This is a genomic window from Methylomonas rosea (genome assembly GCF_024505055.1).
Classification (GTDB): Bacteria; Pseudomonadota; Gammaproteobacteria; order Methylococcales; family Methylomonadaceae; genus Methylomonas; species Methylomonas rosea.
Genome location: NZ_JANIBL010000016.1, coordinates 1 through 57,671, shown reverse-complemented (window position 1 = coordinate 57,671; position 57,671 = coordinate 1). Strand labels below are relative to the sequence as shown.

The 57,671-nt window shown below is 53.5% G+C and carries 46 protein-coding genes (1 of these 46 running past the window's edge); 31 read left to right on the top strand and 15 right to left on the bottom strand.

Annotated elements, in window-relative coordinates; genetic code table 11:
- Positions 1-217 carry the beginning of a DUF4912 domain-containing protein gene (locus NP589_RS07170; RefSeq protein WP_256606359.1) on the bottom strand. The gene continues 470 nt to the left of window position 1, outside the view, so the window shows 217 of its 687 coding nt (coding positions 1-217); it begins with the start codon at positions 215-217; the stop codon falls past the left edge of the window.
- Between the two features lie 184 nt (positions 218-401).
- Here NP589_RS07170 and glgX point away from each other — a divergent pair, with 184 nt between their 5' ends.
- Positions 402-2,600: a glycogen debranching protein GlgX gene (gene glgX / locus NP589_RS07165; protein WP_256606358.1), complete on the top strand. Its 2,199-nt coding sequence runs from the start codon at positions 402-404 to the stop codon at positions 2,598-2,600.
- Positions 2,601-2,749: 149 nt separating this feature from the next.
- On the opposite strand, the gene NP589_RS07160 is transcribed toward glgX, so the two are convergent.
- Genes NP589_RS07160 through NP589_RS07150 form a run of 3 tightly spaced genes read right to left on the bottom strand, consistent with a single transcriptional unit; the run spans position 2,750 to position 5,699 of the window.
- Positions 2,750-3,262: a hypothetical protein gene (locus tag NP589_RS07160; protein ID WP_256606357.1), complete on the bottom strand. Its 513-nt coding sequence runs from the start codon at positions 3,260-3,262 to the stop codon at positions 2,750-2,752.
- Complete coding sequence (locus NP589_RS07155) at positions 3,259-3,894, bottom strand: hypothetical protein (protein ID WP_256606356.1); 636 nt, start codon at positions 3,892-3,894, stop codon at positions 3,259-3,261. Before NP589_RS07155 ends, NP589_RS07160 begins: the two co-directional genes overlap by 4 nt.
- Positions 3,891-5,699, bottom strand: coding sequence for a VWA domain-containing protein (locus NP589_RS07150; protein WP_256606355.1), 1,809 nt, complete (start codon positions 5,697-5,699; stop codon positions 3,891-3,893). The genes NP589_RS07155 and NP589_RS07150 overlap by 4 nt, the downstream gene beginning before the upstream one ends.
- A 136-nt stretch (positions 5,700-5,835) precedes the next feature.
- Here NP589_RS07150 and NP589_RS07145 point away from each other — a divergent pair, with 136 nt between their 5' ends.
- From NP589_RS07145 to NP589_RS07135, 3 genes are all read left to right on the top strand, one after another.
- Complete coding sequence (locus NP589_RS07145) at positions 5,836-7,008, top strand: phosphoglycerate kinase (RefSeq protein WP_256606354.1); 1,173 nt, start codon at positions 5,836-5,838, stop codon at positions 7,006-7,008.
- A gap of 214 nt (positions 7,009-7,222) precedes the next feature.
- Entirely contained in the window at positions 7,223-7,852 is a 630-nt protein-coding gene (locus NP589_RS07140; protein WP_256606353.1) for an ApaLI family restriction endonuclease, read from the top strand.
- A complete protein-coding gene (locus tag NP589_RS07135) occupies positions 7,849-9,105 on the top strand; it encodes a DNA-methyltransferase (RefSeq protein WP_256606352.1) in 1,257 nt (418 codons plus the stop codon). The genes NP589_RS07140 and NP589_RS07135 overlap by 4 nt, the downstream gene beginning before the upstream one ends.
- 114 nt (positions 9,106-9,219) lie before the next feature.
- On the opposite strand, the gene NP589_RS07130 is transcribed toward NP589_RS07135, so the two are convergent.
- The 3 genes from NP589_RS07130 to NP589_RS07120 all read right to left on the bottom strand — a co-directional run bounded on the left by NP589_RS07130 (position 9,220) and on the right by NP589_RS07120 (position 14,204).
- Positions 9,220-12,327, bottom strand: coding sequence for an efflux RND transporter permease subunit (locus NP589_RS07130; RefSeq protein WP_256606351.1), 3,108 nt, complete (start codon positions 12,325-12,327; stop codon positions 9,220-9,222).
- The gene (locus tag NP589_RS07125; RefSeq protein ID WP_256606350.1) at positions 12,324-13,433 is read right to left on the bottom strand and encodes an efflux RND transporter periplasmic adaptor subunit; all 1,110 of its coding nucleotides are present in this window, start codon (positions 13,431-13,433) and stop codon (positions 12,324-12,326) included. Before NP589_RS07125 ends, NP589_RS07130 begins: the two co-directional genes overlap by 4 nt.
- Before the next feature lie 105 nt (positions 13,434-13,538).
- Positions 13,539-14,204 (bottom strand): CerR family C-terminal domain-containing protein, encoded by a 666-nt coding sequence (locus NP589_RS07120; RefSeq protein WP_256606349.1) that lies wholly within the window; start codon positions 14,202-14,204, stop codon positions 13,539-13,541.
- A gap of 261 nt (positions 14,205-14,465) precedes the next feature.
- Between NP589_RS07120 and NP589_RS07115 the strand changes: the two genes are divergently transcribed.
- Together NP589_RS07115 and NP589_RS07110 are read left to right on the top strand one after the other, a co-directional pair.
- Complete coding sequence (locus NP589_RS07115) at positions 14,466-20,198, top strand: response regulator (RefSeq protein ID WP_256606348.1); 5,733 nt, start codon at positions 14,466-14,468, stop codon at positions 20,196-20,198.
- Positions 20,199-20,220: 22 nt separating this feature from the next.
- Positions 20,221-21,249, top strand: coding sequence for a response regulator (locus tag NP589_RS07110; protein WP_256606347.1), 1,029 nt, complete (start codon positions 20,221-20,223; stop codon positions 21,247-21,249).
- Positions 21,250-21,414: 165 nt separating this feature from the next.
- On the opposite strand, the gene NP589_RS07105 is transcribed toward NP589_RS07110, so the two are convergent.
- Together NP589_RS07105 and NP589_RS07100 are read right to left on the bottom strand one after the other, a co-directional pair.
- Complete coding sequence (locus NP589_RS07105) at positions 21,415-23,577, bottom strand: hemerythrin domain-containing protein (protein ID WP_256606346.1); 2,163 nt, start codon at positions 23,575-23,577, stop codon at positions 21,415-21,417.
- Between the two features lie 83 nt (positions 23,578-23,660).
- On the bottom strand, positions 23,661-24,686 hold the full coding sequence (locus NP589_RS07100; RefSeq protein WP_256606345.1) for a GlxA family transcriptional regulator: 1,026 nt from the start codon (positions 24,684-24,686) through the stop codon (positions 23,661-23,663).
- Positions 24,687-24,994: 308 nt separating this feature from the next.
- Between NP589_RS07100 and NP589_RS07095 the strand changes: the two genes are divergently transcribed.
- The 6 genes from NP589_RS07095 to NP589_RS07070 all read left to right on the top strand — a co-directional run bounded on the left by NP589_RS07095 (position 24,995) and on the right by NP589_RS07070 (position 32,713).
- Positions 24,995-25,510, top strand: a complete 516-nt coding sequence (locus NP589_RS07095) for an RNA polymerase sigma factor (protein ID WP_256606344.1) — start codon at positions 24,995-24,997, stop codon at positions 25,508-25,510.
- Between the two features lie 12 nt (positions 25,511-25,522).
- Positions 25,523-26,476 carry a FecR family protein gene (locus NP589_RS07090; protein WP_256606343.1) on the top strand — a complete coding sequence of 318 codons (954 nt, stop codon included), beginning with the start codon at positions 25,523-25,525 and terminating at the stop codon, positions 26,474-26,476.
- A gap of 127 nt (positions 26,477-26,603) precedes the next feature.
- Positions 26,604-28,949, top strand: coding sequence for a TonB-dependent receptor (locus tag NP589_RS07085; protein WP_256606342.1), 2,346 nt, complete (start codon positions 26,604-26,606; stop codon positions 28,947-28,949).
- Between the two features lie 13 nt (positions 28,950-28,962).
- A complete protein-coding gene (locus tag NP589_RS07080; RefSeq protein WP_256606341.1) occupies positions 28,963-30,162 on the top strand; it encodes a PepSY-associated TM helix domain-containing protein in 1,200 nt (399 codons plus the stop codon).
- A gap of 271 nt (positions 30,163-30,433) precedes the next feature.
- Positions 30,434-31,336: a cation diffusion facilitator family transporter gene (locus tag NP589_RS07075; RefSeq protein ID WP_256606340.1), complete on the top strand. Its 903-nt coding sequence runs from the start codon at positions 30,434-30,436 to the stop codon at positions 31,334-31,336.
- 48 nt (positions 31,337-31,384) lie between these two features.
- Positions 31,385-32,713: a D-alanyl-D-alanine carboxypeptidase family protein gene (locus NP589_RS07070; protein WP_256606339.1), complete on the top strand. Its 1,329-nt coding sequence runs from the start codon at positions 31,385-31,387 to the stop codon at positions 32,711-32,713.
- Between the two features lie 8 nt (positions 32,714-32,721).
- On the opposite strand, the gene NP589_RS07065 is transcribed toward NP589_RS07070, so the two are convergent.
- Positions 32,722-32,928 (bottom strand): SlyX family protein, encoded by a 207-nt coding sequence (locus NP589_RS07065; protein ID WP_256606338.1) that lies wholly within the window; start codon positions 32,926-32,928, stop codon positions 32,722-32,724.
- Between the two features lie 128 nt (positions 32,929-33,056).
- On the opposite strand from NP589_RS07065, the gene NP589_RS07060 reads away from it, so the two are divergent.
- The 4 genes from NP589_RS07060 to NP589_RS07045 are packed head-to-tail and all read left to right on the top strand — an operon-like array spanning position 33,057 to position 35,758.
- Positions 33,057-33,359 (top strand): DUF6763 family protein, encoded by a 303-nt coding sequence (locus tag NP589_RS07060; RefSeq protein WP_036274362.1) that lies wholly within the window; start codon positions 33,057-33,059, stop codon positions 33,357-33,359.
- An 8-nt stretch (positions 33,360-33,367) separates the two neighbouring features.
- The gene (locus tag NP589_RS07055) at positions 33,368-34,216 is read left to right on the top strand and encodes an ATPase (RefSeq protein ID WP_256606337.1); all 849 of its coding nucleotides are present in this window, start codon (positions 33,368-33,370) and stop codon (positions 34,214-34,216) included.
- 13 nt (positions 34,217-34,229) lie between these two features.
- On the top strand, positions 34,230-35,294 hold the full coding sequence (gene metA, locus NP589_RS07050) for a homoserine O-succinyltransferase MetA (protein ID WP_256606336.1): 1,065 nt from the start codon (positions 34,230-34,232) through the stop codon (positions 35,292-35,294).
- A complete protein-coding gene (locus tag NP589_RS07045; RefSeq protein WP_256606335.1) occupies positions 35,294-35,758 on the top strand; it encodes a nucleoside deaminase in 465 nt (154 codons plus the stop codon). The genes metA and NP589_RS07045 overlap by 1 nt, the downstream gene beginning before the upstream one ends.
- Here NP589_RS07045 and NP589_RS07040 read toward each other — a convergent pair.
- Positions 35,752-36,303, bottom strand: coding sequence for a hypothetical protein (locus NP589_RS07040; protein WP_256606334.1), 552 nt, complete (start codon positions 36,301-36,303; stop codon positions 35,752-35,754). The genes NP589_RS07045 and NP589_RS07040 overlap by 7 nt on opposite strands.
- 101 nt (positions 36,304-36,404) lie before the next feature.
- Between NP589_RS07040 and hslV the strand changes: the two genes are divergently transcribed.
- The 10 genes from hslV to NP589_RS06990 all read left to right on the top strand — a co-directional run bounded on the left by hslV (position 36,405) and on the right by NP589_RS06990 (position 46,680).
- Complete coding sequence (gene hslV / locus NP589_RS07035) at positions 36,405-36,965, top strand: ATP-dependent protease subunit HslV (RefSeq protein ID WP_020483114.1); 561 nt, start codon at positions 36,405-36,407, stop codon at positions 36,963-36,965.
- A gap of 4 nt (positions 36,966-36,969) precedes the next feature.
- Complete coding sequence (gene hslU, locus NP589_RS07030; protein WP_256606333.1) at positions 36,970-38,289, top strand: ATP-dependent protease ATPase subunit HslU; 1,320 nt, start codon at positions 36,970-36,972, stop codon at positions 38,287-38,289.
- 1 nt (position 38,290) lies between these two features.
- Positions 38,291-38,680, top strand: a complete 390-nt coding sequence (locus NP589_RS07025; protein WP_064038001.1) for a gamma-butyrobetaine hydroxylase family protein — start codon at positions 38,291-38,293, stop codon at positions 38,678-38,680.
- Positions 38,681-38,688: 8 nt separating this feature from the next.
- The gene (ubiE, locus tag NP589_RS07020) at positions 38,689-39,438 is read left to right on the top strand and encodes a bifunctional demethylmenaquinone methyltransferase/2-methoxy-6-polyprenyl-1,4-benzoquinol methylase UbiE (RefSeq protein ID WP_020483117.1); all 750 of its coding nucleotides are present in this window, start codon (positions 38,689-38,691) and stop codon (positions 39,436-39,438) included.
- Between the two features lie 36 nt (positions 39,439-39,474).
- On the top strand, positions 39,475-40,068 hold the full coding sequence (locus tag NP589_RS07015; protein ID WP_256606332.1) for a Uma2 family endonuclease: 594 nt from the start codon (positions 39,475-39,477) through the stop codon (positions 40,066-40,068).
- A complete protein-coding gene (locus tag NP589_RS07010; RefSeq protein WP_256606331.1) occupies positions 40,068-40,703 on the top strand; it encodes a ubiquinone biosynthesis accessory factor UbiJ in 636 nt (211 codons plus the stop codon). The genes NP589_RS07015 and NP589_RS07010 overlap by 1 nt, the downstream gene beginning before the upstream one ends.
- A 14-nt stretch (positions 40,704-40,717) precedes the next feature.
- The gene (gene ubiB / locus NP589_RS07005) at positions 40,718-42,286 is read left to right on the top strand and encodes a ubiquinone biosynthesis regulatory protein kinase UbiB (protein WP_371929651.1); all 1,569 of its coding nucleotides are present in this window, start codon (positions 40,718-40,720) and stop codon (positions 42,284-42,286) included.
- 168 nt (positions 42,287-42,454) lie between these two features.
- The gene (locus NP589_RS07000; protein WP_256606330.1) at positions 42,455-43,126 is read left to right on the top strand and encodes a homing endonuclease associated repeat-containing protein; all 672 of its coding nucleotides are present in this window, start codon (positions 42,455-42,457) and stop codon (positions 43,124-43,126) included.
- 1,138 nt (positions 43,127-44,264) lie between these two features.
- Positions 44,265-45,860, top strand: a complete 1,596-nt coding sequence (locus NP589_RS06995; RefSeq protein ID WP_256606329.1) for an ExeA family protein — start codon at positions 44,265-44,267, stop codon at positions 45,858-45,860.
- Between the two features lie 10 nt (positions 45,861-45,870).
- Positions 45,871-46,680 (top strand): general secretion pathway protein GspB, encoded by an 810-nt coding sequence (locus NP589_RS06990; RefSeq protein ID WP_256606328.1) that lies wholly within the window; start codon positions 45,871-45,873, stop codon positions 46,678-46,680.
- Positions 46,681-46,754: 74 nt separating this feature from the next.
- Here the strand turns inward: NP589_RS06990 and NP589_RS06985 are convergent, their stop codons facing one another.
- Together NP589_RS06985 and NP589_RS06980 are read right to left on the bottom strand one after the other, a co-directional pair.
- A complete protein-coding gene (locus NP589_RS06985; protein ID WP_256606327.1) occupies positions 46,755-48,242 on the bottom strand; it encodes a DcaP family trimeric outer membrane transporter in 1,488 nt (495 codons plus the stop codon).
- Positions 48,242-48,721 (bottom strand): hypothetical protein, encoded by a 480-nt coding sequence (locus NP589_RS06980; protein ID WP_256606326.1) that lies wholly within the window; start codon positions 48,719-48,721, stop codon positions 48,242-48,244. The genes NP589_RS06985 and NP589_RS06980 overlap by 1 nt, the downstream gene beginning before the upstream one ends.
- 167 nt (positions 48,722-48,888) lie before the next feature.
- On the opposite strand from NP589_RS06980, the gene glnE reads away from it, so the two are divergent.
- The 3 genes from glnE to NP589_RS06965 all read left to right on the top strand — a co-directional run bounded on the left by glnE (position 48,889) and on the right by NP589_RS06965 (position 54,245).
- The gene (gene glnE / locus NP589_RS06975) at positions 48,889-51,762 is read left to right on the top strand and encodes a bifunctional [glutamate--ammonia ligase]-adenylyl-L-tyrosine phosphorylase/[glutamate--ammonia-ligase] adenylyltransferase (protein WP_256606325.1); all 2,874 of its coding nucleotides are present in this window, start codon (positions 48,889-48,891) and stop codon (positions 51,760-51,762) included.
- A gap of 99 nt (positions 51,763-51,861) precedes the next feature.
- Positions 51,862-52,494 (top strand): ribonuclease T2 family protein, encoded by a 633-nt coding sequence (locus NP589_RS06970; protein ID WP_256606324.1) that lies wholly within the window; start codon positions 51,862-51,864, stop codon positions 52,492-52,494.
- A 101-nt stretch (positions 52,495-52,595) separates the two neighbouring features.
- A complete protein-coding gene (locus NP589_RS06965) occupies positions 52,596-54,245 on the top strand; it encodes a phospholipase D-like domain-containing protein (RefSeq protein ID WP_256606323.1) in 1,650 nt (549 codons plus the stop codon).
- 184 nt (positions 54,246-54,429) lie between these two features.
- Here the strand turns inward: NP589_RS06965 and NP589_RS06960 are convergent, their stop codons facing one another.
- Both NP589_RS06960 and NP589_RS06955 read right to left on the bottom strand, forming a co-directional pair.
- Complete coding sequence (locus NP589_RS06960) at positions 54,430-55,491, bottom strand: DUF3466 family protein (protein ID WP_256606322.1); 1,062 nt, start codon at positions 55,489-55,491, stop codon at positions 54,430-54,432.
- A 147-nt stretch (positions 55,492-55,638) separates the two neighbouring features.
- Positions 55,639-55,770, bottom strand: coding sequence for a hypothetical protein (locus tag NP589_RS06955; RefSeq protein ID WP_256606321.1), 132 nt, complete (start codon positions 55,768-55,770; stop codon positions 55,639-55,641).
- A gap of 1 nt (position 55,771) precedes the next feature.
- On the opposite strand from NP589_RS06955, the gene NP589_RS06950 reads away from it, so the two are divergent.
- Together NP589_RS06950 and NP589_RS06945 are read left to right on the top strand one after the other, a co-directional pair.
- On the top strand, positions 55,772-56,926 hold the full coding sequence (locus NP589_RS06950; RefSeq protein ID WP_256606320.1) for an efflux RND transporter periplasmic adaptor subunit: 1,155 nt from the start codon (positions 55,772-55,774) through the stop codon (positions 56,924-56,926).
- Positions 56,923-57,671: ABC transporter ATP-binding protein (locus NP589_RS06945; RefSeq protein ID WP_256606319.1), on the top strand; the 749-nt coding region annotated here is incomplete at its 3' end. The genes NP589_RS06950 and NP589_RS06945, both read left to right, overlap by 4 nt.

Sequence of the window (57,671 nt, the reverse complement as noted above, 5' to 3'; positions counted from 1 at the left end):
TGGCTGCGACGATTTCCGGCCGCGGGGCAAACTCCCGATTGATCTGCTGACTGATGCTTAACAGCTCTTGCGGCGAAAAACCGGTACTCGTCAAGCGCGCCGCGCCAGCTCTGAACCGGCGCGGGGCAAAGCCCCGGCTAATCTCCAGGCTAATAGCCCGCATTTCCTCCGCAGAGAGCGGCATGCGGGCTTGAGACTGTGAGGAGGAAAAGGCCATCGGCAATGTTAACGGGTCTGGTGACTAGGTTTTATCCTGTGGGTAGCGGACATTCCGCGACGTATCGCCGCAGCGACCGGGCTTTATAGACTCTAACCGTTGTCGATTATTTACGCAAGGCGTAGGCCCGCAGCCCTTATATGCAGTAAAATCAGCGCTAATTCACAGTTTCTCGGTAAAGGGCATGCACAAACCATACAGTTTAAAGTCAGGGAGTCCCTATCCTCACGGCGCCAAGGTTAGCGAGGGCGGCGTCAATTTCTCCATCTCCAGCCGCCATGCCACGGATGTGGAACTGCTGTTATTTTCCGAGTCTGACAGCGTAAACCCCTTACAAGTCATACCCTTACAAAAAGATAAAAACCATACATTTTTCTCCTGGCATGTGTTTGTCGAAGAACTGCCGGTCGGCACCTGGTACGCCTGGCGCATCGACGGCCCGGAAAATACCCGCGAGTCGGGCTTGCGTTTTGATCGTGAAAAATTATTGCTGGACCCTTGGGCACGCGCTATCAGCGACAAACTTTGGGACCGCGCCGCCGCCTGCAAGCCCGGCGATAATAGCCAGCATGCCATGCGTGCGGTGGTGGTTGACGACCGTTATGACTGGGAAGGCGACACGCCACTGGCCATTCGTAGTGAAAAATCCATTATTTACGAACTGCATGTCGGCGGCTTTACCCGCCACTCCTCTGCCAAGGTTAAACACCCCGGCACTTTTATCGGCCTGATCGAAAAAATCCCTTATCTGAAAAAGCTGGGCATCACCCATGTCGAACTGTTGCCCGTCATGGCGTTTGACGAACAAGACGTGCCACCGCATACCTCCGATCTGGGTCTGAAAAACTACTGGGGCTACAGCACGCACAGCTTCTTTAGCCCGCATCCCGGTTATTGCGTCACACCGGAGCAAGGTACGCATATCTGCGAGTTCCGCGATCTGGTCAAAGCGTTGCACAAGGCCGGCATCGGCGTAATCATGGACGTGGTGTTCAATCACACCTCGGAAGCGGGCGCCGATGGGCCAGTCATAAATTTCAAAGGCATTACCGGCAACAGCTTTTATTTGACCGATAAGCACGATAAACGCATATTTCACGACTATACCGGCTGCGGCAACACCGTCAACGCCAATCACCCGCTGGTGACCAATTTCATCATCAGCTGCCTGGAATACTGGGTGCGGGAAATGCATGTCGATGGCTTTAGATTCGACCTGGCCAGTGCGTTGGCGCGCAGCGAAGACGGCAGCGTGTTGCAAGATCCGCCGCTGGTTTGGGGCATTGAATTGTCCGAACAACTGGCGAGAACCAAGCTGATTGCGGAAGCATGGGACGCGGCGGGCCTTTATCAAGTCGGCAACTTTCCCGGCTATCGCTGGGGAGAATGGAACGGCCGTTACCGCGACGTGATTCGCCGCTTCCTGCGCGGCGACACCGGCATCATCAGTGAAGTAGCCACACGCATCTGCGGCAGTAGCGATCTCTATCAACATCAGCATCGCTTGCCGATCAGCGGCATTAACTTTGTCACCTGCCACGACGGTTTTACCTTAAAAGATCTGTTCAGCTACAACGAGAAACACAACACCGCGAACGGCGAAAACAATCGGGATGGTTGCAGCAATAATCTCAGCAGCAACTGCGGCGCGGAAGGCCCTACACCCAACCCGGCCATATGCAGACTGCGGCGGCAACAGGTGAAAAACGCCTTTGCGGTTTTGCTGCTTAGTCATGGCGTACCGATGCTGTTGGCCGGCGACGAATTTCTGCACACCCAGCAAGGCAATAACAACTGCTACTGCCAAGACAACGAATTAAGCTGGCTAAACTGGGATAAAGCCAAGGAAAATGCCGACGTGCTGCATTTTGTGCAGCAGATGATCCGCTTGCGTAAACGCCATCCGGCCCTGATGCGCAGGAACTTCCTCACCGGCCGAAAAATGGAAGGCAAGGACATGGCCGACATCAGCTGGCATGGCCTGGAGGTGGATCAACCGCCGCGTTGGGACGATCCGAACACCCGGATTCTGGCGTTTACGCTGGCGGCATTAGGTAAAGATGAAGCAGACCTGCATGCAATACTGAACATGTCCGACAGCAAACACAGCATGCAGTTACCGGCGGTTGAAGGCAAAAGCTGGTGCCTGGCCGTGGATACCGCGCAAACGTCGCCCAAAGATATTGTCGAGCCTGCGGAGCAAAAAGCGCTGAGCAAACCCTGGTATATCGTCGAGCCGCATTCGATTGTGGTATTTGAAAGCACCACTCAAGCCGGTATCGAGGATGGGGATAGCGTAACAAAACGATCCGCGAATTTTTTCAGCAAATTGACCGGCATCAAGTTACTCGACCAGCCTGCGACGGAAATACCGACAAGTTAATGGGATAGCCTGGTGTCAGGGAACGCTATCGCCCCCCCCTGACCTACCGGACTTATCGTGTTATCACTGGCATGGATTACCGAAATTCAATGTCGTAGGTCACGTTGACGCCTTAGTGGCTACGTGAAAAACCGAGCCGCCAAACCCTCTCAATCGAACACGTCGCCCCAATCCGGTGGCGGCGGCGCCTCTTCGGCTGGAGTTGAGTCAGCGTCCGCCGGTTTTGGCTGCTCTGAGCCGGTGTCGGCAAATTGTGCTTCGGTCTCGGCAGCCAGCTCGTCGGCAACCGGTTTTTCTGCGACTTTTGGTATGCCGTCCAGATAACTATCCAGCAAACGGCACAGATTTTCGTAAAATCCGCCTACCGTCTGCTGCTGCATTTGCTGCTCTATAAACCCATACAAAAACTGCTTTTCCGCCGCGATCAGATTTTCGCTGACAGCCTGCGCGGTTTGTTCGTCCACATGATGCTTACCCACCAAGGCCAAGGTCAAGCGATCGCCGCGCCGTTCCTGCCGGTCCTTGATGTCTTCCAGCAACTCTTCGATGCCAGCCAGCCGCCGACGTTTATTGCGGCGATTAACGACCAGCAACACAATCAGCCCCGTCAACAAAACCAGCGATAACTCTCCCAAGCCGATAAGCAACAGCGCTTGATTCATTTACCCAACTCCGTAATGCTCTCGCGCACACCGCGTTCGGCATCGTGGAAAATTTGCAGCATTTTCTTACTGCTGTTTTCCAGTTCCAAGGCTGTCTGATTGCCGCTGAACACTCGGGTATATTCGGCGGACATTTCATCGATGGTTTTCATCGCATTATCCAGTTGCCGCACCAATTGTTGGTTGATGCGCTCCATGCCGGCCAGTTGATTCGCTTGCGGCGAATCTTGCACCGCAGCGACCGGCGCTACCGCTCCCCGATTCGCCAACAAATTCTGGTACGGCTCCGTTAGCCGACCAATACGCTGCTCGATCTCACTCAACAACACCAACTCGCGTTTTAGAAACAAGCGAATCACCCCCTCAAACACAGCGCGCTCGGAGGCGTTGACTTCTTGCAACAATGGCTCGATCTCCGCTGTAGCCAACCCACAGTTCTCCTCCAGAAATTGCTCGAGCCAGCGGCTTTTGACGATGGCTTGCTCTTCTAGCTCGGTAATGAAATGATCAATTTCGGCCATCTCCTTTCCACGCTTGTTTCTCGATATAAAAAACAGCACGATGCCCAACAGCGTCAAAAACCCCAACGCCTCCGCTGCTAATATCACTACCACGGAATCGAATGGATTCATGACAATCTCTCCAGTAACTGCTGATGTTTTTCTGCTTGGCTTTTTTTCAGGTAACGGTAGGTAAAAAATCCACCGACGCCCAGGACCAGATTGATTGCCAGCAGAATGCCGCCAACCAATAACCAATTGGTTTTCGGGGCATCCGGCGGCGGATGTTGCTCCTGGTCAGACTGCTCATGGTGCTCGGCTCCGGCTTCGTGATTGGCTTCTTCATGATCGGCTGATTCGTGATGCGCATCAGTCGCCGCCACCGGTGCGGCGACCTCGGCTTTCTCGGCAGGGGCGAACCAACTGTCGTCGATACTGAGCGGCGTGACTGCCGGTGTCAGCGGCTTACCTTCGTGGTCTTTCGCCATCACGTTGAAATTGACATGCGTGGTCGTCTCCGGCGGTAATCCCACCAGATCCAGCAGCCAGACACCGTCTTTGCTTGCCAGTGCGCGGGTTTCCGGCTCGTGCCCGGCTTGGTTAATCACCGCATTGATCACCAGCCCGGCAGGATCGATCAGCTTGGTATCCGGCAGCAGCTTCAAGCTAATCTGGCGCTGAGCGGCATCTACATGCTTCTCGACGGTAATGGGCGTGGCAACCACTTCTATCTCATGAATAATTTCCCGCTTGAAGGTCTTGCCGTCGGCGACGATTTTCAGCAGATGTTTACCCAAACTCAAATGCTCGACCTGATGCTGATAAAAACCGGGCTCGGCAACCAAGGCGTGCATTTTTGCGGGCGCTTGCTGATCTTGAATCACTTCTAGGGTCAGCATGCCCAGAAAATCGGCCCGGGCTATCAGTTTGTCCTTATCGGTGAAATGCGCTTTGATAGGCAAGGTTTCGCTCTCACCCAGAAAATTAGGTATCTCGCTCAGTTGCAGTTTCAGGTCAGTGACGATCATGACTTGGTTATCGGGATCAACTTCCGCCACCAGCCGCCATTCGCCGATCAAAGGTTGCTTGACTGTGATCAAGTCGTAAGCTTGGCTTTCCAGCCAGGACACATTGGCAACCATGCTTTGTTTACTCATGCTTTTGCCGTCCGGCGCAACCAATTGCGTGGGCGCGGCATGCGGCTTTTTGAATACCAACACCGAAAACTCATGGATGCCGCTATCGACCTTGAATTTATTGTCGGTCAGCGGCAAGGTCTCTTTCGGCGCTGCTTTTTGGGCCATCTTCAAAAACACCCTCTGTAACTGTTCGGCAGATTGCGCGGTTTCTGCCCAACCGCCGGTCTCGAACGCCAATTTCTCCAGTAACTCTTTATCGGCCTGCTCTGATAAGGCAATGGTTTGCACATTGATATTTTGCTGCTGAAGTTTGGGTATCCACTCGCTGAGAATACGTTCGCGGGAATCCGCACTCTGCATGATGTCCTTGGAAATATCCACAAAACCATCGGTTAACAAAATCAGATGTTTCTTGCCGCTACCGGAAAATCCTTGGCTAAGCACGGTCTGAATCGCGTCCTCGATATGAGTGTACAAACCGCGAGAATGAATATTGGCCGTGGCTTTGCTGGCTTGCTGTTTCCATGCCGAATTGACAGTATCGGCAGCGGACAGCGGCGTGGTTTTTTCGGCGAACAGCCAGAATGCCGCCTTGGCACCGTCCGGCAACAAATTGACTAGTAAGCGGCTGGCTTCTATACGCAGATTATCCGGGTCGTTTTGTTTCATGCTGCCGGATACGTCTATCAACACCTGAATTTCATCGGCGCCGGCAGCGGCAGGCGCGGGCTGGCAGTGCGCGGAATCGACACTTAACAGCAACGCACAGAAAACCGTATAAATAAACGACTTGAACATAAGTCCGCCGACAAAAGTTTAGGCAATGGATAGCAAATATAGCCCAAGCATCTGACTGTTCTGATATTTTTTAAATCAGGCTGCGGCCGGCATTACACTTTATAATGTTTTCACTATTTCAACCAAAGGAGAACTTATGTCTATCAAACGAATGGTCGACCTGGATTTGGCCGGCAAGCGCGTGTTAATCCGCCAAGATTTGAATGTGCCGGTCAAAGACGGCAAAGTCACCAGCGACTTACGCATCCAGGCCAGCGTCCCGACCGTGGAAGCCGCATTGGCCGGCGGCGCGGCAGTAATTTTGATGTCGCACTTGGGCCGCCCTACCGAAGGCGAATACGATGAAGCTTCCAGCTTGAAACCCGTCGCCGAGCGTTTTTCACAATTGCTGGGCCAACCCGTACGCTTGGTGAAAGACTGGCTGGACGGCGTGGAAGTGAAACGCGGCGAAGTGGTACTGTGCGAGAACGTACGTTTTAACAAAGGCGAAAAGAAAAACAACGCCGAACTGGGCCAAAAAATGGCTGCACTGTGCGATATTTTCGTCATGGACGCCTTTGGCACCGCCCACCGCGCCGAAGCATCGACCCATGCCGTAGCGGAACACGCCGCCATCGCTTGCGCCGGCCCGCTGTTGGCCGCTGAATTGGATGCGTTGGGCAAAGCCCTGGAAACCCCTGCCCGCCCTTTGGTGGCCATCGTCGGTGGTTCCAAAGTCTCTACCAAACTGACCGTGCTGGAATCTTTGTCGTCTAAAGTCGATCAATTGATCGTCGGCGGCGGAATCGCCAACACCTTTATTGCCGCAGCCGGATACTCGGTCGGTAAATCCTTGTATGAGGCGGATTTAATCCCGGAAGCCAAACGGCTGATCGCTTCGGCAAAAGAGCGCGGCACGGATATTCCGGTCCCGGTCGATGTGGTCTGCGCGAAAGAGTTTTCCGAAAGCGCCGCTGCCACCGTGAAAAACGTGGCCGATGTGGAAGCTGACGACTTGATCCTGGATATTGGACCGGAAACCTCTAAGCAATACGCGGAAATCCTGAAAACTGCCGGCACCATCGTCTGGAACGGCCCGGTCGGCGTATTCGAAATCGACCAGTTCGGCGAAGGCACCAAATCGCTTTCCCTGGCGATTGCCGAAAGCCCTGCGTTCTCGATCGCCGGCGGCGGCGACACATTGGCCGCGATAGACAAATACGGCATCGCCGACAAAGTGTCTTACACCTCAACCGGCGGCGGCGCATTCCTGGAGTTCCTGGAAGGCAAGGAATTACCGGCGGTAGCGATTCTGCAAACCCGCGGTTAACGCGTTGCAGGGCTAATCCAGCTCCTAAAACGTCATAAGTTATAGTGGTGTACCAGTCGATCCGCATGGAGAATTGTTGATCGACTGGCCTAGCCTTTACAGCAACTAATTAATCCCAGTTTCTTTGGACAAGCAAAGAAAAGTTACTCAACCGCCGGTGCAAGAACCAGCGTTAAAATATCCGCCGCGATAGCGACACAATAAAAACAGCATCATGCCAACCAAACAAAAAATCAAACAACTCGCCGATCAATATGCAGACCGCTTGAAGAAAGCTATTGATAGCAGAGTTGATGAAATGCTGGTAGATGATGTTTCGCATTATTTGATATATCAAGTGCTTGGCATTCAGAAAACAGAAGGCCATTTAATAGACATTTATCAAAATAAAGGCCGATTCCTATACAAATACGCCGGCTCGTTTCTGGAAGAAGCCAGCAAACTCTGCTTTAAGGATGAGTTTCCTGATTCCGGCTCATTACGAATTCCAAATACGCGAGGGCAACGCCCCAAAACATTCGAGATCGACTGCCTCATAGGCAATGACGCAGTGGAAATCAAATGGAAAGATGCAACAACCGACGGTGACCACATCACTAAGGAGCACACTCGCATTCAGGTGATTGCTGATGCCGGTTACACACCGATTCGCGTAATGTTTTACTACCCCAACCGGAAACAAGCTATCCGTATTCAGGAAACCTTAGCCACGCTTTATGAAGGCATCGGCGGCCATTATTATTACGGCGATTCTGCCTGGGGTTTTGTTAACACCAGAACCGGAATCGACCTTAAAGCGGTGCTTGAAGAAATCGCCGCCGAACGCAGTGGGGATGCAGCATGACCGAGATCAGGAGCGAAGTCAGACTGGGCGACTGTCTTGAACAGATGAAGAACATCGCCAGCGAATCTGTCGACCTGATTTATCTTGACCCGCCGTTTTTTACCAATCGCCATCACACCGCTATCAACCGCGAACGAACGCAAATATTCAGTTTTAGCGATGCGTGGAACGGACTAACCGAGTATGCAGAGTTTATGGAACTGCGGCTCAGACAAATCCACCGCATCCTGAAAAATACCGGCTCTGTGTTCGTACATTGCGACAAAAGCGCCAATTTCTTGCTGCGGGTATTACTGGACAAGGTTTTCGGTAGTGAGCAATTCAGGTCGGAAATCATTTGGACTTACCGGCGTTGGTCGAATTCGGCCAAGGGCTTGATGCCTGCCCATCAAACCATTTTCTTCTATTCCAAAACCACTCAGTTCAAGTTCAATCGCATCTATTGCCCGTATTCTGAAACCACCAATATCGATCAAATTCTGCAACTTCGTGCCAGAGATCAACATGGGGTTTCTACCTATGCTACAGATCAAAATGGCGAAGTGATATACAGTGGCAATAAAAAAGGCGTACCGCTCAGCGATGTCTGGGAGATTCCTTTCCTCAATCCCAAAGCCAAGGAACGCACCGGTTACCCAACACAAAAACCTGTATTGCTATTGGAACGAGTGATCGAGATTGCCAGCACCCCCGGCGATCTGGTGCTGGACCCGTTTTGCGGTAGCGGCACAACCTTGGTGGCAGCAAAATTGCTTGGACGGAGTTCAATCGGTATAGACTGCGCGCCTGAAGCCGTAGAGTTAACTCAGTGCAGACTGACTGAGCCCGACAAAACCGAATCTAACTTGTTGAAAAAAGGTCGAGCGGCTTATATCAACGCCAATAATGATTTGTTATCGATGCTTAACGGTCTGGATTTTATACCCGTTCAGCGCAATGCCGGTATCGATGCCTTTATCAACACTACCGTTGACACCCCCCCTATTCCTGTCCGTATTCAACGCCAAAAAGAGTCTATAGCTGATGCGGCAAATAAATTGGCGAACGCGGCAAAATCCAAAAATGCCATATTGGCAATTCTGGTCCGCACTCATCTGGACAACAACACACTGTTTGATGATGAAATTCCACCATTAATTAAATTAGTAGAGGCAACTGCCCTTCAAATTAATCAAACTTTAACTATCCAAATTACGGACATAGTTTCTAAGCGTGTACCCGACAACATGGCAATCAAGCGGACGCTCGCGTAAGGCATAACGCGCCAATCCGTAACTTGATCGGTGCAGAGTAAGGTGATGTCGCCCGTCACATCTCCCAAACCACAGGACAAGGGTGTCCTGAATTCTATTCAGACTAGGTTTTCATCAACTTTGGGAACTGACAGAGACCACTTTGGGCAGGGTATAGCGTTTCCAAAATGCCATACTCAGATTTTTGAAATCGTCCAGATAAGTATAAGCCACCGGGATTACCAACAGACTCAGCAAGGTGGACGTCACCAAACCGCCGATCACTGCAACCGCCATTGGGCTGCGGAAGGATGAATCCGCGTTACCCATGCCTATCGCAATCGGCAACATGCCGGCACCCATCGCGATAGTGGTCATCACGATAGGCCGAGCCCGCTTGTGGCAGGCATCCAGCAGCGCATCCATGCGGCTCATGCCGTGCTCGCGGCGGGCGACGATGGCGTATTCCACCAACAGGATGGAGTTTTTGGTGGCTATGCCCATTAGCATCACCAAGCCAATCAAGGACGGCATTGAAAAGGCCTTGCCGGTCAATAGCAAGGCCACGAAGCCGCCGCCGAAGGACAGCGGCAATGCCGCCAAAATGGTGATAGGTTGCAGGAAGTCTTTAAACAGCAAGACCAGCACTATAAAGATGCACAGTACGCCAGTCAGCATCGCCAAACCAAAACTGGCAAATAGCTCTTGCATCATTTCCGCGTCACCGATGTTGATGCGTTTCACGCCGGCAGGCAGGTTTTTAATGCTTTCAAGGTTTTCCACCGCCGTGGCAACGTCGCCGAGCGGCTGGCCGGACAATTCGATTTCGAAATTGACATTGCGCGAGCGGTCGTATCGATCAATAACCGCCGGTCCGCTTGACAGTTCTAGTTTAGCCACCTGGCCGACCATCACCGCGCCGATGCCGGCTTTTGCGGACGGCACAGCCAAGCGTTCCAACACGCTCAAATCGTGCCGGCCCTCATCGGCCAATTTCACCACCATCGGCACTTGCCGTTGCGCCAGATTGAGTTTGGACAAAGACCAGTCGTAATCGCCCAAGGTAGCGATGCGCAGGGTTTCCGCGAGCGCGGTGGTGGTCACGCCCAAATCGGCGGCGCGGGCAAAGTCCGGCCTTACCGCGATTTCCGGCCGCACCAGCGCGGCACTGGAGGCAATGCTGCCCAGGCCGGGAATAGTTCGCAAATCGCGTTCCAGGCTGCGGGCGGCCGTGCTCAAGGCTTGCGGATCGTCGCCACTCAACACCAGCACATATTTTTCGCCGGAAGCGCCCAAACCGACTTTGGTGCGCACGCCGGGCAGTTTTTGTAGCGCCTGGCGGATACTTTGCTCGATGACCTGTTTACGCACGGGTCTGTCCTGGCGGTTGGCCAAGGTAATCGTCAAGGTGGCTTTGCGCACCTCGCCGCTGCCTTGATTGCCGGCCATGGGATCGCTACCTGCCGAGCCGCTGCCGATAGTGGTGTAAATCGTTTTCACGTAATCGATACCGGCGACCAGCTGCCTGGCAGCTTCGGCGGAAGCACGCGTTTGCGCCAGACTGGAGCCGGGCGGCAGTTCGACGAAGACCTGAGTCTGCGGGTTGTCGTCGGCTGGGATAAAGCCCGTGGGCAACAGCGGAATTAAAAACAGCGAGCCGATAAAAAATGCCGCCGCGCCGCAGATGGTGGTCAGCCGATGATACAGACACCAGCCTGCGAATTTCATATAGGTGCGCATCACCACACCCTCTTTTGCTGACACATGCTCCCTATCTTTCAACATATACGCCGCCATCATCGGCGTCAGCATCCGGGCGACCACCAGCGAGGCCAATATCGCCAGTGCCGCCGTCCAGCCGAATTGCTTGAAAAACCGCCCGGCAACGCCACTCATAAAAGCGGTCGGCAGAAATACCGCGACCAATGCGAAGGTAGTGGCCACCACCGCCAAACCGATTTCGTCGGCGGCCTCCATCGCGGCTTGATACGGGGTTTTGCCCATCCGCAAGTGGCGAACAATGTTTTCCACTTCAACGATGGCGTCGTCCACCAGAATGCCAATTACCAAGGATAAGGCTAACAAGGTGATCACATTCAGCGAGAAACCCAAATAATCCATACCCAGAAAGGCCGGAATCACCGACAGCGGCAGCGCTACGGCAGAAATAAAAGTGGCCCGCCAATCGCGCAAGAACAACCAGACCACCAAAACCGCCAGCAAGGCGCCTTCGTAAAGCATGGTCATGGAGCCTTGGAATTCTTCTTCGACCGGCGTGACAAAATTAAAGGCTTCGGTGAATTCAATATCCGGGTTGGCGACGCGTAATTCGGCCAAGGCTTTTTGTACGCCGGCACCGACTTCCACTTCGCTGGCACCCCGGCTGCGAGTCACTTCAAAGCCCACCACCGGCTTGCCGTTCAGCAGAGCCAGCGCGCGCGGTTCGGCGACCGAGTCGTCCACCTTGGCGACTTGATCGAGCCGAATGTGGCGACCGTCGGCCAGGGACAGTTGCAAGGGCCGTATTTCATCGATCGAGGCCACGTTCGCCAGGGTGCGCACCGGTTGCTCGCCGCTACCCAAATCGATCCGGCCGCCGGCACTCTCGCGCTGCATTTGCCGCAATTGCCGGGAAATGTCGGCCGCGGTCGCGCCCAGGGCCTGGAGTTTGACCGGGTCAAGCGCAATCGTCACTTCGCGGCTGACACCGCCCACCCGATTGACCGCGCCCACACCGCGCACGGCTAACAGCCGTTTGGCTACCGTATCTTCGACAAACCACGACAGCGCTTCCTCATCACGCTGGGCCGAGCTGACGGTTAAGGCCAGAATCGGCGAGCCGGCCAAATCCAGCTTGGTGACAATCGGGTCGCGCAGATCGCCCGGTAAATCGGCGCGAACTTTGGAAACGGCGGAACGCACATCGTCCAGGGCTTCCTGCACCGGCTTTTCCAGGCGAAACTCAGCGGTGATAGTAGCGCTGCCATCTTGGACTTTGGAGGTGATGTGTTTCAGCCCCTGCAAGGTGGCGATGGCATTTTCGATCTTCCGCGCCACCTCGGTTTCCAATTGCGACGGCGAAGCACCGGGCAGCGAAGTCGAGACGGTGATGGTGGGCAGATCCAGGTCGGGGAAGTTCTGGATTTTCATCGATTTGAAACTAAGCAAACCGGCAAAACTGAGCAGCACAAATAACATCATTGCCGGAATGGGGTTACGGATACACCAAGCGGAGACATTCATTGTGTCAACACCCGCACGCTGTCGCCGTCAGCCAGAAAGGACGCTCCGCTAGCCACCAGTCGATCTTCGGCGGCCACTCCCGATAAAATTTCCAGCTTGTCACCGTTTCTGCGACCCAATTGCACTTTGACTTGCTTGACGCGGGCTCGGTCTTCGATTTGTTCTGTTAGCAGAAATACATAACTAAAGCCATCCCGCAAAGACAAGGCCTCTTGCGGCACGGTCAGGCCGGTGGAGTTGCCCAAATCAAATTCGCCACGGGCAAACATGCCTGCGCGTAAGCCGCTCTGCACGGCATTGGGTAGATCAACGTAAACTAGGCCATTGCGATTCTGCACATCCAGGGTTGGCGCCAGGAAACGTACGCGACCTTCAATGCTACCGACATTCGGCACTTCCACCCTCACCTTGATGCCAGGTTTGAGTTGAGTCATTTCGGCGGCGGTCAACTCGCCGCGCCATTCCAGCCGGTTTTGCCGGATCAAACGAAACAATTCCTGCCCTTTTGCCGCGACCGCGCCCAAGGTGGCGCTACGCGAGGAAATCACCCCGTCGTCGCTGGCTAACACCTTGGTATATTTCAGCCGCAACAATTGCGCATCCAACTGCGCCTTGGCCAGCTGCACTTTGGCGTTGGCGGTTTTTTCGCTGGTTAGATATTGTCCGACTTGTTGAGCGCTCAAGGCTTTGCTGGCAAGCCGAGCGGCGCGTTCGGCGTTGATTCGCGCATCAGCCTGATTGGCCTCTGCTTCCGCCAAAACCGCGCGGCTTTGCGCGACATCGGCCAGCACGCTCTCGTCCGAAAATGTCGCCAATACCTGACCTTTCTTGACCGCTTCGCCGACTTGCACATTGACCGCACTCAGACGCAGATCGCCGACTTCGGCGCCGATCACCGCTTCCTGCCAGGGTGCGATTGAACCGTTAGCGGTCAGACTGACAGGAATATCACGCATTTCCGGGCCAATCACCGAAACACTGAGTGCAGGATTGGCTGCGGGCGGCGTTGTTGACGGGGCTGGTTCGTTGGCCCGGCCAATGGCTATCCCAATACCAATTATCGATAACAGGACGAGTAATAATGTAGCTATCTTGCCTTTACTCATGACTTTCCTCCGGTGAAAGTGGCGTTTTGATGCAAAAATAATTGGAGAATGCCTGTCAGTAAACCGTCCAGCGCCGTAGGACTTAAAACGAAAAGTTTCAGCGGGTTATTTTTCATCAGCTCCCCCTGCACGACGCGCGGCCTCGCCTTCGACCATGACAACCGCATAACCGGCTAGACGCTCCGCCAGCACATCAATCGCTTTGGGCTCGGTTAAAATTTGCGGAGAAATAACTGAGACGACTTCTTGCCCCACATAAAAATACACAGCCATCCCTATCATCGCGAAAGCCAACCTATGCAAATCGGCATCAATATCAGGCAGGCGTAAATGCGCTTTCAACAGCGAAACCAGTGCTTCATGTTGCGGTTTGATTTCCGTGTCGATTTCTTGTTGCCAAGCGCCGGTCGGCTCGATCATTTCCCGAAAATGCAGCTTCATCACTAATCCCAGCTCCGCGCCCCTTTTAAAAGGCTCCAGAAATTCGCTGAAAAACCTGCCCAGCACATCGCGCAAGGGTAAGTCCGCGTATTCCGCCACATTGGAGCCGCACGGCAGATCGCCCATCGGTTCGGTGAACGCGGCACGGTACAGCCCGGCCTTATCGCCGAAGTAATAGCGGATAGCGGAAATATTCGCACCCGCTGCATCGCAGATTTCCCGCGTGGAAGCGGCCTTGTAGCCTTTTTCAGCAAATAGCCGCAACGCGGACATCACCAGTCGGCTGCGTGCGTCGTGAACGTCTGTATTTAAGTTTTCGGTTGTGACCATGCTGCCTCGGAGAAGTGCTTGCCAGAAATAAAATCAATCGATTGATTTGCAAAATATCAATCAATCGATTGATTGTCAATTTTCAGCAAGGTGTGAACGACGAGTTTGGCCGATGCGCTTAGGTCTTAGCCTAGCCTATTTCCATCGGAAACGGCTACATGCCAGGTTGAGCTATTTGGCGTCTGCAGTGAGTCGCCGTGCAGTTTTGCCAAGCATCGAAATAGGGCTACACTGAATTGTAAATTTTTTAGAAAACAGGCAATGGACAATTCTAATTCAAGCAATTGGCTGCAAAGCGCCGGCGAAATGGGAAAGCTGGTTGCAGCCAAGGATTGGGCGCAGACGCCACTCGGCCCCATAGAATCCTGGTCGCAAAGTTTACGCACGACAGTGAGCCTTTGCCTTTCCTCCAACTTTCCGATCGCTATTGCCTGGGGTGCCGAGCGCACGCAAATCTATAACGACGGCTACTGGCCGATCTGCGGAGCCAAGCATCCGCATGCGATGGGTCAGGATTTCAAGGAATGCTGGCTCTCCGCCTGGCCGGTAATCGGTCCAGCCTTCGAGAGCGCTGCCACGGGCCAGACCGCTTTTCTGACCAATCAACGCTTGTTTATCGACCGAAACGGTTATCTGGAAGAAACCTTTTTCACCTTCTCGTTCAGCCCGATTCACGATGAAACAGGGGCCGTGGGCGGCTTATTCCATCCCGTGGTAGAACTGACTCAACAATCGTTGATCGAACGCAGACTGGAGGTATTGCGGGAATTGGCCTATCAAACGCAGAGCGTACGGAGTGTCGCGGATACTTTGCAGCAATTGCTGCAAACGCTGGCAAGTCATAATCTGGATGTGCCGTTCGCGCTGTGTTATCGGCTGGATGATAAATCGGGTGACGCCGAGTTAATCGGCAACGTCGGCTTCGATCAAGACACTACACAGACACAGGCGCTTTCAAACATCAGGTCTCCGGCAAGCTGGCCGCTGGCGGAAGCCTTGCGGACCGGACAGAATCTTGAAGTTGACGGCTTAACGAATCGTTTCGGCTCCTTGATATGCGCTCCTTATCCCGAACCACCCAACTCCGCCGTGGTTTTGCCCATGCCAGCCATCGGTCCGGATTGCCAACGGTATTTATTGGTGGCCGGGGTGAGCGCGCGGCGCGCACTGGATGAACCTTACAGAAATTTCTACGCCATGCTCGGTTCGGCGGTATCCAGTCTGCTGGTTAAAGCGCAAGCCGACGAAGACGAACGCCGGCGCATCGAAGCACTTGCAGAGCTAGACCGGGCAAAAATCGCCTTCTTCAGTAACGTCAGCCACGAATTCCGCACACCCATCACTTTAATGCTGGGGCCGCTGGAAGACCTGCTGGCCGACTATGCCAATGCAAATATCAGCCTGCCGATCTCTGCCTACGATCAGCTAAAACTGGTACATCGCAATGGCTTTCGCTTACTCAAGCTGGTAAATACCCTGCTGGATTTTGCCAGCATCGAAGCCAACCGCATGGAAGCGGTCTACGAAGCCACGGAACTCGGCAAGTTCACAGCGGATCTGGCGAGTTTATTTCGTTCGGCTATCGAAAAGGCCGGCCTTAGGCTAATCGTTTCCACCCCAGAACTGCCGGAACCCGTTTATGTAGACCGGCGGATGTGGGAAAAGATCGTCATCAATCTGCTCAGCAACGCCTTGAAGTTTACCTTTACCGGTGAGATAGAGGTGTCGGTGCGCGCTTGCGAAAGTCATGTGGAACTAGCGGTGCGCGACACCGGAGTGGGGATTGCCGAGGATCAACAGGCGCGCATTTTTGAGCGGTTTCATAGAATCCAAAACTCGCGATCCCGTACCCACGAGGGCACCGGTATCGGCCTGGCATTGGTGCAGGAACTGACCAGGATGCAGGGCGGGGACGTCAGTGTACAAAGTCAATCGGGCGTCGGCAGTATCTTCACCGTGACAGTGCCGAGGGGAACCAGGCATTTGCAGGCTGAGAACATTCGAGAACCCCAACCATCCGGCTCGGGAGAAGTTCGACTGTTTATTAACGAAGTAGAGAGCTGGCTACCGGGTGCCGACAGTGAACCAACGATTCCCGGCGGATTGACCGAGCAAGACCCAGCGTCCGTTGGCAGCAATCCCTTGGCGCGTATCGTGTTGGCGGACGACAATCTCGACATGCTGCAGTACGTCAGCAGGGTATTGCAAAAACAGGGCTATCAGGTATCTACTTTTCGGGATGGCGAAGCCGCATTGGCCGCCATCCAGCAACAGTGCCCGGATATGCTCCTGACCGACATCATGATGCCGCGCCTGGACGGATTAGGCTTGGTAGCGGCGCTTCGCAAATCTCCAAAAACCAGTTCACTGCCTATCATTCTGCTGTCTGCGCGTGCCGGTGAAGAGGCGCGCGCGGACGGACTTAAATCGGGAGCCGACGAATACTTGGTCAAGCCCTTCAGTGCTCGCGAGCTACTGACCAGCGTGCAGTCGCGCCTGGAAATAGCCCGCCTGCGACAAGCGGCAGAGGCTCACACCTTACTCCAGGAAGTAGAACGGGAGTTTCACGCGTTTGCGGAGTCCATGCCGCAGATGGTGTGGGCTACCCGTCCTGACGGCTGGACCATCTATTTCAATCAGAAATGGGTGGCATATACGGGACTGTCGCTTGAGGAAAGTTACGGGCACGGCTGGGTTATCCCTTTTCATCCGGACGATCAACCGCGCGCATGGGCAGCATGGCAACGCGCGACACAGCAACTTGATAACTATTCCCTGGAATGCCGACTGCGACGCGCTGATGGTGTCTATCGCTGGTGGCTGATTCGCGGGGTACCGCTGTTGAATGAACACGGCGAAATCTATAAGTGGATAGGCACTTGCACAGATATTCACGATTTAAAAGAAAATGAGGAAAACTTAAGGGTTTCCGAAGCACGTTGGCAATTTGCCTTGGTTGGCAGCGATCAAGGTGTTTGGGACTGGGATATTCAAAACGACAGCGTATTTTTCTCCAAGCGCTGGAAAACCATGCTGGGCTACGCTGACGAGGAGATTTCCAATCGATTTGAAGAATGGTCGTCGCGACTGGACCCGGATGATCTTAAAGCGGCCATGACCGCGGTAGATCAGCATTTTCGCGGCGAAAGCGCTTACTACCAACAAGAATATCGCATGCGCAATCGACATAACGACATGCTTTGGATACAAGCCCGGGGGATGGTCGTCAGTCGCGATGCCGACGGGCGTCCTTTAAGGATGATCGGCACTCATCTGGATGTAACCGCTCAGCATAAGATGCTGGCTGATACCAAGCTTTGGGCGAATGCCTTTAAATATTGCGCGCATGGGATAGTCATCAGCAATCCCGCCACCAATCAGATTATTTTCGGCAATCCTGCCTTTGCCAGACTTGAAGGCTATGACAGCCCCGATGAGGTTGCGGGTCTGCCGGTGTTGGCCTTATACACTCCCGACAAACATGAACAGATCAAAAAATACGTCAATCTAGCGGATAAAGAAGGGCAAGTTAGCTTTGAATCACGCCATCATACAAAAAGCGGCGTTGATTTGGATGTGCAGGTTGATATCGTCAGCGTCAAGGAAGCCAATTCGCTGCTATACCGCGTTGCCACTGTTCAGGATATTAGTCTGCGCAAGCAAAACGAAGTAGAACTTATCCGTTATCGCGATCAACTGGAAGAACTGGTTGAGAATCGCACCCAGGAACTATTCGCCGCACGTCAGGAAGCCGAGCGTTTATCGCAGGTAAAAGGTACGTTTATAGCCAACATGAGCCATGAAATCCGTACCCCGATGAACGCGGTCCTGGGCTTTTGTTATTTGCTGGAAAAGCGCGCTCTGGACGAGGAGTCGCATCAATTGGTCCGAAAAATACACAATGCCGGAGAGACTCTGCTCGGGATAATCAACGACATTCTGGACTTTTCCAAGATTGAGGCGGGACATTTGGACATTGAACAGGCACCGTTCGATTTGCTGGACATGCTGGACAGTGTTGCCGATCTGACGGCACCGCTGCTTAAAGGCAAACATCTGGAATTGATCATCAACCCGCCGCAACCGCAGTTTACAACATTAATCGGCGATGCCACCCGTTTGCGGCAAGTGCTGCTTAATCTGCTCAGTAACGCTATCAAATTTACCCAGCACGGTGAAGTTGAGCTGCGTATCAGCGTGGAAGCGCAGCAGGAACAACACGTCCGGCTCCGCTTCAGTGTCCGCGATACGGGCATTGGTATTTCCGAAAGCGCGCAAAATGAAATTTTTAGCGCCTTTACCCAGGCCGATACGTCTATCACGCGCCGCTTTGGCGGTACGGGTTTAGGTTTGCCTATCAGCCGTCAATTGGTGGGCCTGATGGGTGGGACACTGAGAATCAAAAGCCAAGTGGGATTTGGCAGTGAATTTTGGTTCACGCTACCGCTGGCGCGTCATTTTCAAACCAATAATGTTTCGTTACCGGCTTTGCAAGATTTACATGTCCTGGTGAGTGACGATAGCGACCCGGCGCGCGACGCGCTGGTTAATATTGCAAACTGCCTGGGCTGGACAGTTGAGAGTACGGATTCCGGCTGCGCGGCTTTATTACGACTCGAGGCGTGTTGGGACGCACATCGTCGTTATGATGTGGTGTTGCTTGACTGGAAAATGCCTGGTTTGGATGGTTTCGCGACGGCCAGGGCAATCCGGCAAACTTTGCAGGCAAGAGGCTGCCAGACGCAGGACATGCCCGTTGTGATATTGGTTACCGCGTATTCCCGCGATGAATTGTTTTCCGATCCCGGCATGGCGTTTATCGATACCGTGCTGAACAAGCCGGTCACCGCCTCGGCGCTATATAACGCTGTGTCCATGCAGTTGTCTCAGCGCATCCAACCTAGCAACTTAAAACCCGTTCAGTCCGAATTGCCTTATCTCAAGCGTATACCGGGGGTCAGAGTACTGGTGGTGGATGACAGCGAGATCAATCGCGAAGTAGCTAAGGATATACTCGAGGCCGACGGTGCCGTCGTATTTTTAGCGACTGATGGTCAAGAGGCTTTGGACTGGTTGGCAGCAAAGGATCATGTTGTCGATATGATCTTGATGGATGTGCAAATGCCGCGCCTGGATGGTTACGCGGCAACCCGATTGATCAGACAGAACACCGATTGGCAGCGATTGCCCATCATCGCGCTGACCGCCGGCGCATTTAACGAGTTGGCGGATGCCGCGCGCGAAGCCGGCATGGATGATTATGTGTCAAAGCCGTTTAACGTGGATCATTTGTTGAATGTGATTAGCCGCTTTACCCAACGGGATACCCACGAAACAGACACTTCGGCTGCGACGCCCTCGGTATCCCAGGCAACAGAACCAGCAGACTCGAACGATAGCCCCTTGGCCTTGCCTGGCATCGATTTAGCTTATATTTTGAATCAGTGGCAAGACAAAAAGGTTTACCAAAAGTATTTCGGTAAATTTGTGGAAACCTATGCGACCGTAGGCGACACTATTTTCGAATACATCGACAAGGGCTATTGGGTTGCCGCTGCGGAGCTGGCTCATAAGCTGATTGGCGTATCCGCTAGTCTTGGCTTAACGCAATTGGCGCTGAAAGCACGCGAGGTGAACGATTTGTTAACGCATGCGGACGCATCGGCTGCTATCGCTAGCCAGGAACTGCAAGCTGCCGTAATCGAGGCATGCAACTCGATTACAATTCTGAACCTTGTCGATGATGAATTTAGCGAAGCGGTGCCGAACCATAAGGTGGTCAATGATCCAGCGGAAATGCACAGGATACTGGGCAAGTTACTTGAAACGCTAGAGTTGCACGACCTTGAACTTGCGGAAAGGCTGGTGCGGGAGTTGGCACTGATCCTGACTTCACCGGAGCTTGAACAGATTCGCGCGCATCTGGATAATTTCGATTTCAATGCGGCGATTACTTTGACAAAAGCGCTGCTGGCCCAGGTTTACGCCAGCTGATTTAATTTTAGGAATAAGCTTCATGCCCCATGGACCCATTCTTATCGTTGATGACGAACCCAGCAACCTCGCCATCTTACGGCAGATTCTACAAAAGGATTACTCATTACGCTTTGCAGTGAACGGCCCGGAAGCGCTGGAATTGGTCAATAAAGTTCGCCCCAGTTTGATTCTTCTTGATATTCAGATGCCGGGTATGGATGGCTATCAAGTCTGTAGAGCGCTGAAAGCCGACCCGAAGCTTGAATCAATACCGGTTATTTTTGTGACCTCTTTGGCGGAGAGCGGCAAAGAGAAAGAAGGCTTTGCTATCGGCTGTGTCGACTATCTCACCAAGCCGGTATCGGCGGACATCGTGCTTGCCAGGGTAAAAACGCATTTATCCCTGATCCGCGCCACCAAACTGGAAGACAGTTACCACAAAGCCATCTATATGCTCGGAAAAGCCGGGCATTACAACGATACCGACACCGGTTTGCATATTTGGCGCATGGCCGCTTATTCGCGAAAACTTGCCGAAGCATTGGCTTGGGATGCCGAACAATGCGAACTGCTTGAGTATGCCGCCGCCATGCACGATACCGGCAAAATCGGCATACCCGACTCTATCTTGCGCAAACCCGGCAAACTCGATGCCGACGAATGGGACATCATGAAAACGCATACGCAAATTGGTTATGAAATTCTGTCGACCAGTCAATCCCCGCTATTTGACCTAGCCGCTGAAATTGCGTTACACCATCACGAAAAATGGGACGGCAGTGGCTATCCCTTTGGTTTGAGTGGGTTGTCCATACCCGAATCGGCGCGTATCGTCGCTATCGCGGATGTGTTCGATGCGCTATCGATGACCCGCCCTTATAAAAACGCCTGGGCATTGGACGACATCTTGAATTTCCTCAAGCAAGGCGCTGGCCAGCATTTCGACCCCAAGTTTATCGATTGCTTCATGACCATACTGCCGGAGATCATGAAAACCAAAGCAAACTGGGAAATGCGCGAACGTGAGGCTAAGTTTGAAGCGTTACAAATAAGCAAACCGCCGGCTTAGGTAAACTCCCAATGCCGTTAAGTTAAGAACTCTTGCCAAGCCAAATCGCCGGCTGAGCGGAGCGAAGTCAATCATCCCACATCGACTCCGCTCAGCAAACGGCTTAACTTAATAGCATTGGCTAAATTCCGGCCGGGCAGTTTTCCCGCAACGCTTCCACGCATGTCATACGCAAAACTTAAACATTTCCTGCCAATGCTGATTAAAAGCCAGATCGGATTTTAAAATGTGCTGGGTCCATTTATCGATAAAGCCCATCACTTCCTCGGTACTCCAGTCGTCTTGTTGAATTTTTTTATCCATTTCCAACAATTTTTCCAGCATCAGATTGTGTTCTTTGACATGGCTTTTATAGTGATGAAACCCAACCTGATTCATGAAAGCTTCTTCTTCCCCAAAATGGACTTTAACGTGCTGATACAAATCAAATAGCGCGTCATTCATCTCATGTTTATTCACGGCAGCTAACAATCTTTCCGCCAACACAAAGAAATCCTTATGTTGATCGTCGATTTTTTTGTCGCCCAAGGCATAGTTTTCTTGCCAAGCAAAATGCAACAAACTGCCGGATTGCGGTGCTTTTAACGATTCCACCACCCTATGCTTGGCGATATTATCAGGGGTTTTTGTTTGACATTTTTTGAACACAAAACTTTGCCGTGCCTGGTGATAAAGATCGTTTCCGTAAAAATTGGCGTACATCTGGGTTAACTCGAATTTCCTATAAACCGCCAAGGGTTTGGCGGCCTCGTCGGCGCAACGCCTTTCGGCTTTTTCATCCAACAGCACTTTCAATGCGCAGTAGTCGGCCAGATAGGATTTGACCGTCTGTTTCACTTGCGCGGCAAAAATCGTGTGTTGCCGATCCAACACCTTATCAACCAAGCCCATTCGCCAAGCTTTCTTAGCACTAATCGGCAATCGTTCTTCGGTCAGTTGCGTCGCCATGCTCAGCCCTACTCGTTTAGGTAATAAATACGTCCAATATTCGGAGCCATAGAGTTCGCCCATGTTTTTGTAATGCGGATTGAAAATCACCCCATCCCTCGCCAAGACCTTATCCGGCGCAATCGCCAATATCGCCCCGCCTGCTCCGGCGCCGCCGGATAATGCGGCTATGGTTAATTTATCCAAGGTCATGATAATTTGGTAAATCAGGTCGTCGATGGCGTTGATGTTTTGCCAGGATTCGTCTGCCGGATTGGCGGCTGCTTCGATATGATTAAGGTGTATGCCGTTGGACCAGCAGTCTTCGCCGCCCATCAACACAATGACTTTCACATCCAGCGTGGCGACGTGTCTATACACAGACAATAGCAATCGGCATTGCGCCGTACTCATCCCACCATTATGAAAGGCAAAATGGATATAAGCCGCTTCACCGTCGAGTTGATACCACACCTCCTGGCAAGGCAACTGCCGCCCCGGTTTGCTGTAATCGATGTCGATAAACTTCAAGGCTTTGCCGAATAAACCATTCAAGCCGTTCGCCGGTTTGGGCAGCAAATCTTGCAGCGCCAGCGCCGCCGGCAGTTTGATGCCGTTTCCGCCGGGCAATTTGGCCTTCAGGTGACCGATCCACAGCGCGCCATCGCATGTCGCCCGGCATATGGCTTGATTGGCAATGGCAATGATCTCGCCGGGTTTGCCGCGTAAATGGTCTTCGCGGTGGGCGTTGAACAGATAAAAGGGCTGACCATAAATCTGGTCCAACACCCCAGGCATGCCGTCCGCCGCGCGTATCCGTCTCAAAATCTGCTCGGTGCTGTGTTTTTTCCAATCAATCACTCGATCCGCCTGTTTCATCTGCGGCCGCAATTGCCCTTTGACATCCGGACGAGCGTAATCCAACGGTTCCGGCTTGAAATCGGCCGCCTCCAAATAACTCAACGCCTCCCACAAGCATTCGACCGCTGCAATGGTCACTTCCCGGTTGAATAGACTGCTTTTGGTCGCGGCGCGTAGCGGAAAGGTTTTACAAGCCCAAATCGCCCCGGCATCCATCTCGTCGTCGGCTTGCAGCAAGGTCACTCCCCACTCCTTGAGCCCCGCCTGAATCGCCCAATCCAGTGACGAAGGGCCGCGATCACCCTTGATACCGGGATGGACGATCAAACATTTATAGTGTTGGTAAATTGCCTTGGGTATGCGCCGAGTTAAAAACGGGCATAGGATCAAATCAGGCTTAAATAGCGCGACCCCCTCTAACAACTTGGCTTCATCACTCAGATGCAACTCCACGGACACCGTATAACCGGCATCCTCCAGTTCGGTGAAATAACGCTGGGTTAGCCCAGAGAATGCGGTTGAAATCAGTAAAATACGCATAGTTAAACCCTCATTTAATTTATTTTCGGCAAGTCTCGGGCGACTGCCCTTGGCGGCAGCATCAGAAATCGCAGTGTTAAAAGCTAATCGGCTATCGCTTTGCTGAAGCGCTGTCGGTAGTTCTGCGGATTGACGCCAAGCTGACGAATAAACGCCCGCCGCATCCGCTCGGGATCTTTGAATCCGGCTTTGCCGGCTATCGTTTCCACGGCTATCTCGGTAGTTTCCAGCCAATGCCGGGCTTGATCGATACGCGCCATTTCCACGAACTTGGCCGGGGTCATGCCGGTTTCTGCTAAAAATAGCCGGGCGAAATTGCGTGGACTCATCGCCATGCGCTCGGCCAACATGTCGACGTGCAAATCCTCGCTGGTATGCGCCATGATCCAGGTTTGCAGATCGCGCAGATCGGGGCGATGAACGGCCTCGCAGGTTAAGTAGTTACTGAATTGCGATTGCCCGCCAGGACGCTTCAAAAACACCACCAAAAATCGCGCGACATAGAGCGCTAACTCCTGTCCCCAATCGTCCTCCAGCATCGCCAAGGCCAAATCGATTCCCGACGTAATGCCGCCCGACGTGAAAATGTGGCCGTCCCTGACGAAAATATGGTCGGGCTCCAGTTTTACACGCGGATAGTTCCTGGCAAATTGCTGGCAATAATGCCAATGGGTGGTAGCCTTGCAGCCGTCCAGCAAGCCGGATTCAGCTAGCAAAAAGGCACCCGTACATACCGAAGCCAGCCGATTGACTTTGGGCGCCATCGCCTTGATCCAATCCAGCAGTTTGACGTTAGATAGCTCGCCAGAGATATTGCCGCCGGCAATCAACAAGGTATCGAACTGACTATTCGGAGCGCCATAGGCCTCATCGGCAATGATTTGCAGGCCGGACATGGTCGTTACTGCTCCAGGGGTATCCGCTAATACCTTGACCGTATAAATACTTTGCTCACTAAGCCCTAACATTTGTAATGTACAGTTGGCAAAGCTGAATACTTCAAATGGCCCGGAAATATCCAAACTCTGGGCATTCGGAAACGCCACAATGCCGATTTTCCGGTTTTTAAAGATAAAACTATCGGGCTTGGAAAAACTGAAATTATTCATGTCGATACCTCGGTAACGGCCAGCGTGAGCAGCATGACGCAGAATTTGCTTACGCTCAATGACAAATTTCCCTCGATTTCTGCCAAAGAAAGGCTCCGACTGTAGTTTTTTTGATCCGACAAACCGCGTCATATGCCGCATACGAATGCGGTATATGACATAGTTTTTCATGTAATCCTGGCCCTACGTAGCTCCCTCAAAAACCTTACTCCCTAAGCATTATGCGGACTGGACAACTGTCTGCCTTTATTGGCATGCAGCTTGCGGCAAATTCCCACTTCCGTTCACAAAAATCCGGAGCTTGCCGCTTGTCCGTCATCGCCATACAGCACGATCAGATAGCCGAATTATTTCTGAATCATAAAGAAGCCATCGTCGATTTTCTGATGCAAAAGGTAAAGTGCCCGGATGCCGCTCAAGATTTAAGCCAGGAGACTTATTTACGTCTGTTGGGCAAGGACAGTCTGGCGCACACCGACAATCTGACCGGCTATCTATTCCGTACCGCCGAACGACTGTCGATAGATTTTATTCGTCACCATCAGCGTAGCGGCGCAAAGACTCAAGGTTTAGACGACGAGCTGACTTGCCCGCTGATGCAACCCGAGGACTTCGCCATTCTTAGCCAGCAATGCGAGCACCTGTTACTGGCTATCGCCAACCTACCGCGACAATGCCGGCATATCTTGCTGCTGCGCAAGATCGACGAATTAACATATACGCAAATCGCCGAACAACTGAGCATCTCCGAGAAAACCGTGCAACGCCAATTGGTCAAGGCCATGCTGCACTGCCATCAAATGCTAATCGATCCGCAGTACTAAATAGGCAAATTGATGAAGGTGTCTAAGCTTTCGCAAGACCAGGCTCTTAAACAAGCAGCGACATGGTTTGTGGAGTTGCAGTCCGAATACTGCAATGACCAGCGGCGGCAAGCATTCTCGCAATGGCTTCTGCAAAATCCCGCGCATCAGCAGGCTTACGACGACATCGCAAGCCTTTGGGGAAACCTGGACAAACTAAAAAGCCGCGAGGTAACGGGCTTGAATGTCGCACGCTCAACACGGCCCCGCCTCTGGCGAAACGGCAAAATCTTAACCGGCAGCCTGCTGCTTGCCACGGTACTGACCGGCGCATGGCAGGATTTCAAAGCGCCCAGCACGGCTTATCAAACAGGCATTGGCGAACGGCAAACCGTGCAGCTGGCCGACGGTTCTAAACTGCAATTGAATACAGATACACAACTGCGCGTGCGCCTGTCCTGGTGGCGCCGCGAGATCGAATTGCAGCAAGGCGAGGCCATGTTCAACGTCGCCCATCAGGCGTGGCGCCCGTTTACTGTCAATACGGGAAATTTGAAAATCCAAGACATCGGCACCGTGTTTAATGTGCGGCATGATAATCACGGCACCGCCGTATCAGTGCTGGAAGGCGAAGTTGCCCTGCATGCCGGCCGCAGCTGGTTTGGCGAAAACTTACCGGCCGGCTTCAGCCGTAAGATAGACCCAAACGGCCACTGGCAAAAATCCGAAAAAACCAATCCTGAACAAGTGGCCGCCTGGCTTAACGGCCACCTGTTGTTCGATCATACCCCGTTGACCGACGTCGTCGCGGAATTGGAGCGTTATCACGCCGTGCGTTTTGCGTTTGCCGATCCTGCTTTGGCCAAACAAACCCTTAGCGGCAGTTTCAATACTGCCGATCTGAAGCCGTTTCTGCAAGCCTTGGAAAAAGTCCTGCCTATCCGCGTGCAACGCCAAAAGCAGACCATCGTGCTGTACAGCCGTTAACAAACAGGTGTTCGCTGTTGGGTTCAAAAAAATATTCCACAAAAATGTCCAGTTTGACCAGTCTGCTTCGTTAATGGGGTATGGCGAGTCAAAAAATATTGCCACCCACGACTAACAGGAGATGATCATGGATTGCAAACTTAACCCCACACCTGCGAAAAAGCCGCGCCGACAGTTACCGCTGCTGGCCTTGGCGCTGGCTGCGTCGATGGACGCAAGCGCGGCTAACAGCGCCGGCGCGAGCATAGACCTGCCCGCGCAGCCGCTGGCAGCCACTTTGGAGAACTTGGCAAAGTCCACCAACACCAAACTGATCTATGCCGACTCTGTGGTGCAAGGGCTGCAAGCCCAGCCGCTGAAGGGCAATTACACCGTACAAGAGGCTTTGGAAAAAGTGTTAAGTCAGAACGGCTTACAGTACGAGCAAGTTGGCGAAGGCGTAATCGCGGTTAAAAAAGCCCCAGCGCCAAAAGCACCAGCCATAAAGGACGATTCGGTTTTCGAGCTGGGTGCGGTCACCGTTAGCGATCAAGCAGAGAGTGTAAAATTAACCAGCAAGGACATCGCCACTTCGGTGGACATCATGTACGCCGATAAGATCGCCGACCAAAACGTGTTGACGGCCTACGACTTGTTCCACCGCATGCCCGGTGTCCAGGTTACGCAATTCGGCCAAGGCATCACCACCGGTAAAATGTCGTTTCGCGGCTTCAACGGCGAAGGCCGGGTCAACGCGGTCAAATTGCTGATCGACGGCGTTCCCAGCAACACCAATAGCGGCGACACCTATTTCATCGACTCGCTGTTTCCGCTGGACATCGAGTCCATCGAAGTGGTGCGCGGCACCAACGACGCCCGCTACGGCCTGCACTCCTTCGCCGGTAACATCAGCATGAACACCACCACCGGCGGCAACTACGCCAAGGGCCGGCTCAGTTACGGCAGTTTCAATACTCACGACATCCAGTCCGGACTGGGCTACGAAAAGGACGGTTTCTCGCAAAACTATCAAATTTCTTACCGCGCCAGCGACGGCTACCGCGATCACAGCGATACCGACAAAAACAGCTTTTCCGGCAAGTGGTTTTACACCCCGGATGACCAAAAATACAAAATAGGTCTGATCGCCCGCTGGAGCGAAGCCGGCGCTCAAGAACCCGGCTATATGACTTACCAGGAACAGTTACTCAATCAAACCCAAACCTTCGCCCGAAATGCCACCGACGGCGGCAAACGTACGGTTGGTCAAGTCAGCACCCATTTGGATGTCAACCTCAGCAAAACCTTATTCTGGTCGTCCAAGGTTTACGGTAACTTATTCGACGACCAACGTTACGTGACCTATGGTCCAGGCGCAGCGCAGCAAGAACGCGACCGCGACGAAATCCAGTACGGCGCGATGACCTCGCTAACCTACCATCCGGTTGTCAGTTGGCTGGACGACTTTTCGCTGGAAACCGGCTTCGATTTCCAGCAGCAGGAGAACAAATACCTGCGTTATTTGACCGATAGCCGGGTTCGCCGTAGCAGCGGTTTGCGTAATGACGAGAAATGGGATTTCCTGAACTACGGCGGCTACATTCAGGCCGTGATCAAACCCTTCAAATGGTTGAAGCTAACGCCGGGTTACCGTGCCGACATCATCGATGGCAGCTTTTTTAACTACCGCGCGGGCTCGACCTTCGGCGCTTATCCTCTGAACGACTATGGCACGATTTCGCAGCCGAAAATCGGCGCGGTGATTACACCGATCGAAGGCTACAGCCTGTACGGCAACTGGGGCCGCACCTTCCAAGTCGGCTTGGGGCAGGCGACCTTCGTGTTCCGTAACCAATCAAACGTTGGCCCTTCGCTGAACGACGGCTGGGAGGTTGGGGTCAAGCTGAAACCGGCGGACTGGGTCGAGGGTCGGGTTGCCTATTGGGCACAGGACGCCAGCAACGAAATCAGCCGCAATCTGGCCAGCGTCGATTCGACGATGATCGGTGCCACCAAGCGCCAAGGTGTGGACATTGAAGTCAAGGTCTATCCGAACGACAAAGTCGGGGTTTGGGCTGCGTACTCGTTGCAAGAAGCTAAGGTCACCAATCCGCCCGCAGTCGCGGCTGGCACGATGGAATACGTCGCCGGCAATCAAGTGGTCAATACCCCGAATTATTTGTTTTCGGCAGGTATCGACTACCAAATATTGCCGCAACTGCGTTCGTCTCTCTGGACCAGCGGCCAGGGCAACTACTTTGTCGACCAAGCCAATCAACGAGGCCAATACGGTGAATACGCCCTGCTTAACCTTGATTTGGGCTATCAGGTGACCAAGCAAGTGGAATTGCAACTGCAAGCCAAAAACCTGACCGACGCACGCCGGGAATACGTTTGGTACGACGAAACCTTCGGCGCCACCGCCCAACCGTTCTTCTCACCAGGTGACGGTATTGCGTTCTACGGCGCGGTCAACGTCAAGTTCGACTATTAAGTGAACGTAAAACATGAAAGCAACGGTCAGCAAGAAGCAAGCTAGACGCCAATTGTGGCTGACCGTGCATTTGTATTTAGGGCTGTCGCTGGGCTTGATTATTGCGCTGGTCGGCCTAACCGGCAGCCTGCTTGTGTTTTATATCGATCTGGACGAGTGGCTTAATCCGCAACTCGTCGTTGCCGAGCCCGCTGGCCGTCGGCAAAGTTACGAAGAACTCTTCCAGGCCCTGCGCCACGCCGAACCGACTCGGCAACGCGGCTGGCGCCTGGAAATTCCCGACGATCCGCGGCGCGCGGTCACCGCCCGCTACTATAAGCCGCAAGAAACCGCGCATCACGGCTTTGCCCCGCTGATGCTGTCGGTCGATCCTTATACCGGCAAAGTACTCGCCAATCGCTTCTGGGGCGAGTTTGCGATGACCTGGCTTTATGACTTGCATTACAAGCTGTTGCTGGACGAAACCGGCAAGATATTGATGGCTATCCTGGGCGGCTTGTTACTGATTTCCTTGATCAGCGGCGTCTATCTGTGGTGGCCGCCGTTACACAAATTAAAAGGTGCCCTGAGCTTAAAACGCCATGCCAGCCGCGAGCGCTTAAATTACGACTTACACAAACTAGCCGGCATCTACAGTTTGATCGTGATGCTGGTGCTGGCGATCACCGGAATTGCGTTAGAAATTCCACAATACGTTAATCCGGTACTTGGCTATTTCTCGCCTTTGCAGGCATCGCCCTCGCCAAAATCGACCATAACCCAAAACAGCCCAGCCCGCGTCAGCCTGGATCAAGCCGTCGCTGTCGGCCAAGCCCACTTCCCGCAAGCGCGCCTGTGCTGGATAGAAACGCCACACGACGCCAATGGCAGCTATCGCATCAATCTGCGCCAAGCAGGCGAACCCAGCCAGCGCTTTCCGAAAACCAATGTCTGGGTAGATCAATATTCCGGCCAGGTGTTGGCGATCAGCAATCCCGCCGAACTTGGCGGCGCCGATACCGTCATCAACTGGCTGCATCCGCTGCATACCGGGGAAGCGTTCGGCTTGACCGGCCAATTGTTGGTCCTATTTTCCGGCTTGCTCTGCCCGATGCTGTTCATCACCGGCGTAATACGCTGGCTGCAAAAACGGCGCGGCCGGCAAATACGTCATCGGCAACACCATCACTCGGCAAAAAATCCGCCGCTATCGCCCAATCTACTGAATCGCTAAACTCAAAACCAAGCTTTATTGCTTGCAGTCTATCTGTGGACGGCTAAGTATTTGCGGCAAATCCACCCAGCTAAACTAAAATTTGCGTAATTTTTCAGCGTAATCATGTAAAGCCAACTTCATTCGGTCTGAACACTGGGTTTAGACAGACACGCCGAATGCATTCGCCCTACAAACACTGAAAACCAAGGGGACTGATTAGTTATTTGCATAGCTACACGGTCCGTTTACGATCTCTGCCTTGTTCTTAATTTTATTTGGCCCAAAACTCATGTCTCACAGTAATTCCACCTCAGCCATTATTTATGCGTTCGCCGCTAATCTGGGCATCGCCCTGACCAAAACCGGCGCGGCAGTCTGGACCGGCTCCGGCTCACTGCTGGCGGAAGCCATTCATTCCTTTGCCGATTGCGGCAATCAGGTGTTGCTGTTTATTGGGATGAAACGCTCGGCGCGGGCGGCAACGCAGCGCCATCCGATGGGGTATGGCCGGGAAGCCTATATCTGGTCGATGATGGTGGCGATTACGCTATTCTCGGTGGGCGGATTGTTCTCAATACACGAGGGTTGGTTGCGTTATCACGAGCCGCATACCGTGGAAAACGCCGGTATGGCTTTGGCGATCTTGGCTATCGCCGTAGTTATGGAAGGTTTTTCGTTGCGCGCGGCCATGGGAGCGATGGAGAACGAGCGTGGCGAACGCGGCATTTGGCAATGGTTTAAAGAAACTCAATCCAGCGAATTGATGGTGGTGATCGGCGAGGACCTGGCCGCGCTGATTGGTCTGGTGATAGCCGCGGCGATGCTGGGTTTGACTATGCTTACCGGCAATTCAGTCTACGACGCGGTTGGCTCGATGTTGATCGGCGCATTGTTGGTGGTAGTAGCGCTGTTAATCGGCCGAGAAGTGCATTCTTTACTGCTCGGCGAAGCCGATGGCGCGATTCGCGATGCCGTTCAAGGCTATCTGGAAAAACAAGGCTGCATCAACCGTGTGCTGAATATTTGGGCTGTTAGCCACGGCAGCCAGGTGATGCTGGCGATTAAAGCCGAATTGCCGGCGGATTTAAGCGTGGGGGAAGCTGTTGAATTAATTAACGGAATGGAAAAACAGATCAAAATCGACCATCCCCGCATCAATTGGGTCTTTTTCGAAATCGATAATTCTGATTAAATAATACAGTCAAATGTTTAGGCCACATATCTGGAGCAAAGTAATAACTTGAGCACCCTACCGAAAACCCGTTTAGCGCTACTTTCTCTGGCTTGCCTACTGTTGCAAAGCGCTCCTGCGGCCGCCAGATATGCGGCCATTGTGATCGACGCCGACACCGGCCGCGTGGTTCACGAAACCGAATCGACCCAACGCTGGTACCCCGCGTCCTTGACCAAGGTCATGACTATCTATTTAACGCTTTCGGCATTGGAAAACGGTCGCCTGAAACTGACCGATACCGTATTCGCGTCAAAACATGCAGCATCGCAACCGCCGTCCAAACTGGGTTTGCGCACCGGCCAAAGTTTGACGGTGGAGCAAGCGATCATGGCGGTGACTACCCGTTCCGCCAACGACGCGGCGGTGGTGCTGGCAGAAAGACTAGGTGGTTCGGAAAGCAATTTTGCCACCATGATGACCCAGCAAGCACGTAATCTGGGCATGTACAACAGCTCGTTCGAGAACGCCAGCGGCTTGCCTAACGACGGCCAAATCAGTAGCGCCCGCGATCTGGCCTTACTATCCGCAGCATTGATTCGCGACTTCCCGCAACATTATCATTATTTTTCGGCGACGGAATTTAACTACAAAGGCCGGGTAATGCCCAATACCAACCGCATCCTGAAAAGCTATCCGGATGCCGACGGTCTGAAAACCGGTTTTACCTGCGGCTCAGGCTACAACCTGATCGCCTCGGCCAAACGCAACGGCCATCGTTTGATCGGCGTGTTATTGGGTGCCCATAGTAGCGGCGAACGTTTCGAGCAAATGGGCAATCTGCTGGATATGGGCTTTGCCAATAGCGAAAAAGGCCTATTAGGTGAGCATATCTCGCAACTTAAGGATTACAGCGCCCTGCCGCCGCCGTTTCAATTGTCGTCCAACCGTTGTGCCGGCAGTGCGGAACAAATGGGCGCCGACTCCGGCAGCAGCCGCTATGAGCCGATTCACATCAACGCACCGTACAACAGCCGCCGCGAAAAACTCACACAATTGGCGCAAGCCAAACCGCAAAGCCGCACCAGTGTTTGGACGGTAAGCATGGGCAGTTATCCCAGAAAAATCGACGCCGATGTCAATCTACAGCGCGCGCGTAACGCTCTTGGCCCGTTAGCTAAAACCGGGCGAGCCGGCATCGTCAAAACCAAATCAAAAGGCAGCACTGCCTGGCGCGCCCAATGGACCGGTTTACAGCAAGACGACAGCCAGGATTTTTGTCGGCGGTTGCGCGCCAAACGCATGGATTGCAGCGCCTCGCCGCAACCCAGAACCAGCTTGGCGACAGCTTCCAACCCAACGAAACAGATACGCCGCGTCAGCCATCGTAAGTCGTAATTTCTCAGTTAGTAATGGGGCGGACGCTCGTCGACCGCCCCGACCTGACGATCATCCAGCGCCAGACTCTTGATCTTGTCGTGCAGTAACTTACAGGTTTCTTCCAGCTTACCGATTTGCTTTTGCTGATCCGCCACCACCTGATTCAATGCCTGAATCAAATCCTCCTGATACGCTTGTTTGATCTCCAATTCGATGAATCTGTCTTCGCTCATGGCCTCGCCCGAAAATCTGTAAATTTGCCATTCTAATCGAAAATCTCGACAGTTTTGCCCCATGTACTCGCACAGCTTCTATAAACTCGCTATCATTGATAAGTCATCAACTTAGCGAGGATGCAACCATGACAACTATTGCAGATCCGGTCATAGGCCGTTGGTATAAAGACCTGGAAAGTAATCTCACCTTCAAGGTGGTAGCGATTGAAGGTAACGACGAATCGGTGGAAGTGCAGTTCGCCAACGGCGATTTAGGCGAGTACGACAACGAATCCTGGTACGGTTCCACTATCGATTACATAGAAGACCCGGAAGACTGGAGCGCGCCCTTCGACGAGCTGGAAGCCGACGACCTGGGCTACACCGATCCGGACCGCCATGCCCGCCCGGACGCGGAAGATTTGGACATTAGCGATTTGTTGGATTGAGATAATTTATGAGAATGACCCCGCAACAATTTCTGGACTGGGAATCCAAGAGCATCACCCTGCTGGCCATGTCCGGCGCCGGCAAAACCACTCTCTCGGCCAAATTACCCCGGGACAAATGGTTTCATTACTCCGGCGATTACCGTATCGGCACCAAATACCTGGAAGAGCCGATTCTGGACAACATCAAGCAGCAAGCCATGGGTGTGCCGTTTTTGCGCGACCTGCTCAAATCCGACTCCATCTACATTTGCAGCAATATCACCGTGGAAAACCTGGCGCCGGTATCCAGCTTTCTGGGCAAAATCGGCGATCCGGCCAAGGGCGGGTTGTCGCAAGCCGAATTCAAACGCCGTCAAGCTTTACATCATCAGGCCGAAATCGCAGCGATGAACGATGTGCCGGACTTCATCCATAAAGCCGAAGACATTTACGGTTACAAGCATTTCATTAACGATGCCGGCGGCAGTGTTTGCGAACTGGACTGCCCGGAAGTATTGGAAAATCTGGCCAAACACACCCTGATCGTCTATATCAAAATTCCACCAGCCTTGGAACAAACCATCATCGACCGCGCCAAGCAAGATCCAAAACCCTTGTATTACCGGCCGGAATTCGTCGACGAAAAACTGACACAATTCATGGCTGAGCGAGATTACAGCTCTACCGACCAAATTCCACCGGACGAATTTGTCAGCTGGGTATTCCCCGAATTATTCAAAGCCAGGGTCCCGCGTTACGAAGCGATTGCAGCACAATACGGCTACACCATCAGCGCCGACGAAACCGCCAAAGTTAATAACGAAGACGACTTTATCCGTCTGATTGCCGAGGCGATTGCCCGGCAACAATCCTGAGACCGTTCTTGCAATGCCGCTAGTTGCCCATACCGCTTTACCCACTTTTCAGCGTCTACACGAAGAAGGCGAAGAAATTCTCAGCCCGGACCGCGCCAGCCATCAATCGATAAGAGAATTGCACATCGGCTTGCTGAATATCATGCCGGATGCCGCGTTGGAAGCCACCGAGCGCCAATTTTTCCGGCTGGTCGGCGCCTGCAACCAGATAGCACAGTTTCATGTGCATCCGTTCACGATAGAAGGCCTGGAAAGAAGTCCGCAAGCCCGGGAACATATTCACAAATACTACGAATCCTTTGCGCAAATTAAGCAGGATGGTCTGGACGCCCTGATAATCAGCGGCGCCAATGTCACTCACGACCATTTGCAGGATGAGGACTTTTGGCGGCCTTTGACCGAAGTGTTTGAATGGGCCACGCAAAACGTCACGTCGGTACTCTGCTCTTGCCTGGCCACGCACGCATTCATCCAGCATTTTTACGGTGTGGAGCGCACTCGCTTGCCGGCCAAGCGCTGGGGCGTGTTCTGCCACAAAGTCATCGACAGACAGCACCCGCTGGTCGCGGAAATCAATACCCGCTTCGACGTGCCGCATTCGCGTTTCAACGAAGTATTTCAGCGCGACATGGAGACACACGGCTTGCAGGTATTGGTAGCCAGTGAAATTGCCGGCGTACATCTGGCGGTCAGTCCGGACGGCTTTCGCGTTGTGTTCTTCCAGGGCCATCCGGAATACGACGACATCAGCTTACTCAAAGAATACAAGCGCGAAGTGCTTAGGTTTTACAATGGCGAGCGCGATGATTATCCGCCCTACCCCGAGCACTATTTCGATAGCGATGTGCAAGCCCTACTGGCTGACTATGCAGAGCAGGTCAAGGCCGCCAAACACGGTAAGACAGCTCTGACGGCAATGCCGGAAGCCCAGATCATCGAGCACCTGGACATCACTTGGCGAGATTCGGCGAAAGCAGTGTTCAATAACTGGCTGGGGAAGGTTTATCAGATTACCAACGAAGACCGCCGGCTGCCGTTCATGGACGGCATCGATCCTGATAATCCACTGGATTTGTAATGCATCAAGGCTTTCTAAACCAAGCAATCACGCTGGCCTGCGACAACATAGCCAATGGCGGCGGGCCGTTCGGCGCGATTGTGGTCAGAGACGGCGAAATAATTGCCGCTAGCGGGAATCGGGTCACGCCGGATCTGGACCCGACCGCTCACGCTGAAATCGTCGCGATTCGGCTGGCTTGTCAAAAACTAGGCGATTTTCAATTAAACGATTGCACACTCTACACAAGTTGCGAGCCTTGCCCGATGTGCTTAGGTGCCATCTATTGGGCAAGACTACAAGCCGTTTATTACGCCTGCGACCGTTTCGACGCCGCTAAAGCCGGGTTCGACGACGGTTTTATTTATACCGAAATCGACAAACCCGCTCAGCAACGCCGGATCGTCATGCAGCAACTCCCGCTCGACTCGGCCAATCGCCCCTTCCAATTGTGGCGGATCAAAACTGATAAGACTTGCTATTGAGCAGCAGCCGGCTGTTCCGCTGGTTTAGCGGCTTCCTCGCCTTTGATTTTAAGCAACCAGCCATCCTGTCCCAGACAACCGCTCTCCAATTTACTTTCCGCTGATTTAGCGGTGACATGGACACGGGCAAAACCGGGAGTCAATTGCGGTAATTTGGCGGACACTAAATAGTAGGTCTTTTTATCCACCACATTGACTTTCATTTTTTCGCCACGCGCTTCTGCAGTCACGGTCAAAGGATCGGCATTATGGGAAACATGAAAAGCGACATCCCCCCCTGCATCAATCTCGGATTTTTGCTCGGGTGCAAAATCCCGGAATTTCGGCCTTTTACACTCTTTCAACCTTTCTTCTTCATCCGGCGACAAAGCCAGCGCCGCACTTGAAAAAACCATGGAACTTAGTAACAGCGCGCTTCTCCAGCGATTTGACGATTTCATGACTACCCTCTTGTTGTTATTGTAATGTTGGAAACGCCGGTCAATGCGGCGCATCCTTAAAATACCAGCACTTTGAACTTTAATCAGTTTTCTTGCTTTGTTCAATATTTGCGCCTTTTACCCAGCGGACTTAGGGTTTTAAACTTCTACCCCATCGCCGCCGAGAACATGTAAAATCGCCGCCTTTCCCTTTTTCATTCACAGACATGACGAATTTCAGAGGCACCACCATTCTTTCCGTCAGACGCGGCGACAAAGTCGTGATCGGCGGCGATGGCCAAGTCACCCTGGGCAACACCGTGATGAAGGGCAATGCCCGTAAAGTCAGACGCTTGTATCATGACAAAGTTATCGCTGGCTTTGCCGGCGCCACCGCCGACGCCTTTACTTTATTTGAGCATTTTGAAGGCAAACTGGAAAAGCACCGGGGCAACCTGACCCGCGCCGCCGTGGAAATGGCCAAAGACTGGCGTACCGACCGCGCCCTGCGCAAGCTGGAAGCCTTATTGATCATCGCCGACAGCAAAACCTCGCTGGTGATTTCCGGCACCGGCGACGTGATCGAACCGGAATACGACTTCATCGCCATCGGTTCCGGCGGGGCTTTTGCGCAAAGCGCAGCCCGCGCCTTGCTGGAAAATACCGAACTCAGCGCCCGCGAGATCGTCGAAAAGTCGCTAGGCATTGCCGCAGACATCTGCATCTATACCAACCATAATCTGCGCATCGAAGAATTAGACGCCGAACCACAACCGGCACAAGAGTAAAACCATGAGTCAAATGACCCCCAGAGAAATCGTCAGCGAACTGGACAAACACATCATCGGCCAAGCCGCCGCCAAACGTTCCGTCGCTATTGCACTGCGTAACCGTTGGCGCCGCAGCCAGGTTGCCGCCGAACTGCGCGAGGAAATCACCCCGAAAAATATATTAATGATAGGCCCCACCGGCGTCGGTAAAACCGAAATCGCCCGCCGCCTGGCGCGCTTGGCCAATGCGCCGTTTATCAAAATCGAAGCCACCAAATTTACCGAAGTGGGTTATGTCGGCCGCGATGTGGAATCGATTATTCGCGATCTGATCGACAGCGCCGTGAAAACTACCCGCATCTCGGCGATGGAACGCGTACAAAACCGCGCCGCCGATGCCGCTGAAGAAAAAGTATTGGACATTTTGTTACCGCGCGCCGAAGGCGGCATGCTCTCGGAAACAGAGGAATCGACTCGGCAGAAAATGCGCAAAAAATTGCGCGAAGGCGACTTAGACGATAAAGAAATTCAAATCGACGTCAGCGCGCCGGCGGTGGGCGTGGAAATCATGGCGCCACCGGGTATGGAAGAAATGACCAGCCAGTTGCAAGGCATGTTTCAAAATCTGGGCAGTGGTCGCACTAAAACCCGCAAATTAAAAATCAAGGATGCCTTGAAACAGTTGCAGGAAGAAGAAGCCGGCAAACTGGTTAACGAAGAAGAAATCAAACAAACCGCGCTGGAAGCCGTCGAGCAGCACGGCATCGTGTTTCTCGACGAGATTGACAAAATTTGCAAACGCTCGGAAATGGGCGGCGGCGAAGTCTCCCGCGAAGGCGTGCAGCGTGATTTGTTGCCGCTGGTGGAAGGCAGCACCGTCACCACCAAATACGGCATGATCAAGACCGATCATATTTTGTTCATTGCCTCCGGCGCGTTTCATTTGACCAAACCTTCGGACTTGATCCCGGAATTGCAAGGCCGCTTCCCGATTCGGGTAGAACTGAGCGCGCTAAGCGCGGACGATTTCGTGCGCATTCTGACCGAACCGGACGCGTCGCTGACCGAGCAATATCAAGCACTACTGCAAACCGAAGGCGTGGACGTGCAGTTCAGCGCCGACGGCATCAAACGCATCGCCGAGCTGGGTTGGCAAGTCAACGAAAAAACCGAAAACATCGGCGCCCGCAGATTACACACCATTCTGGAAAAGTTGCTGGAAGACATTTCCTTCGACGCGCCGGACCTGGTCGAAAAGTCCATTAATATAGACGCCGCCTACGTGGATGCGCATCTGATGGAACTGGCCGACGACGAAGACCTTAGCCGTTACATCCTATAAAATGCGTGTAAAAATCACCCCCACTCATCGAGTCCCTACCGAGATCAAGCTGCACAAGGTATCGGCGATCCTGGAAATTCATTTCGACGACGAGAGCATTTATGAGCTGCCCAGCGAATATCTGCGGGTGTTTACTCAGTCGGCTGAAGCGGTCGGACATGGCCCCGGCCAGGAAACCCTGCAAATCGGCAAGGAAGACGTGACGATTACCGACATCCAGCCGGTGGGCAATTACGCCATCAAACTGGTGTTTAGCGACGGTCACGACACCGGCATTTATAGCTGGGACTTGCTGTACAAGCTGGGTGCGGATTTCCCGCTGCTGTGGTCGAATTATCTGGAAGAACTGAAAGCCGCCGGCCTAAGCCGCCGCTCGCCCCTACACAATTAAAGGTCACCATGACAAACGACAATACTACCCATTTTGGTTTCAAACAGGTTCCCAAACAGGAAAAAGTGGCGCTGGTGCGCGGCGTATTCGACTCGGTTGCCAGCCAGTACGACGTGATGAACGACTTAATGTCCATGGGCATCCATCGCATCTGGAAACGGGTGGCGGTGCAACTGGCCAATGTTCGGGAAGGCGACAGCGTGCTTGATTTGGCCGGCGGCACTGGTGACTTGACCAAACTGTACGAAAAACGCGTGGGCAAATCCGGCCAAGTAGTACTGGCGGACATCAACGCCGCAATGCTGCGTACCGGCCGCGACCGTTTGATCGATCACGGTTTGAGCGGCAACATTCGTTACGCCCAAGTCAATGCCGAGTGCCTGCCGTTTGCCGATAACACTTTCGACTGCGTGACCATCGGCTTTGGCTTGCGCAACGTCACCGACAAGGACGCAGCCTTGCGGTCCATGTACCGGGTGTTGAAACCCGGCGGCCGCGTCATTGTGTTGGAGTTTTCGCATCCCATCGACCCGATCACCGAGAAAGTGTACGATTTCTACTCCTTCAACTTGCTGCCGAAAATCGGCGCGATTGTAGCCAAAGACGAAGACAGCTACCGCTATCTGGCCGAATCCATCCGCATGCACCCGAAACAGGACGAGCTAAAACAAATGATGGAAAACGCCGGCCTGGAACGTTGCGAGTACTTCAACATGACGCAAGGCATCGTTGCCGTGCACAGGGGTTATAAATTTTAAGCGTCCTGCTCGCCGATCTGAAAACAGGTATAGCCCATGGCTCTGAAACAATCTCAGCATTACATCAGCGAAGCCGAATATTTGCAGGGCGAGATGATCAGTGATGTAAAGCACGAGCTGATTGACGGCGAAGCTTACGCGATGGCCGTTGCCAGCCGTAACCATAATTTATTGGTTAGCAATACTGCGCGAATATTCGGCAATCATTTGCAAGACGGCCCCTGCGCCACCTTTTCCTCCGATTTGAAAATCAAGGCTGCGGCTAATTTTTTTTATCCCGATGTCATGGTGGTCTGCGCCGACGAAAACGGTGACGAGTACTACACCGAAAAGCCGACCATTATCGTCGAAGTGTTGTCCAAGGCCACCCGGCGCATGGACAAATCCACCAAACTCGCGGCCTACAAGGCCTTGCCCAGCCTGCAAGAATATGTGCAGATCGAACAGGATTTTGTCGATATCGAAATCTTACGTCGCTCGACCCACTGGCTGTCGGAACACTACTTCCTCGGCGACAGCCTCACCCTGGAATCAATAGATCTAAGCGTGGCAGTCAGCGATTTATACCAACGCGTTAATAACGAAGACATGCAAGAGTTCCTGCAACAACAGCAAGCACAGGCGCAGTAATGTCGAGCAGCGTTAAGTCATTATTCCTCGCCAGCCTCGAAACCGCTCTGAATCGGTATCTGACACTAGACGAGCATATCGAGCAATATCTGACGCCGATGGCCGGCAAAGTCATAGAGCTGCGAATCGACACTTTTAGCAGCAGCCTGTATTTCTGCCCCACCGCGCAAGGCATACAAATTCTGGAAAGCTATCCGAGCGCGGTCGATGCGACGCTGAGCGGTTCGCTGTCCGCTTTAGGCTTGATGGGCCTCAGCGCCACCCCGATGCGCTCGCTGTTCAAAGGCGAAGTTCGCATCGAAGGCGATACCCAACTGGCACGCCGTCTGCAGCGCCTGTTCGAAAAACTGGACATCAACCTGGAAAGCAAGATCGCCCGCTACACCGGCGATGCCTTTGCCCAGCGCCTGGCTAAGTTATTTCGCGGCAGCCGCGACTGGACTCAGCAAACCCTGACGACCTTTCGCTTAAACCTGGAAGAGTTTCTGCAAGAAGAAACCCGTGAGTTGCCGGCCAAATCGGAAGCCGAGTTATTTTTCCGAGAAATCGACACTTGCCGTAGTGATTGCGACCGCCTCAGCGCCCGCCTCGACCGTCTGGAAGCCTCGATCCACCCCACATCCGCGCCTCAATAACAAGGACCAGCAACGTGATTCGCCCGAAAATTCTGATGCGCCTCATCCACATCAACTGGGTGATGATGTTCCATGGCCTGGATGAAATTGTTTTAAAAACCCATTTATTCCGCCCCATCCGTTATATCGCGTTTTTGTCGCCGAACTATTGGACCAGCAAAGCCCGCGAGCCGCGCGGTGCGCGTATTCGCAAAACCCTGGAAGACTTGGGGCCGATCTACGTAAAATTCGGCCAAACCCTATCGACCCGCAAGGACTTGCTACCCGAAGACATCGCCGAAGAACTGGTCAAACTGCAAGATAAAGTCCCGCCATTTTCCGCCGAAACTGCCCGTAAAATCATCGAACAACAACTGGGGCAATCGATAGAAGAGGCCTTCGCCGAGTTCGATCCGCAACCCTTGGCCTCGGCCTCGGTCGCGCAAGTGCATACCGCAACGCTGAACAGCGGCGAAAAAGTGATTGTTAAAGTCTTACGCCCGGACATCGAAGACAAAATCCATTCCGACGTCGGCTTGCTATACGAATTGGCGCGCCTGGCCGAACGCTTCTGGGCCGACGCGCGCCGGCTACGGGCGATGGAAATCGTCGCCGAGTTCGAAAAGACCATTCTCGACGAGTTGGATCTGGTGCGGGAAGCCTCCAACGCCAGCGCCATCCGCGCCAATTTCAAGAACTCCGAGATGCTCTATATCCCGGAAATCCACTGGCCGCTGACCCGCCGCAAAGTGTTGGTGATGGAGCGCATCTACGGTATCCCGGTCGGCGACATCGAGGCCTTGCGCGCCGGTAATGCCGATTTCAAAAAGCTGGCCGAACGCGGCGTGGAAATCTTTTTTACCCAGGTGTTTCGCGACAATTTCTTCCACGCCGACATGCATCCCGGCAATATTTTCGTGCAATTGCCGGACAAATATCTGGCCGTGGATTTTGGCATTGTCGGCAGCCTGTCGAGCACCGACCAACGTTATCTGGCCGAAAATTTCCTGGCGTTCTTCAATCACGACTACCGAAAAGTCGCGCAAATGCACATCGAGTCCGGTTGGGTGCCGGCTTCGACAAGGGTGGAAGAATTCGAAGCCGCGATCCGTAGCGTCTGTGAGCCGATTTTCGAAAAACCCCTTAAAGACATTTCCTTCGGCTTGCTGCTGCTGAGACTATTCCAGACCGCCCGCCGCTTCGACATGGTGGTGCAGCCGCAACTGGTCTTACTGCAAAAAACCCTACTCAATATCGAGGGCCTGGGCCGCCAGCTCTACCCCGATCTGGATCTGTGGCAAACCGCCAAACCCTTCCTGGAAAACTGGTTCAAGGAGCGGGTCGGACCGGCGAAAAAAATCAAAGAACTTTTCGCCAAATTCCCGGAAATCGGCGAACAAATTCCCGAAGTGCCAGGCCTGATATTCCAAGCCCTGCAAAGCGCCGCACACATGGAGCAGCAGTTACAACAGCAACAGAAAGATATGCTGGAGCTACGTAAGCAACTGAAGCGCAATAATACCCGCACGTTGCGCGCTATCCTCAGCGCGGCGGTGTTGATTGCGGCAGCTATAGTGTTGCAGTCGCCGTTGTTGGGGGGGTGAGTGGTTGGTTTTCTTCAGAAGTCGGAATCAGGCTAGCCATTTACGATGAAATGGAAGATAGAAAGAAGGCAATATACCCTATAGAACAGAGGCTTATTGAGGCGACGCATGATAATTGGTAGATATACGGTTAACTATCTAATTCCTTGTTAGCCCTCAGAAAAGTAGATGACGTCAGAGAAATTCAAATTAGCGCGTGTTTCGGGGCAGCCCGTGAGTGACGAGGAGTTGCTCGCTGACCTTCGGCGGGTTGCCGAGATGCTTGGCGCATCGACCGTGTCGATGCCGAAGTATCGGGAGCTCGGAAAGTTCGACGATTCTAACCTCGCAAAGCGCTTTGGCACTTGGAATAGTGCCCTCTCAAAGGCGGGCCTTACGATATCAAATCAAGTAAACATCGCCGATGATCGTTTGTTTGAGAACATATTGACGCTCTGGCAACACTACGGTCGCCAACCGCGACGTAGTGAGCTTGCGCAGCCACCATCGACCATTTCGCAAAGTCCGTACAACCGCCGTTTTGGCTCTTGGTCTGCAGCGCTTGAAGCATTCGTCGAGTACGCAAATGACAGTGATGAGGCACCACCCACCAATCTCGACTCACCGGTATTGAGACGCAGAACCGGACGTGACCCATCGTTAAGGCTTCGCTGGCATGTACTTCAACGAGACCGTTTTACTTGTTGCGCCTGTGGCGCAAGTCCGGCGCTCATTTCTGGGGTTGAACTTCACGTTGATCATGTTGTTCCGTGGAGCAAAGGTGGCGAAACCGTTTTCGAAAATCTGCAAACACTTTGCTCGGCCTGCAATCTTGGCAAATCCAATGTGCATTCGGGCTAACATGGCGCTCAAGCCGACCCGCTTCCGCTACGCTCCAGCGGTCGGCTTAGCTCTACGTTACAGCCCCCAGCCGTGTAGGGTGGGCACGGTTTTTGTACCCACGCGGTCAATAGGCTTTCGTGTTTTGTGTCGCTAACGCGACAACTGATTTTAATGTCGGTTTCACGAAAAACGTCCTTGTTTTTCGCCCTGCGGATGCTCCGCATGCAAATCGGCTATCCTGCCGATTTGTCGGCCCGACAACCGAGATACTTTTCTTTGCTTGTCCAAAGAAAAGTATCCAAAAGAAAAGACACCCGGATGCCGCTTTGATCCTGCGCTCCTCGCTTTTGAACGGGGTTGCCGAAAGGGGCTTCCTGCCCCTTCGCCAACGCGATGCATCCCTGCATCGCCCCTAACGGGCTGTTCCGTTCAAAAGCTCCGGTGCTCGGCGCGGCATACGGGGAGAAAACCATCCCGATTTTCGGTAGGCATCTGTTGGTCCGACTAGCGAAGCGTAATCGGACGAATGTTGGCGTGTCTTACCTCGAAAATGGGCCAAACGATATTTCGCATATCCCTCGTTCCTCCGAATACGCTCCGCTATTCGGAGCTACACCACTATCCCACTAAATCCACAAGAATCGTCAAAGCTTTGAGCTCGCGACGGGGTTTCCCCGTATGCCGCGCCGAGCACCGGAGCTTTTATCGAGTTAAGCCCGAAGGGGTGCGGCAGGGATGCCGCACGTCGGCGTAGGGGCTGGGAAGCCCCTTCTGCCGACCCTCGATAAAAGCTCCGGAGCGCAGGACAAATCGGCAGGATAGCCGATTTGCATGCTTCGCACCCGAAGGGCGAGGCACAGGGATGTGCCGAGTGATTTAAGCGGCATCCGGGCCGCCTTTTCTTTGGGCACTTTCTTTTCGACTGCATGGAGCGGTTGCCGAGGCGGCGCAAAAGAAAGTATCGCGGTTGTCGGTCCGCGAACCGACATTAAAACCAACCGTCGCGTTAGCGACACCTATGACCAAGCTTTACATGTCACTCCCCCGATTACGCTGCGCTAATCGGGGCTACCCTTGGAGTTGCACAGACTTTTAAGTGCAATTTGCCCCGGTTTGAATTAGCATCGTGCGACCATTTTCTTGAAGCACCAGAACTTTGTATCAGCAATACTTCAATTTCAGCGAATTGCCTTTTTCAATCTCGCCCGATCCGCATTTCATGTACATGAGCGAGCGGCATCAGGAAGGGCTGGCGCATTTGCTGTATGGCATCAACAGGGGCGGCGGTTTCGTCGCCTTGACCGGGGAAGTAGGCACCGGGAAAACCACGCTCTGCCACTGCTTACTTCAGCAGTTGCCGGATAACGTCGATATAGCCCTGATATTGAATCCCAAGTTGACGGCTTTGGAACTGCTGGCAACCATCTGCGACGAATTGGGCATCCGCCACAACAGCATGCCGATAACGGCAAAAAATCTGATCGATGCCATCAATCACTATCTGCTGACCGCGTATGCCAATGGCCGGCGGACGGTTTTGTTGATCGATGAGGCCCAGAACCTGAGCATGACAGTGCTGGAGCAAATCCGGCTATTGACCAATCTGGAAACCAGCAAGGCCAAGTTGCTGCAAATCATTCTGGTTGGCCAACCCGAGCTGAACAAAATGCTGGCACGCCAGGATCTGCGTCAGCTCAATCAGCGCATCACCGCACGCTACCATTTACTGCCGCTCTCGCTGGAAGAGACCCGGGCTTATATTCAACATCGGCTAAGAGTCTGCAAAGGCAACTACCGTCTGTTCAACCCGGCGGCAATCCGCAAGGTTTACCAGTATTCGAGCGGCGTGCCGCGATTAATCAATATTTTGTGCGACCGAGCTTTGCTGGGTGCCTACGCAACCAATGCGGGAGTGATTACGCCGGCAATTATTCGCCGGGCTGCGGCTGAAGTGATGGGCTCGGCCCGGTCTAAATGGCGATGGTATGGCGCGACCGCTTTGGTTTTGTGCGTTGCCGCTACAATGGGATTTGAGCTGTGGCGTCCGGCTTTATCTTTGATCAAGCCTGCTAAGCCGGTCGCGACCCAGCAAACTGCCTTGCCGCCCCCCGTGACCGCAAAGATAGCAGAACCCAGCCTCAATCAACATCTTGAGAATACGGGACTGACATTGACGGGCGCACTCGCTGAAGCGCTGCAAGTTTGGCGGGAAACGGCGCCAGCCGACACTGCAGTGGACTGCCATGCAGTCGCCGCTCTGGGATTGAGTTGCTTATCAGGAAAGGCGAGTTGGCAAGAATTGCTGGGCATAGACCGCCCGGCCATTTTGGCGTTTTCGGGCGCAGCCGGGCAAAAGCACTACGCCTTGTTGACCAGCGTCGATCACGATCATGCTGAGCTCCGCGTCAAGAATGATACCCGGCAATTTCCGCTCGCCGAACTGTTGGCGAACTGGGATGGCAATTATCTGCTGCTGTGGCGGCCGCCGCGTCCAGGGATTACAGAAATCGCGCCGCCGCAGCAATCCGAAGCTGTGCTCTGGCTGCGAGAACGGCTGGAGAAGGTCAATGGGAAACCTGCCGGCGATATGGAATCCCCCATTTTCGATGAAACTCTTAAAGCCGAATTGATTGCTTTCCAACGCCGACAACATCTGACGCCCGACGGCATAGCTGGTGCCCGCACCCTGATACATTTGGATAACCAAAGCGTAGCCTCTGCTTCGCCCCATTTGGCAATAACCACTCGCTAGGCTTGTTGATATGTCTTACATTTTGAATGCATTGCGCAAATCCGAACGAGAACGCCAAGCCATACAGCCCGACACCGTGACCAGTCGTATTGCTGTTCAGCAAACACCCGAACGGCACAGCCTGACCAAGATCATTGTCGTGCTGATCCTGTTAAATTTGGCGATTCTGACCTATTTTCTCGGCATCGCGCCGCAGCCACCCGCAGACAAAACGCCGCCCGTCGCCACTATCGAAAAAACCGCGCCGTTACTGGCGAAAACAAACCCGCCGCTTCCAGCCGATAGCCCTGCAAAACCGGCTAGGATATCTCCCGCGCCCAAAATGGAGCAGCCTCGCAACCCGACGCCGGCAGCTGAGAAATTTGTAACTAACACGAAACAACCGGTCGAGCCGGTCCCACAGGTTAAACCGGCCGTGGCGCCGCAGCAGCCGGTAAAGCCTGTCCCAACGGCCATCGCCCAACCGACGCCGGCCAGCAAACCGATTACCGAGCCGGAACCGCGTTCAAGCATGATTCCGCAACAGCTCTCAGAACCCGGCGAGCCAGCTGCAAAAAAGCCGGAACCCATCAAAACCGCGCCAACACAGAATGATTTGCCCACTTTACAAGACTTGCCGCCGGAGGTGCGCCTATCGCTGCCCAGTCTGCCGATCAATGTATTTAGCTATTCATCAACGCCGACGGAGCGTTTCGTGATGATAGACATGATCAAATACGTACCCGGCCAGACCATCAAAAACCAGTTGGAACTGAAGGAAATAGTAGAGGACGGGATTATCGTCCGCTACGACGGCCGAGTGTTCAAGATCAAACGTTAATAGCTGCTGGCGGAACACCTATCGGCTTCCGCCCGACTCGTTTTAAGGTGCTTGGAATTCGTTCACAGCCAAGCTCAAAAACTGTATTTGGCTGAAAACTGCACCCGCTGTAACGCGCCGTCCCGACCATCGATCAACTCGCGCGTCGCATAGGTATATTCCACTCCCAACATAGCCTGACTGACCGGACTCCAGAGCAGATTGGCATGCACGGACTGCACCTGGTGGGTCAGCACCGTATTGGCATACGTCGGGTAGTCCCCCTGCGCAAAGCCGTAGGTAAGGTTAGAGCGCCATTGCTTATCCCACCAATGTTGATAAGACAACATTCCACCATAAGCTTCGACCAGCTCGATGGCGCCATGTTGATCAAGCGCTGCGTCAGCGAACGTGTTGTTAGTGGACGCATAGCGCGCATCGCCTTTGCCGTAATGCGCCATGAAACGAATATTATCCAAACCGAAGGTACTTATCCGACCGGCCATATTGACGCCGCCGCCCCACTCGGCTTGTCTGTAACCTGTCGTGCCATTGGTATAGCGGACTTGTCTGCCGACCACGGCCAAGGACACATTACCCCAATCCGGATTCAGATTGAGCCTTGCCATCAAATCCGGATAGCGATCCGCATTAGGAGTGGTGTAATAACCCGCATCCAGATTGGGATTGGCGCTTCTGCTTAATGAGGCTTCCAGCGCACTATCTACCCACAAACGGCTGCGCGGGGCCTCCAGCGCCAATTGCCACTCCATCGGCGTATCCAGCCAATTAAACGGCTGGCTCCAGCGCACCAGAGACTGGCGCAGACTGCTGACAGCACCAGCCGAACCGCCGACATCCAAGGTATCGGGTAAAGCCGAGACATTGAGATAGGTCGTCCAGGTCTGTCCGGCCAGAAAATGCCCAACAGAACCGTAGGCGTGGCGCAAGCGCGGCGTATACGTATAGGTAGCAGGGTCGCCAAAGAAATCCAGTTCGATATAGGTATTTATATCGCCCCACGTATTTGGGGTAAACGATTTAAACCACAAACGGCTTTCCTTGCTATGGAAGGCAATTTGGCCGCGCTCACCGGCCGCACCGACCGGAATTTGCGCCATCGCCAATTGCTGGTCGCCTAAACGATCACGTCCGGCACTGACGCTGTTAAACAGCGTATCCATTTTTACAAATCCGCCCAAACCCACTGAGGTATCGCTACCGGGAATTTTAAACGTGCCTTTTACATCGCCGACGGTCACCGCCGGTTTCTCTTTGGCTTTATCGTTAACGGCTCCGGAGCCGGCAAAGACCGGCGCTGCCGATGCCTCCATGGCATGGGCCGTATTGCTGAGCGATGACTTACTGGCGGCAACTTGCTCGGCTCGGTAATTCTGCAACTCCTGTTCCAACTGCTCTATCCGGGTGTTGGAACGCTCAACCTGAGTCTGTAACTGAGTCACCTGCTGACTCAAGGCTTTCAGCAAAGTCTTGATATCTTCATCGGCGGCCCACGCGGGACTTATCATCCAGCAGCACAGCAATATGCAGAATATCTTAATCAGTAGGGGTAATTTGATCATCATCTAGCCTCCAGCTTTCTAAACAAGGCGTGACAAGAGGTACAGGTCGTGTTGATTTCATGCAAACTATCCGGAATGGCGTCTATATGGTTTTGCTCGGTAATCAACTGCAATTGGCGCATCTCCTCCCGCAGCTTGTTGGCCAGTGCTATAAATGCGGTTTGTTCGCCGGCATTTAGCTGTAAGCCAGGCATAGCGGCAATCATGATTTCGACATTTGCCGCCAAATTCCGCGCTGCCTCACCGATTTGCCGGGAATACTTGCGGCGCTCGACGTCTAATTGCTGCTCGGTCATAAACCGCTCCTGCATCAAGTTGTCCATCCGATCCATCAACTCGCGCAATTGATTATCGCGTACCGCATGCAAAGCCGGCTGGCCGGTTTGAATCCGCCCGCCCTCCAGATGCGCATGCTGATTACTTTGATTGGAACAAGCGCTCAATATCAAGACTATCGCCGATAGATAAAGGGTTTTCATGGGTTGCGCTCCGGTTCGATCAATCTGAAAGATGCGGCGATTAGCCGCATCATGGTCTGGTTTAAGTTTACCCGATTCCGGTAGGGATATTTTTTCGGTCGCCATCTAGGGTAGCGTTCGCAGTTTAGGTATCATGCTGCTTCCGTTTTGCCGACAGGATACCGCCTATGTCACTTCTCGATTCGCTGTCCCAGCACACAGTGCTATTACCGGATGAACTGCGGACCTTGGCCGCCGACTTTTGTTCTCAACTCGACGAAAAACTGAGTCAGGAGCAACGCCAAATTTTCGGCAACGAAGTATTTTCCGCTTCGGTGCTAAAAGTCTGTGTTTGCAGCCAATTCATCAGTGACAGCTGGCTGCGCAATCCCGATCTGATTCCGGACCTGGTAACATCGACCGATTTATTCGCCCCCTTGCGCCGCGCCGATTATGCCGCCGCACTGCAACAGAGCGGCAAGGCTGAAGGCGAACCCGCATTAGCCAAGCAATTACGCTTATTCCGCCGCCGGGAGATGATCAGAATCGCCTGGCGCGATCTGGCCGGCTGGTCCGATCTGGACGAAACGCTGACCGATTTAACCGCACTGGCTGAGGCCTGCATTCAAACCGCGCTGGACTTTTTATACCGCCAGGCTTGCGCGCGTTGGGGCACGCCGACGCTGGCCGACGGCACACCGTTTAATATCGTGGTGCTGGGGATGGGCAAACTCGGCGCCTGGGAACTGAATTATTCCTCGGACATAGACCTGATCTTTGCTTACGCCGAGGACGGCGTCCTCACCGAGAAAAAGGAAATTAGTTACGGCGAATTTTTCACCCGCATCTGCCGGTCGCTGGTAAAAATGCTGGACGAGATAACCGTGGACGGTTTTGTGTTCCGCACCGACGTGCGCCTACGGCCGTTCGGCGATAGCGGCCCATTGATCATGAATTTCGACGGCATGGAGCAATACTATCTGACTCAAGCCAGAGAATGGGAACGCTATGCGATGATCAAGGCCCGGCAAGTGGCTGGGGACTTTAACACCGGCAAGCAACTAGCGGCGCTGATCAAACCTTTTGTCTATCGCCGCTATCTGGATTACGGCGCATTCGAGGAACTGCGCTCCTTAAAATTCCAGATTGCCCAGGAACTGAAACGCCGCGACCGCGCCGACAATGTCAAGCTCGGCCCCGGCGGCATCCGCGAAGTGGAATTCATTGGCCAGGCCTTTCAGTTGATCCGCGGCGGCCAGGATGTCGCGCTGCAACAACGGGAAATCCAGACCATCCTCACGGTACTGGAAGAACTGGAGTTGATGATCGTTGAGGATGTGGCAACCTTAAAATTTGCCTACCGTTTTTTGCGCCGCGTCGAAAACCACATACAACAATACCAGGACAAACAAACGCACGACCTTCCCGCCAATCCGCTGGCGCAACGGATTCTGGCGTATTCGCTGGACTTCGAGGATTGGAGCGCTTTCAAAGCCGAGTTGGATAAGGTGCGCGCATCGGTGCAGGATATTTTCGAGCAGGTGTTTTCGCTCAGCGACCAGGACAACAAACAACAAAGCGCCCGCTTGATATGGTCCAGCCGCGCCGACAACGAACTGGCGCTGGAAGCGCTGACAGACTATGGCTTTGCCGACCCGCTGAGCCTACAAAAAGCTCTCGTCGATTTTAAGGAATCGCACGCCATTAAACGCATGACCAGCAAGGGCGCCGGGGTGTTGGACCGGTTAATGCCGCAACTGATAGAGCAAGTATCAAGCAGCGAAAATGCCGACGCGACCTTGCTGCGCATTCTGGATTTATTCGAAGCCGTAGCCGGCCGCAACGTCTATCTGGCCTTGCTGGCCGAAAACCCGGACGCGCTGAATCAATTAATCAAACTAGCGGCAGCTAGTCCGTGGATTTGCGAATATTTATCGCTGTATCCGATTCTATTCGACGAATTGCTGGATACCCGCTCGCTCTACGACCCGCTGCAAAAACAGGCCTTGCGCGAGGACTTGCAACGCGAACTCGCCCGCGTCGATACCCAGGACAGCGAGCAGCTGATGATTGCATTACGCCAGTTCAAACACTTGAACGTGTTGCGGGTGGCTGCCGCCGACATCATGGGCGTAATTCCGGTGATGATCGTCAGTGACTATCTAACCTGGACCGCCGAAGCCATTCTGGAACAGGTCTTGCGGTGCGCCTGGCACATGCTGGTCAGCAAGCATGGCCACCCGCCCGGCACCGGTCCTGATCCGCAGAATTTTGCGATCATTGCCTTCGGCAAATTCGGCGGCATCGAACTGGGCTATGGCTCCGATCTGGATTTGGTGTTTTTATACGCGTGCGCCGACGGTGACGCGCAAACCAACGGCGAAAAACCGATCAATGCCGGTCAATTTTATTTACGTCTGGGCCAAAAAATCCGCCATATTCTGGATACCAAAATGCTGTCCGGCATTCTCTATGAGGCCGACTTGCGCTTGCGGCCCAACGGCGATTCCGGCTTGCTGGTCACGCATATCGACCATTACGAAGCGTATTTAAAAAACGAGGCCTGGACCTGGGAACATCAAGCCTTGGTTCGCGGCCGTTTCGTGGCCGGCGACGAAAGCTTAAAACACAGCTACGAAGCAATCCGCGGCCGGATTTTAGCCTTGCCCAGAGACCGCGAAGAGTTGAAAACCCAGGTGCGGGAGATGCGCGAAAAAATGCGCGACAACCTGGCCCCGAAAGACCCGGCGGTATTCGATCTAAAGCAAAGCCAGGGCGGCATCGCCGACATCGAGTTCATCGTCCAATTCGGCGTACTGGCCGAAACCGCACAGCAGCCGAGTCTGGCGACTTACACTGACAACGTCCGCCTGCTGGAAGGCTTGCAAAAGCATGGTTTTATTTCCCCGGTCGATGCCTCGCTGTTAAAACGAGCCTATTGCGCCTATCGCGATTACGGCCATCATCAGGTTCTGCAAGGCCTCAGCGCCACGGCGCACGGTGATGAGTTTCAAGAACTGCGCGCCGAAGTGGAACGGATTTGGCTACAGTTTATGCTCTGATGCTGACCGAATGAAAATGTAGGGGGCGAATTCATTCGCCCTATCAGCGGTTCCCTCGGCGAGTTGATTCGCCCCACATTGTAAAACCTGGAGCAATTTATGAAATATTGGTTACTGCTATGTTTGGCAGCATTCTCGACCCAGCTGGCCGCCAACGGCAGGCCCGGAAAATTCGACGCTTACGTGCTGGCTTTGTCGTGGTCGCCGACTTATTGCGAAGAACAACCCAAAGACCGCGAACAGTGCGGCAAAAAATTAGGCTTGGTGCTGCATGGCTTATGGCCCCAATACAATGTGGGCTATCCAAGTTTTTGCACCAAGGAAGCCTATGCGCCTAGCCAAGCGCAAGCATTTCCCGAACTATATCCTTCCGAATTTTTATTCGAACACGAATGGGAAAAACACGGCACCTGCTCCGGACTGACCCAAACCGGTTATTTTCAATTATCGCAAGCGCTGAAAGGCAAAGTAACCATCCCGGAAGACTACCAAAATCCGCAAAAACCTTTCAGAACCACCGCGGATGGACTGAAAAATGCCTTTACCGAAGCCAACCCGTGGTTGAAAAAACCAGCCATCGCCCCGTTCTGTAGCGGCGGGGGACGCTTCTTCAAGGAGATATTCGTGTGTCTGGATAAACGCGGCGCAGCAACCGGTTGCGGCGCCGACGTGGTGAAAAGCGCAGCGAAGTCTTGCGGGCAAAAGGATTTTTTGGTGCGCAATATTAAATAGCTGCGCTGGCTTTAGCGCGATTTTTTGACGATTGCCAGCCTCGCAACCGTAAGGTTAAAAGACGTAAACTGGCTATCCACTCTATCTAAACGGAGACGGCCATGCGTAGCGAAATCAACATTAGCCCCAAGGGTTTGCAAATCAGAGCAATCGCCGGCACTTACGTAGTGTTGTTGGCATTTACCTGCCCCAAAGCCTATTGCAGCGGTTTACTCGGCTTTGGCATCCGCCGCGAAGATCATGAGAACGGCGAAGTGACTTGGTTGCGCGGCTTGAAGCGCTTCGATCTACCCGGCGATGAAGGCTACAGTGTCAGCTCACGTTATCACCCGATCCAGAAATTTCATTGGGGCGACTACACCACCAAACCTGGCCGCACGTATACTTACACCCTACACGCCCTGACCGGAAAACCGGGCGCATTAAAGACTTTCGAATCCGTTGCAGTGCAAGTCCGTTGCGAACAACCGATCGCCGTCGGCAGCAAAGGACATGCCGTGCATTTTAATCGCAGCGCCGCCGCCAGCCAGGCTTTCGCGTCGCGTTTTCCGCACTTGCCGCCCGGCGAAATCGTCGATCAGAACGCGCGCCGCTGGCTATCGCGCGGCTTGGAGGAAGCCCTGATCGCCTATATCGATGCCGCCAAAGCTAAACAGGGTTTACATTTATTTTTATACGAATTGGCCAAAGACACGTTTTTCGAGGCTTTGAAACGCGCCAAGCTGCGCAAGGTTAAACTGGAAATTCTGTACGACGGCTTGCTGGACAGCAAAGGCGACGGCCCCGCGCTAGACGCGCTGCCGCAAATCAAAAAATACGGTTTAAAAAGCGTCTGCAAGGCCCGTACCGGTGCCGGCTTGAATATCTCGCATAACAAATTCATGGTACTCAGCAACGGCAAAGGCCAACCGATTTCGGTGTGGACCGGCTCCACTAATTTCACCGATGGCGCGATTTACGGGCAGTCCAACGTCGGTCACGTCATCAGCGATGCCACAGTCGCCAAACAATATTTAGCTTGGCATCAAGCCGTCTGGAAGAATCCCAGTTTACCGGGAGCCGATTCGCGGAAACTGGTGATGAGCTTAACCCAACCGCCGGCAACGACAGCGGCGGGATCGCATTTGGTACTCAGCCCGCGTAGATCAACCGAAGCCATCAGCGAATGCGCGGAATGGGTAAAAGCAAGCAAACGCCTGATCTGCTTTACCGCACCGTTTGCGATGCACGACGAACTGGAAGCCGCCCTAGTCACAGCACCTGCACACGTGCTGGGTTTGTTGAATACCCGCAGCGTAGTGGATAAAGCCTTGCACGACGCCCCCAACACCCAACTGGCGGCCAGCGCCGCCATTAACGAAAAATCAGTCCTGGAAGTATGGCAAGGCCGATTATTAGCCGAGTCCAAGCATCATTCCGGCGTACACGTGCATACCAAAATTCTGCTGGTAGACCCGCTCTCCGACAAGCCATTGGTCGTCACCGGCTCGGCCAACTTCAGCACCAACTCCTGCAAGTTCAACGACGAAAACCAGTTATTCATCATCGGCGATACAGCGGTTGCCGACGTTTATTTGGGCGAGTTTATGCGCATGTTCGATCATTACTATTTCCGCGACCATGTCAGCTGGATAGCTAAACAACAGAAAACCGATCCCAAAGCCGGTTTTTTGGACGCCACCGATCAATGGGCTTTGCGCTTTTTCGACGGCGGCGAGCGGGAGGCGGCACGGTTGGCATTTTTTGGTTGAGCTTGGAGTATTCGGAGCGATTCGATGTTTAGAAAGATTGGTGCAGTTGTTGTTCCATAAAAACCAGACTGCAATTCGCCCGCCGTGGGCCGACGTAGGTACGGTGAGTTTACAAACCGCACCCTTCTGAAGGATGCGGTGCATGCTGTATACGGCAGCCTACGTTTTAACGCATCTGATCCAATTAATTTCCGCGCTTGGACCGCCCAAAGCCAACAAACCCCGCCAAGGCAGTACCGAACAACCAGACGGCGGCGGGAACCGAAACCGCAGCGGGCGTGGCGATAAAGCCGTGCGCACCACTAGCATCGAGAAAATAGCCTGCCACCTGGCCGTTATTATTAATACCGTAGGCATAAGTGCCGTTTGTGGCATCGGGCACATCCAGAGCCTCGAAGGTACTGCCGTTATAGACGAAGCCCTTATCTCTATTGGCCGCAAAATCGTAGAAATTCCCCACCACGTGGCTAAGATCATTGATGCCGTAGGCAAATGTGTAAGTTGTGTTAGGCGCATCAAAGGTCTTGTAACTGCTACCGTTATAAATAAAACCGTGATACCCGTTCTGATCCAGAAAATAGCCGGTAGTTTGGCCGATATTGTTGATGCCGTAAACATAAGTGGTGCCGCTCTGTGAATTGGGAGCGTCAAGGATTTTGTAATTACTGCCGTCGAAAGTGAAACCATGATAGCCGGTGTCGTTCCAAATAAAACCTGCGGCCTGACCGGCGTCATTGATGACATATCTGAATATTGAGTCTGCGCCCGGTACGTCTCGAGTCTGGTAACTGCTGCCGTCGTAAACGAAGCCATGCCTCGCTCCGTCGTAGTGAGTTGTTCCGGACACTTGCCCTCCAGCGTTAACGCTGTTCGCATCCGTGTAGTATGTATTGGGAACATCGAGCGTAGTGTAGCCGGCGCTGGTGGATACGAAGCCATGGTAGTGATTGTATCCAGCAGGGTTGGTGAAATATCCGACGACCTGTCCGCTGGCATTGATGCCGAACACAAAGGTTCCGCCTGTTCCGAGAGCGTACACTCCGGCAACGGCGTCGGGTGCGTCAAAATAGCTGTATGTATAAGAAGCCATGGCCTGGGTTGCGGGCGTCAGGGCCAGCAATCCTCCACTAAAGACCGATAAAACAAGATGCTTTCTACTATTGTATTCCATGTATTGATTACCTTTTACTTTGCTCGAACACGTAAAATATCTATCATTTAAACTGATGGGATCGCGATTTTCCATGATCGAGTTTATGACGTCAAATGCAACCCCATCTTTACCAAGCTTTACCTTTCCAGTATTGCCAACAAAGATACCAAAGCATAAACTCCCCTCAGGCTTGGCAGACGATTTGAGCTAGCGCTCCCGCACTCCGCAAGCCACCTCCTGCTATCCGCTGTCGAAGCCATCGCCACTACTGCTGGTCGGGAAAATATCCGTAACCCCAAAGTAGCCATTGATTAGTGCCATGCCGCAATCTCCCGATTCATCGTTAAACCGCCAACGTCTGCGCTGGCTCATCGTGTTTTCTCTGGTTATCGCGGGTGCCCTCGGCGGCTGGCATTTTCTCAAACAACCCAAAAATGCCGACCAGGACCACGTCGATAGCGTGGAAGTGACCCTGGGCGATCTTGAAGAAAACGTCACCGCTCAAGGCAAACTGGAACCCAAGGAATACGTGGATGTCGGCGCACAGGTCACCGGCCAGTTGCAAAAAATCTACGTCAAAATCGGCGATAACGTCCAGGCCGGCCAGTTGTTGGCACAAATCGATCCGCGCATCTACGCCGCTCGCGTGGCCGCCGACGAAGCCAATATCAAGAACTTGCAGGCGCAACTAGCCGGCCAACAGGCTCAAGTAGTGTTTGCTCAACAACAATACGATCGTAACCGCGAGTTGCTGCAAAGCAAAGGCATCAGCGTCCAGGATTTTCAGAATAGCGAGTTCACCTTAAAAAACGCCAAAGCCACCGCCGAATCACTGCAAGCGCAAATCGAACAAGTGCAATCGACCTTAAACGGCGACAAGACCAACCTGGGTTTTACCAAAATCTTTGCCTCCATGGACGGCACCATGGTCGATCAGAAAGCCCGCGAAGGCCAAACCTTGAACGCCAACCAAACCACCCCGACCATCCTGCAACTGGCCAAGCTGGACACCATGACGGTGCGCGCCCAGGTAGCGGAGGCCGATGTGATGCGTTTGCGCTCGGACATGCCGGTGTATTTCACCACGCTGGGCTCCGGCGAACGGCGCTGGCAAGGCACGGTGCGACAGATTTTGCCGACGCCGGAAGTGATCAATAATGTGGTGCTGTACAACGTATTGGTTGATGTGGATAACCGCGACCGGCAGCTAATGACCGGCATGAGCACGCAAATGTTCTTTGTATTGGGCAAGGCCGAACAAGTGCCGCTGATTCCCGTCAATGTCCTGGGGCCGCGCCAGCGTAACCAGGATCAAAACGACGGCCACGCTTACCAAGTGAAAGTGCTTACCGAGCAAGGCCCGCAAGACAAAATCGTACAAATTGGCTTGAGAACCCGGCGCTTCGTGCAAGTACTGGCAGGTCTAGCGGCAGGCGACCGGGTGCAAATCCCGGCCGGTAAAGAGGATAAAGCCAAAAACCGCAAAAAAGACCAAGGCTATCCCGGTGCCGGAGTCCCCAGACTATGAGCGCCCTGCCCCTGCTGGAACTTAAACATATTCAGCGTTTTTATCCCAACGGCGACAGCATTGTCCGCGCCTTGGACGATGTGTCTTTGACCATCTGGCCCGGCGAATTTGTGGCCATCATCGGCCAGTCCGGTTCCGGAAAATCGACGTTGATGAATCTGATCGGCTGCCTGGATAAGGCCGACGTCGGCAGCTACCGGGTGCTGGGCCAGAGCGTTGCCGAGCTAGATGCCGATCAACTGGCAGCGCTGCGCCGGGAAAGTTTTGGTTTTGTGTTCCAGCGTTACAACTTGTTGAACACCGCCAGCGCCGCCGAAAATATCGAAATCCCCGCCCTGTACGCCGGCCTAAACAAGCCTGAGCGCCGACAGCGGGCTTTGCAACTGCTCGGCAAATTGGGCTTGGCAGACCGCAGCGAACACAAACCCATGCAACTCTCCGGCGGCCAGCAACAGCGCGTTGCTATCGCCCGCGCTTTAATGAACGACCCGCCGGTAATCCTGGCCGACGAACCCACCGGCGCGCTGGATAGCCAGAGCGGCACCGAAGTGATGGCCCTGTTAAAAGCCCTACACCAGGAAGGCCGCACCATTTTACTGATTACCCACGACGACAAAGTCGCCGCGCATGCCCAGCGCATTGTGCACATCGCCGACGGTAAAATCGTCAGCGACGGTGTAGCCAATCGCAACGGACAACGGCTGGCGCCAGCCGCGCATCGCGGCATCGGCGCCGCCGGCCTGCT

Bases quoted from the DNA above. Each gene is read 5' to 3' on its own strand.
- NP589_RS07085 (WP_256606342.1), top strand. From the start codon at position 26,604: ATGGATTGCAAACTTAACCCCACACCTGCGAAAAAGCCGCGCCGACAG.
- NP589_RS06985 (WP_256606327.1), bottom strand. From the start codon at position 48,242: ATGATCAAATTACCCCTACTGATTAAGATATTCTGCATATTGCTGTGC.
- NP589_RS07150 (WP_256606355.1), bottom strand. From the start codon at position 5,699: ATGTTCAAGTCGTTTATTTATACGGTTTTCTGTGCGTTGCTGTTAAGT.
- NP589_RS07155 (WP_256606356.1), bottom strand. From the start codon at position 3,894: ATGAATCCATTCGATTCCGTGGTAGTGATATTAGCAGCGGAGGCGTTG.
- NP589_RS07025 (WP_064038001.1), top strand. From the start codon at position 38,291: ATGCGTGTAAAAATCACCCCCACTCATCGAGTCCCTACCGAGATCAAG.
- NP589_RS07065 (WP_256606338.1), bottom strand. From the start codon at position 32,928: ATGAGCGAAGACAGATTCATCGAATTGGAGATCAAACAAGCGTATCAG.
- NP589_RS07105 (WP_256606346.1), bottom strand. From the start codon at position 23,577: ATGCGTATTTTACTGATTTCAACCGCATTCTCTGGGCTAACCCAGCGT.
- NP589_RS06970 (WP_256606324.1), top strand. From the start codon at position 51,862: ATGAAATATTGGTTACTGCTATGTTTGGCAGCATTCTCGACCCAGCTG.
- NP589_RS07075 (WP_256606340.1), top strand. From the start codon at position 30,434: ATGTCTCACAGTAATTCCACCTCAGCCATTATTTATGCGTTCGCCGCT.
- NP589_RS07125 (WP_256606350.1), bottom strand. From the start codon at position 13,433: ATGAGTAAAGGCAAGATAGCTACATTATTACTCGTCCTGTTATCGATA.
- NP589_RS07115 (WP_256606348.1), top strand. From the start codon at position 14,466: ATGGACAATTCTAATTCAAGCAATTGGCTGCAAAGCGCCGGCGAAATG.
- NP589_RS06955 (WP_256606321.1), bottom strand. From the start codon at position 55,770: ATGAGCCAGCGCAGACGTTGGCGGTTTAACGATGAATCGGGAGATTGC.
- ubiE (WP_020483117.1), top strand. From the start codon at position 38,689: ATGACAAACGACAATACTACCCATTTTGGTTTCAAACAGGTTCCCAAA.
- hslU (WP_256606333.1), top strand. From the start codon at position 36,970: ATGAGTCAAATGACCCCCAGAGAAATCGTCAGCGAACTGGACAAACAC.
- NP589_RS06965 (WP_256606323.1), top strand. From the start codon at position 52,596: ATGCGTAGCGAAATCAACATTAGCCCCAAGGGTTTGCAAATCAGAGCA.
- NP589_RS07080 (WP_256606341.1), top strand. From the start codon at position 28,963: ATGAAAGCAACGGTCAGCAAGAAGCAAGCTAGACGCCAATTGTGGCTG.
- NP589_RS07015 (WP_256606332.1), top strand. From the start codon at position 39,475: ATGGCTCTGAAACAATCTCAGCATTACATCAGCGAAGCCGAATATTTG.
- NP589_RS07110 (WP_256606347.1), top strand. From the start codon at position 20,221: ATGCCCCATGGACCCATTCTTATCGTTGATGACGAACCCAGCAACCTC.
- NP589_RS07160 (WP_256606357.1), bottom strand. From the start codon at position 3,262: ATGAATCAAGCGCTGTTGCTTATCGGCTTGGGAGAGTTATCGCTGGTT.
- NP589_RS07010 (WP_256606331.1), top strand. From the start codon at position 40,068: ATGTCGAGCAGCGTTAAGTCATTATTCCTCGCCAGCCTCGAAACCGCT.
- NP589_RS07120 (WP_256606349.1), bottom strand. From the start codon at position 14,204: ATGGTCACAACCGAAAACTTAAATACAGACGTTCACGACGCACGCAGC.
- NP589_RS07000 (WP_256606330.1), top strand. From the start codon at position 42,455: ATGACGTCAGAGAAATTCAAATTAGCGCGTGTTTCGGGGCAGCCCGTG.
- metA (WP_256606336.1), top strand. From the start codon at position 34,230: ATGCCGCTAGTTGCCCATACCGCTTTACCCACTTTTCAGCGTCTACAC.
- NP589_RS06960 (WP_256606322.1), bottom strand. From the start codon at position 55,491: ATGGAAAATCGCGATCCCATCAGTTTAAATGATAGATATTTTACGTGT.
- NP589_RS06980 (WP_256606326.1), bottom strand. From the start codon at position 48,721: ATGAAAACCCTTTATCTATCGGCGATAGTCTTGATATTGAGCGCTTGT.
- NP589_RS07100 (WP_256606345.1), bottom strand. From the start codon at position 24,686: ATGAATAATTTCAGTTTTTCCAAGCCCGATAGTTTTATCTTTAAAAAC.
- glnE (WP_256606325.1), top strand. From the start codon at position 48,889: ATGTCACTTCTCGATTCGCTGTCCCAGCACACAGTGCTATTACCGGAT.
- NP589_RS07140 (WP_256606353.1), top strand. From the start codon at position 7,223: ATGCCAACCAAACAAAAAATCAAACAACTCGCCGATCAATATGCAGAC.
- NP589_RS07145 (WP_256606354.1), top strand. From the start codon at position 5,836: ATGTCTATCAAACGAATGGTCGACCTGGATTTGGCCGGCAAGCGCGTG.
- NP589_RS07055 (WP_256606337.1), top strand. From the start codon at position 33,368: ATGAGAATGACCCCGCAACAATTTCTGGACTGGGAATCCAAGAGCATC.
- NP589_RS06990 (WP_256606328.1), top strand. From the start codon at position 45,871: ATGTCTTACATTTTGAATGCATTGCGCAAATCCGAACGAGAACGCCAA.
- NP589_RS07060 (WP_036274362.1), top strand. From the start codon at position 33,057: ATGACAACTATTGCAGATCCGGTCATAGGCCGTTGGTATAAAGACCTG.
- hslV (WP_020483114.1), top strand. From the start codon at position 36,405: ATGACGAATTTCAGAGGCACCACCATTCTTTCCGTCAGACGCGGCGAC.
- NP589_RS07135 (WP_256606352.1), top strand. From the start codon at position 7,849: ATGACCGAGATCAGGAGCGAAGTCAGACTGGGCGACTGTCTTGAACAG.
- NP589_RS07090 (WP_256606343.1), top strand. From the start codon at position 25,523: ATGAAGGTGTCTAAGCTTTCGCAAGACCAGGCTCTTAAACAAGCAGCG.
- NP589_RS07045 (WP_256606335.1), top strand. From the start codon at position 35,294: ATGCATCAAGGCTTTCTAAACCAAGCAATCACGCTGGCCTGCGACAAC.
- NP589_RS07130 (WP_256606351.1), bottom strand. From the start codon at position 12,327: ATGAATGTCTCCGCTTGGTGTATCCGTAACCCCATTCCGGCAATGATG.
- glgX (WP_256606358.1), top strand. From the start codon at position 402: ATGCACAAACCATACAGTTTAAAGTCAGGGAGTCCCTATCCTCACGGC.